General features: G+C 38.0%; 65 protein-coding genes (1 of these 65 running past the window's edge). 50 read left to right on the top strand and 15 right to left on the bottom strand.

Translation table 11 applies throughout. The features are described 5' to 3' along the window. A protein-coding gene (locus tag CP367_RS05465; protein WP_089145809.1) for an FAD:protein FMN transferase crosses the window boundary here: on the top strand, positions 1-385 show its final stretch. Its footprint begins 545 nt before the window's first position; 385 of the gene's 930 nt are visible here — the last part of the coding sequence; its start codon lies off the left edge, out of view; it ends in the stop codon at positions 383-385. 139 nt (positions 386-524) lie between these two features. On the opposite strand, the gene CP367_RS10950 is transcribed toward CP367_RS05465, so the two are convergent. After that, positions 525-587 (bottom strand): putative holin-like toxin, encoded by a 63-nt coding sequence (locus CP367_RS10950; RefSeq protein ID WP_229036319.1) that lies wholly within the window; start codon positions 585-587, stop codon positions 525-527. A 213-nt stretch (positions 588-800) separates the two neighbouring features. After that, on the bottom strand, positions 801-1,337 hold the full coding sequence (locus tag CP367_RS05455) for a CvpA family protein (protein ID WP_005720964.1): 537 nt from the start codon (positions 1,335-1,337) through the stop codon (positions 801-803). Between the two features lie 161 nt (positions 1,338-1,498). On the opposite strand from CP367_RS05455, the gene rsmG reads away from it, so the two are divergent. The 35 genes from rsmG to CP367_RS05275 all read left to right on the top strand — a co-directional run bounded on the left by rsmG (position 1,499) and on the right by CP367_RS05275 (position 34,168). Next, on the top strand, positions 1,499-2,221 hold the full coding sequence (rsmG, locus tag CP367_RS05450; RefSeq protein ID WP_013086963.1) for a 16S rRNA (guanine(527)-N(7))-methyltransferase RsmG: 723 nt from the start codon (positions 1,499-1,501) through the stop codon (positions 2,219-2,221). Between the two features lie 17 nt (positions 2,222-2,238). Next, on the top strand, positions 2,239-3,075 hold the full coding sequence (gene noc / locus CP367_RS05445) for a nucleoid occlusion protein (protein ID WP_065990753.1): 837 nt from the start codon (positions 2,239-2,241) through the stop codon (positions 3,073-3,075). An 18-nt stretch (positions 3,076-3,093) separates the two neighbouring features. Then, complete coding sequence (locus CP367_RS05440) at positions 3,094-3,873, top strand: ParA family protein (RefSeq protein ID WP_005721788.1); 780 nt, start codon at positions 3,094-3,096, stop codon at positions 3,871-3,873. After that, entirely contained in the window at positions 3,851-4,738 is an 888-nt protein-coding gene (locus CP367_RS05435) for a ParB/RepB/Spo0J family partition protein (protein ID WP_089145811.1), read from the top strand. The genes CP367_RS05440 and CP367_RS05435 overlap by 23 nt, the downstream gene beginning before the upstream one ends. Next, entirely contained in the window at positions 4,731-4,994 is a 264-nt protein-coding gene (locus CP367_RS05430; protein WP_005723772.1) for a DUF951 domain-containing protein, read from the top strand. Before CP367_RS05435 ends, CP367_RS05430 begins: the two co-directional genes overlap by 8 nt. Positions 4,995-5,047: 53 nt before the next feature. After that, positions 5,048-6,148, top strand: a complete 1,101-nt coding sequence (gene ychF, locus CP367_RS05425) for a redox-regulated ATPase YchF (protein ID WP_005720971.1) — start codon at positions 5,048-5,050, stop codon at positions 6,146-6,148. Between the two features lie 8 nt (positions 6,149-6,156). Next, on the top strand, positions 6,157-6,942 hold the full coding sequence (locus CP367_RS05420) for a DUF1129 family protein (RefSeq protein WP_089145812.1): 786 nt from the start codon (positions 6,157-6,159) through the stop codon (positions 6,940-6,942). Between the two features lie 147 nt (positions 6,943-7,089). After that, a complete protein-coding gene (locus CP367_RS05415; RefSeq protein WP_089145813.1) occupies positions 7,090-8,814 on the top strand; it encodes an ABC transporter ATP-binding protein in 1,725 nt (574 codons plus the stop codon). A gap of 21 nt (positions 8,815-8,835) precedes the next feature. Next, positions 8,836-10,689, top strand: coding sequence for an ABC transporter ATP-binding protein (locus CP367_RS05410; RefSeq protein ID WP_061205199.1), 1,854 nt, complete (start codon positions 8,836-8,838; stop codon positions 10,687-10,689). A 251-nt stretch (positions 10,690-10,940) separates the two neighbouring features. After that, positions 10,941-11,627 carry a response regulator transcription factor gene (locus CP367_RS05405; RefSeq protein ID WP_089145814.1) on the top strand — a complete coding sequence of 229 codons (687 nt, stop codon included), beginning with the start codon at positions 10,941-10,943 and terminating at the stop codon, positions 11,625-11,627. A 1-nt stretch (position 11,628) separates the two neighbouring features. Further along, positions 11,629-12,783, top strand: coding sequence for a cell wall metabolism sensor histidine kinase WalK (locus CP367_RS05400; protein WP_005723778.1), 1,155 nt, complete (start codon positions 11,629-11,631; stop codon positions 12,781-12,783). Positions 12,784-12,835: 52 nt separating this feature from the next. Further along, positions 12,836-14,407: a UDP-N-acetylmuramoyl-L-alanyl-D-glutamate--2,6-diaminopimelate ligase gene (locus CP367_RS05395; protein WP_005720979.1), complete on the top strand. Its 1,572-nt coding sequence runs from the start codon at positions 12,836-12,838 to the stop codon at positions 14,405-14,407. Positions 14,408-14,416: 9 nt separating this feature from the next. After that, the gene (locus CP367_RS05390; protein ID WP_005721782.1) at positions 14,417-15,166 is read left to right on the top strand and encodes an aspartate/glutamate racemase family protein; all 750 of its coding nucleotides are present in this window, start codon (positions 14,417-14,419) and stop codon (positions 15,164-15,166) included. A gap of 141 nt (positions 15,167-15,307) precedes the next feature. Next, positions 15,308-15,631: a bacteriocin immunity protein gene (locus tag CP367_RS05385; RefSeq protein WP_013086951.1), complete on the top strand. Its 324-nt coding sequence runs from the start codon at positions 15,308-15,310 to the stop codon at positions 15,629-15,631. 148 nt (positions 15,632-15,779) lie between these two features. Continuing rightward, complete coding sequence (locus CP367_RS05380; protein WP_005726533.1) at positions 15,780-16,004, top strand: hypothetical protein; 225 nt, start codon at positions 15,780-15,782, stop codon at positions 16,002-16,004. A gap of 281 nt (positions 16,005-16,285) precedes the next feature. Beyond that, positions 16,286-16,471 carry a hypothetical protein gene (locus CP367_RS05370; RefSeq protein ID WP_005720986.1) on the top strand — a complete coding sequence of 62 codons (186 nt, stop codon included), beginning with the start codon at positions 16,286-16,288 and terminating at the stop codon, positions 16,469-16,471. A 207-nt stretch (positions 16,472-16,678) separates the two neighbouring features. Next, positions 16,679-18,082, top strand: a complete 1,404-nt coding sequence (locus CP367_RS05365) for an FAD-binding oxidoreductase (protein ID WP_013086950.1) — start codon at positions 16,679-16,681, stop codon at positions 18,080-18,082. Positions 18,083-18,228: 146 nt separating this feature from the next. After that, positions 18,229-20,535: a glycoside hydrolase family 31 protein gene (locus CP367_RS05360; protein ID WP_089145815.1), complete on the top strand. Its 2,307-nt coding sequence runs from the start codon at positions 18,229-18,231 to the stop codon at positions 20,533-20,535. Between the two features lie 164 nt (positions 20,536-20,699). Next, a complete protein-coding gene (locus tag CP367_RS05355; protein WP_013086948.1) occupies positions 20,700-20,885 on the top strand; it encodes a hypothetical protein in 186 nt (61 codons plus the stop codon). 227 nt (positions 20,886-21,112) lie between these two features. Next, positions 21,113-21,670, top strand: a complete 558-nt coding sequence (locus CP367_RS05350; protein ID WP_061205101.1) for a hypothetical protein — start codon at positions 21,113-21,115, stop codon at positions 21,668-21,670. A gap of 15 nt (positions 21,671-21,685) precedes the next feature. Then, a complete protein-coding gene (locus tag CP367_RS05345; RefSeq protein ID WP_065990707.1) occupies positions 21,686-21,895 on the top strand; it encodes a helix-turn-helix transcriptional regulator in 210 nt (69 codons plus the stop codon). A 132-nt stretch (positions 21,896-22,027) separates the two neighbouring features. After that, entirely contained in the window at positions 22,028-22,222 is a 195-nt protein-coding gene (locus CP367_RS05340) for a hypothetical protein (protein WP_089145816.1), read from the top strand. Between the two features lie 33 nt (positions 22,223-22,255). Beyond that, positions 22,256-22,678 carry a hypothetical protein gene (locus CP367_RS05335; protein WP_089145817.1) on the top strand — a complete coding sequence of 141 codons (423 nt, stop codon included), beginning with the start codon at positions 22,256-22,258 and terminating at the stop codon, positions 22,676-22,678. 18 nt (positions 22,679-22,696) lie between these two features. Beyond that, positions 22,697-22,858 (top strand): hypothetical protein, encoded by a 162-nt coding sequence (locus CP367_RS05330; RefSeq protein ID WP_233186490.1) that lies wholly within the window; start codon positions 22,697-22,699, stop codon positions 22,856-22,858. Positions 22,859-22,942: 84 nt separating this feature from the next. Then, positions 22,943-23,170 carry a hypothetical protein gene (locus CP367_RS05325; RefSeq protein WP_233186491.1) on the top strand — a complete coding sequence of 76 codons (228 nt, stop codon included), beginning with the start codon at positions 22,943-22,945 and terminating at the stop codon, positions 23,168-23,170. A gap of 39 nt (positions 23,171-23,209) precedes the next feature. Beyond that, positions 23,210-24,106 carry an ABC transporter ATP-binding protein gene (locus CP367_RS05320; protein WP_089145819.1) on the top strand — a complete coding sequence of 299 codons (897 nt, stop codon included), beginning with the start codon at positions 23,210-23,212 and terminating at the stop codon, positions 24,104-24,106. Next, positions 24,099-25,313 carry an ABC transporter permease gene (locus CP367_RS05315; RefSeq protein ID WP_180707089.1) on the top strand — a complete coding sequence of 405 codons (1,215 nt, stop codon included), beginning with the start codon at positions 24,099-24,101 and terminating at the stop codon, positions 25,311-25,313. Before CP367_RS05320 ends, CP367_RS05315 begins: the two co-directional genes overlap by 8 nt. 306 nt (positions 25,314-25,619) lie before the next feature. Further along, the gene (locus CP367_RS05310; protein ID WP_005721017.1) at positions 25,620-26,375 is read left to right on the top strand and encodes a DeoR/GlpR family DNA-binding transcription regulator; all 756 of its coding nucleotides are present in this window, start codon (positions 25,620-25,622) and stop codon (positions 26,373-26,375) included. Position 26,376: 1 nt separating this feature from the next. Beyond that, positions 26,377-27,291 (top strand): 1-phosphofructokinase, encoded by a 915-nt coding sequence (gene pfkB / locus CP367_RS05305; protein WP_005721020.1) that lies wholly within the window; start codon positions 26,377-26,379, stop codon positions 27,289-27,291. A 20-nt stretch (positions 27,292-27,311) separates the two neighbouring features. Then, entirely contained in the window at positions 27,312-29,309 is a 1,998-nt protein-coding gene (locus tag CP367_RS05300; RefSeq protein WP_089145821.1) for a fructose-specific PTS transporter subunit EIIC, read from the top strand. Positions 29,310-29,502: 193 nt separating this feature from the next. Next, positions 29,503-29,781, top strand: coding sequence for a helix-turn-helix transcriptional regulator (locus tag CP367_RS05295; protein WP_041811225.1), 279 nt, complete (start codon positions 29,503-29,505; stop codon positions 29,779-29,781). 253 nt (positions 29,782-30,034) lie between these two features. Continuing rightward, positions 30,035-30,928: a metal ABC transporter solute-binding protein, Zn/Mn family gene (locus tag CP367_RS05290; protein WP_089145822.1), complete on the top strand. Its 894-nt coding sequence runs from the start codon at positions 30,035-30,037 to the stop codon at positions 30,926-30,928. Positions 30,929-30,955: 27 nt separating this feature from the next. Continuing rightward, entirely contained in the window at positions 30,956-31,603 is a 648-nt protein-coding gene (locus CP367_RS05285) for a metal ABC transporter ATP-binding protein (protein WP_089145823.1), read from the top strand. Continuing rightward, complete coding sequence (locus CP367_RS05280) at positions 31,603-32,397, top strand: metal ABC transporter permease (protein ID WP_005721027.1); 795 nt, start codon at positions 31,603-31,605, stop codon at positions 32,395-32,397. The genes CP367_RS05285 and CP367_RS05280 overlap by 1 nt, the downstream gene beginning before the upstream one ends. Positions 32,398-32,653: 256 nt before the next feature. Continuing rightward, a complete protein-coding gene (locus tag CP367_RS05275) occupies positions 32,654-34,168 on the top strand; it encodes an L-lactate permease (protein WP_089145824.1) in 1,515 nt (504 codons plus the stop codon). Between the two features lie 85 nt (positions 34,169-34,253). Here CP367_RS05275 and CP367_RS05270 read toward each other — a convergent pair whose 3' ends face one another. The 6 genes from CP367_RS05270 to pepF form a co-directional block, all read right to left on the bottom strand. Beyond that, positions 34,254-34,730 (bottom strand): S-ribosylhomocysteine lyase, encoded by a 477-nt coding sequence (locus CP367_RS05270; RefSeq protein ID WP_089145316.1) that lies wholly within the window; start codon positions 34,728-34,730, stop codon positions 34,254-34,256. A 57-nt stretch (positions 34,731-34,787) separates the two neighbouring features. Then, positions 34,788-35,906, bottom strand: a complete 1,119-nt coding sequence (locus CP367_RS05265; RefSeq protein ID WP_089145825.1) for a 5-methyltetrahydropteroyltriglutamate--homocysteine S-methyltransferase — start codon at positions 35,904-35,906, stop codon at positions 34,788-34,790. Positions 35,907-36,486: 580 nt separating this feature from the next. Continuing rightward, positions 36,487-36,894: a type II toxin-antitoxin system death-on-curing family toxin gene (locus CP367_RS05260; RefSeq protein WP_089143643.1), complete on the bottom strand. Its 408-nt coding sequence runs from the start codon at positions 36,892-36,894 to the stop codon at positions 36,487-36,489. A gap of 3 nt (positions 36,895-36,897) precedes the next feature. Next, on the bottom strand, positions 36,898-37,113 hold the full coding sequence (locus tag CP367_RS05255; protein WP_005723825.1) for an AbrB/MazE/SpoVT family DNA-binding domain-containing protein: 216 nt from the start codon (positions 37,111-37,113) through the stop codon (positions 36,898-36,900). Positions 37,114-37,260: 147 nt separating this feature from the next. Continuing rightward, positions 37,261-37,455, bottom strand: a complete 195-nt coding sequence (locus CP367_RS05250; RefSeq protein WP_089145826.1) for a hypothetical protein — start codon at positions 37,453-37,455, stop codon at positions 37,261-37,263. A 58-nt stretch (positions 37,456-37,513) separates the two neighbouring features. Beyond that, complete coding sequence (pepF, locus tag CP367_RS05245; RefSeq protein WP_089145827.1) at positions 37,514-39,310, bottom strand: oligoendopeptidase F; 1,797 nt, start codon at positions 39,308-39,310, stop codon at positions 37,514-37,516. Positions 39,311-39,476: 166 nt separating this feature from the next. Here pepF and CP367_RS05240 point away from each other — a divergent pair, with 166 nt between their 5' ends. Both CP367_RS05240 and CP367_RS05235 read left to right on the top strand, forming a co-directional pair. Further along, positions 39,477-40,715, top strand: a complete 1,239-nt coding sequence (locus CP367_RS05240) for an LCP family protein (protein WP_089145828.1) — start codon at positions 39,477-39,479, stop codon at positions 40,713-40,715. A 64-nt stretch (positions 40,716-40,779) separates the two neighbouring features. Further along, positions 40,780-41,469 (top strand): DUF554 domain-containing protein, encoded by a 690-nt coding sequence (locus tag CP367_RS05235; protein WP_089145829.1) that lies wholly within the window; start codon positions 40,780-40,782, stop codon positions 41,467-41,469. Here CP367_RS05235 and CP367_RS05230 read toward each other — a convergent pair. Continuing rightward, positions 41,466-42,008 carry a PBECR4 domain-containing protein gene (locus CP367_RS05230; RefSeq protein ID WP_013086911.1) on the bottom strand — a complete coding sequence of 181 codons (543 nt, stop codon included), beginning with the start codon at positions 42,006-42,008 and terminating at the stop codon, positions 41,466-41,468. The two genes, CP367_RS05235 and CP367_RS05230, sit on opposite strands and share 4 nt — an antisense overlap. Before the next feature lie 314 nt (positions 42,009-42,322). Then, on the bottom strand, positions 42,323-42,874 hold the full coding sequence (locus CP367_RS05225) for a GNAT family N-acetyltransferase (protein WP_005722451.1): 552 nt from the start codon (positions 42,872-42,874) through the stop codon (positions 42,323-42,325). Positions 42,875-43,018: 144 nt separating this feature from the next. Here CP367_RS05225 and CP367_RS05220 point away from each other — a divergent pair, with 144 nt between their 5' ends. Genes CP367_RS05220 through CP367_RS05205 form a run of 4 tightly spaced genes read left to right on the top strand, consistent with a single transcriptional unit; the run spans position 43,019 to position 46,224 of the window. Further along, positions 43,019-43,399: a hypothetical protein gene (locus CP367_RS05220; protein ID WP_005725472.1), complete on the top strand. Its 381-nt coding sequence runs from the start codon at positions 43,019-43,021 to the stop codon at positions 43,397-43,399. Positions 43,400-43,413: 14 nt separating this feature from the next. Beyond that, positions 43,414-44,955, top strand: a complete 1,542-nt coding sequence (locus CP367_RS05215) for an ABC-F family ATP-binding cassette domain-containing protein (protein WP_068813677.1) — start codon at positions 43,414-43,416, stop codon at positions 44,953-44,955. A 10-nt stretch (positions 44,956-44,965) separates the two neighbouring features. Further along, complete coding sequence (locus CP367_RS05210; RefSeq protein ID WP_089145830.1) at positions 44,966-45,736, top strand: threonine/serine exporter family protein; 771 nt, start codon at positions 44,966-44,968, stop codon at positions 45,734-45,736. 2 nt (positions 45,737-45,738) lie between these two features. Beyond that, on the top strand, positions 45,739-46,224 hold the full coding sequence (locus CP367_RS05205) for a threonine/serine exporter family protein (RefSeq protein ID WP_089145831.1): 486 nt from the start codon (positions 45,739-45,741) through the stop codon (positions 46,222-46,224). Positions 46,225-46,419: 195 nt separating this feature from the next. Here CP367_RS05205 and CP367_RS05200 read toward each other — a convergent pair whose 3' ends face one another. Further along, a complete protein-coding gene (locus tag CP367_RS05200; protein WP_089145832.1) occupies positions 46,420-47,133 on the bottom strand; it encodes a C39 family peptidase in 714 nt (237 codons plus the stop codon). A 116-nt stretch (positions 47,134-47,249) separates the two neighbouring features. Here CP367_RS05200 and CP367_RS05195 point away from each other — a divergent pair, with 116 nt between their 5' ends. Continuing rightward, positions 47,250-47,780 (top strand): hypothetical protein, encoded by a 531-nt coding sequence (locus tag CP367_RS05195; RefSeq protein ID WP_035443227.1) that lies wholly within the window; start codon positions 47,250-47,252, stop codon positions 47,778-47,780. A gap of 39 nt (positions 47,781-47,819) precedes the next feature. On the opposite strand, the gene CP367_RS05190 is transcribed toward CP367_RS05195, so the two are convergent. Further along, a complete protein-coding gene (locus tag CP367_RS05190; RefSeq protein ID WP_089145833.1) occupies positions 47,820-48,755 on the bottom strand; it encodes a ribonucleotide-diphosphate reductase subunit beta in 936 nt (311 codons plus the stop codon). Between the two features lie 2 nt (positions 48,756-48,757). Continuing rightward, positions 48,758-49,204, bottom strand: coding sequence for a class Ib ribonucleoside-diphosphate reductase assembly flavoprotein NrdI (gene nrdI / locus CP367_RS05185; protein WP_023488188.1), 447 nt, complete (start codon positions 49,202-49,204; stop codon positions 48,758-48,760). A gap of 292 nt (positions 49,205-49,496) precedes the next feature. On the opposite strand from nrdI, the gene CP367_RS05180 reads away from it, so the two are divergent. Further along, positions 49,497-50,648: an RNA-guided endonuclease TnpB family protein gene (locus CP367_RS05180; RefSeq protein ID WP_020993065.1), complete on the top strand. Its 1,152-nt coding sequence runs from the start codon at positions 49,497-49,499 to the stop codon at positions 50,646-50,648. A 187-nt stretch (positions 50,649-50,835) separates the two neighbouring features. Further along, positions 50,836-51,459, top strand: coding sequence for an LVIS_2131 family protein (locus CP367_RS05175; protein WP_005722447.1), 624 nt, complete (start codon positions 50,836-50,838; stop codon positions 51,457-51,459). 54 nt (positions 51,460-51,513) lie between these two features. Here the strand turns inward: CP367_RS05175 and CP367_RS05170 are convergent, their stop codons facing one another. Then, positions 51,514-53,022, bottom strand: coding sequence for an O-antigen ligase family protein (locus CP367_RS05170; RefSeq protein WP_089145834.1), 1,509 nt, complete (start codon positions 53,020-53,022; stop codon positions 51,514-51,516). Positions 53,023-53,107: 85 nt separating this feature from the next. After that, a complete protein-coding gene (locus CP367_RS05165) occupies positions 53,108-53,410 on the bottom strand; it encodes a DUF2187 domain-containing protein (RefSeq protein WP_013086899.1) in 303 nt (100 codons plus the stop codon). Between the two features lie 95 nt (positions 53,411-53,505). Here CP367_RS05165 and CP367_RS05160 point away from each other — a divergent pair, with 95 nt between their 5' ends. From CP367_RS05160 to CP367_RS05140, 5 genes are all read left to right on the top strand, one after another. Continuing rightward, a complete protein-coding gene (locus tag CP367_RS05160; RefSeq protein ID WP_061205120.1) occupies positions 53,506-54,048 on the top strand; it encodes a guanylate kinase in 543 nt (180 codons plus the stop codon). 172 nt (positions 54,049-54,220) lie between these two features. Further along, complete coding sequence (locus CP367_RS05155; RefSeq protein ID WP_089145835.1) at positions 54,221-54,772, top strand: C40 family peptidase; 552 nt, start codon at positions 54,221-54,223, stop codon at positions 54,770-54,772. Between the two features lie 268 nt (positions 54,773-55,040). After that, positions 55,041-55,784, top strand: coding sequence for a C40 family peptidase (locus tag CP367_RS05150; RefSeq protein WP_005726403.1), 744 nt, complete (start codon positions 55,041-55,043; stop codon positions 55,782-55,784). A 169-nt stretch (positions 55,785-55,953) separates the two neighbouring features. Beyond that, positions 55,954-56,847 carry a C40 family peptidase gene (locus CP367_RS05145; protein WP_089145836.1) on the top strand — a complete coding sequence of 298 codons (894 nt, stop codon included), beginning with the start codon at positions 55,954-55,956 and terminating at the stop codon, positions 56,845-56,847. A gap of 621 nt (positions 56,848-57,468) precedes the next feature. Then, a partial coding sequence (locus CP367_RS05140; protein ID WP_143438896.1) for a helix-turn-helix domain-containing protein occupies positions 57,469-57,671 on the top strand: 203 nt, incomplete at its 3' end.

Below are 57,671 nucleotides of genomic sequence, written 5' to 3'. Positions count from 1 at the left end.
CTTGTTAGTTGGTGATTCGCCTAAAAGAATTAGTGGCCAGTGGTCAATTGGTGTGCAAGATCCTAAACAGCCGCGAGGCGACAATATTACGTCAGTTATGGTGCCTGAATGCTCAGCCGTTACTAGTGGGACATATGAGCGATACTTAGTAGTTAACGGTAAAAAGTATCACCATTTGATTGATCCTAGAACCGGGTATCCTGTAAATACTGATTTAGCTGGTGTGACTACTTTTACCAAAACATCGGTTGAAGCAGAAATTGAATGTAAGCGATTATTCTTTGCTGGCAAGCCACTAAAGGGTTGGCATGATAACCCTGATCGAATTGGTGCAATCTTTGTTTATAATGATGAACATATTGAATATGATAATTTCGATGATTAGTGAAATATGCTATAATAACTAAAGAAAAAGGAGTCCTAGGGACTCCAAGCAGCCCGCTTTAAGAGCGGCGGCTTCAAATGTTAAATTTTACGTTAAACGCTACTCAATAACTGGCCAAAGTATGTTTGAGCAGCGTTTTTTATTTTTTGTGGTGGTCAATATATGTCAGCAAAGCCAACAAAAATGTACCGAACAAAAGCATCAAGGAGATACTCTCGTAAACCGACATGGCTGGAACCCTTTCATCAATGTAGCCCATAGGCCTCACCTCCGGGGAAAAACAGCCGCCGTTCATAAAACTTCCTGCGCTAATAAGTATATCGAATGTTTGTTCATAAATGTAGTATTAACTTAGTTAAAACATATCAAGAAAGATCTGCTCGGTATGATACAAGCAGATCTTTTTTGATATATTTTATCCCACAGTTTTGCCAATATTAAAGATATTATTGAAGACACCGTTTGAAAGTCCCGGTGTGTTGTAAATGATAAACCTCAAAAAGCTAGAATCAATTGTTTGCTGCATAAACCATGGATTTTGTAGTGCATTGAACATGGACAAAACTACATAAACAACAAAATAACTAGCAATTAGGGAGGCTAGAGCACCCAAGACATTGTCGAGAATACTGCCTAAGTTAGTCGCATGTGGATTTTTGTTAGGAATCCAGCTTTTGACAATCTTCATGATCATTTTGCCCACGAAGAAAACAATAAAGAAAGCGACAAAGCGTGCAATCATTAATTCCACGTTGTTAGTGGAGTTAGTCTTAATCATTTCTCCAGTGTATTGTGTGTATAGCCAATTACCGAATGGATTTTGCATGAAAATGGCAACCATAAAGACAATGGCGGAACAGATTAAACCGATGATATAGCGTGTAAAGCCTGTTTTATAGCCTAAATATGTTTTATATGCTAAGTAAGCTAAAACAATTAAAGTAACAATCATATTTTTAACTCCTTTGCGCCTTATTATACCCTATTTTGCGGGCGGCAAAACTTTGACGATTGAGTAAAAATACTTCATAATTGATAAGATGAAATATCTTTACTAATCAATGCATTTTGCGTTAAATTTAGAGGTGTGAAACACGGTTTCACGGGTGAAAAATGAATCCTGAAAAATTTATTTTAGAACTATCAAAACACAATTTTAAATTAACTGACCAACAAATTGAACAATTTAAAATATATTTTAATTATTTGATCGAAGTTAATGAGAATGTCAATTTGACACGAATTACCGAAGAAGATGAGGTTTACCTTAAGCACTTTTATGACAGTATTACGCCGCTGTTTACTTTTGGCGATGTTTTTAAAGATGGTGCTACTCTTTGTGATGTTGGTGCTGGTGCTGGTTTTCCATCAATTCCGCTCAAGATTTTGCAGCCAGAATTGAAGATTACTATTGTTGATTCTTTGGCAAAACGATTGACTTTTTTAAAGAACTTAATTACTAAGTTAGACTTGAAAGACGTCGAATTAGTTCATGGCCGCGCTGAAGACGTTGGTCAAAATAAGCTTTATCGAGAAAAGTTCGATCTCGTTACTGCTCGTGCGGTTGCGCGGATGAGTGTTTTGAGTGAATATTGCTTGCCTTTGGTGAAAAAAGATGGTTACTTTATTGCCCTCAAGGGACCAAAAGCCGAAGATGAATTGGATGATGGTCAAAAAGCTCTTGAATTGCTGGGCGGTAAGCTGATTAAGGAAGAAGAATTGACTCTACCTGAGAGCGAAGAAGAACGAACTCTAATCTTAGTTCAAAAAGTCAAAGCAACACCTAAAAAGTATCCACGTCAAGCAGGCACCCCGCGGCGCAAACCGATTCATTAAACAGAAAGGGGTATATTATGTCATTATTTTCTTTTATGCATCATGATGATGAAATTCCTAAGAATAAACAGGTTCAAGATCTTGAATTGAGCAAGATTGTTCCTAACCGCTATCAACCACGGCGTGAATTTTCTGATGATTCAATTAAAGAATTAGCTGAAACACTTGATAAGGATGGCTTGCTCCAACCTATCGTAGTTCGTGAAGGTGGCGATGACGAGCAATATGAGATTATTGCAGGTGAAAGGCGTTATCGTGCAGCTAAAAGCTTGAGCTGGCAGACTATTCCTGCGATCGTCAAGAATATGAGTGATGATCAAGCTGCTTCATTAGCTTTGATTGAGAACTTACAGCGTGAAGACTTAAATCCAATTGATGAGGCAAAAGCTTATACTAATTTAATGGAATTGAATGATTTGACTCAAACTGCTTTGGCTAAAAATATGGGTAAGTCTCAATCTTATGTGGCTAACAAATTGCGCTTATTGAAGCTGGATGATAATGTGCAGCAAGCTTTGATTGCTGGCAAAATTACCGCTCGTCATGGTCGTGCAATGATCGGCTTAAGTAATGCAGATCAAGATCGCGTTTTGACAGAAATTGAAGCAAAAGGCTTAAACGTTAAACAAACTGAAGAGATTGTGCAAGATGTGGATGCTTACTTTAACCCTAAGCCTAAGGCTAAAAAAGAAGCTAAGCGGGTCGTTAGCCGAGTTCCTAAAGACTTAAAGGTACAAATTAACACCATTAAGAAGGCGGTTAAGTTAGCCGAAGACTCAGGAATTAAAGTCAAAGTAACAGAAAATAAAGATCCGGATGATTATAAGATCACAATTGAATTGAAAAGGAAGTAATAGGGAAGGATGAACAATATGGTAAATGTAATTTCGGTTGCAAACCAAAAAGGTGGCGTAGGTAAAACCACTACGACCATCAATTTAGCAGCCTCAATTGCCGACCGTGGTTATCGCGTTTTAATTGTGGATATTGATCCACAAGGTAACGCTACCTCTGGTTTAGGAATTGAAAAATCAGAGATTGACCAGGACATTTACAATGTTTTGATTGACGAAATTCCTATTCAAGATACTATTCACCATACTTCAACGCCAAAGCTAGATATGGTTCCAGCCACAATCAACTTGTCCGGTGCTGAAACGGAATTAATTTCAATGATGGCTCGGGAGACACGCTTAAAGTCAGCTTTAGATGCAATTAGCGATCAATATGATTTTGTCTTTATTGACTGTCCGCCATCATTAGGGCAACTTTCAATTAATGCTTTTACTGCATCTGATTCAATTTTGATTCCAGTTCAGAGTGAATATTATGCTATGGAAGGACTTAGCCAACTTTTGAACACAATTCGTTTAGTCCAAAAGCATTTTAATAAAGATCTTGGCGTAGAAGGCGTTTTGTTAACAATGCTTGATGCCAGAACTAACTTGGGTGCTGAAGTGGTTAAAGAAGTGCAGTCCTACTTTAGCAAGAAAGTTTATAAGACCATCATTCCTCGAATTACTAAATTAGCTGAGGCCCCAAGTTATGGTCAGCCAATTACAGAATATGCACCAAAATCTCGTGGTGCCAAGGTATATGATGATTTAGCAAAAGAGGTGTTAAAAGCTCATGACAAGAGACTCAAGAAGTAAAGAGCCAAGAAAAAAGGGCGGCCTAGGTCGTGGTCTTGAAGCCTTATTTGAGGATGAGCCTCAAGTTCAAGAGGCAGAAGAAGTCCAAGAACTCGATTTGGGCGATATTCGGCCGAATCCTTATCAGCCTAGAAAAAGATTTGATGATAAGAGCTTAAAAGAACTGTCGGATTCTATTAAGGAAAATGGTGTTTTCCAGCCAATTATCGTGCGCGAATCAGTTAATGGATATGAGATCATTGCTGGTGAGCGTCGTTTCCGTGCTTCTAAATTGGCTAAGAAGAAGACTATTCCAGCAATTATTCGCAAGTTTAGCGAAAGCCAAATGATGGAAGTGGCAGTTCTAGAAAACTTGCAGCGTGAAGATTTAACTCCACTTGAAGAGGCGCAAGCTTATGAAATGCTGCAGAAGAATCTTGGCTTAACGCAAGAAGAAGTTTCGAAGCGGATGGGCAAGTCGCGACCATATATTGCTAATTATTTGCGTTTGCTCACTTTACCTAGCAAGACTAAGCGTTTACTCCAACATGGTGAACTGTCGATGGGACAAGCTAGAACGCTTTTAAGTTTGAAAGATAAGGAAAAGATTGATGCGCTGGCTAAGCGAGTAGTCAAGGAAGGGATGCCGGTGCGTAAGGTTGAAGCGGTAGTCAGTGAATTGAACGCTAAAAAACCTCGCAGCAAAAAGACCGTCAAGAAATCGGCCTTTATCCGGGCTAGCGAAAGCCAATTGGCTAATAAGTTTGGCTCTAGCGTCAATATTTCAGAAACACAAAAAGGAAAAGGACATTTGTCAATTGATTTTGCTTCAACTGATGAATTGAACCGCATTCTTGATTTGTTAGGTGTTGATTTAGATGGCTAAAGAAATTGTTTATAATTTGGCTGATACAGTTCAAATGAAAAAGCCTCATGCTTGTCAGACTAATGATTGGGAAATCCTGCGCATGGGTGCTGATATCAAATTAAAATGTATGGGTTGTGGGCACATAGTCATGATGCCGCGCAGCGAGTTTAACCGGAAGCTAAAAAAGCTATTAACTAAGGCGAATGATCCGGTTAATGCAAAAAAAGAGCAATATGTGCCAAAAGATCGTATCGCTCGGCCAAATTTTGGATAAAATAGACAAGTAAGTAAAAATAAAAAATTGATTTTAGAAAAAGAGGACAACAAATGTCATTAACTGCTGGTATTGTTGGTTTACCAAACGTTGGTAAGTCAACTTTGTTTAATGCGATTACTAAGGCTGGTGCCGAAATGGCTAACTATCCATTTGCCACCATTGAACCAAATGTCGGAATGGTTGAAGTTCCTGACAAGCGTTTGGCAAGAATTCAAGAATTGATTCCTGCTAAGAAGATTGTGCACACAACTTTTGAATTTACCGATATTGCTGGATTGGTTAAGGGTGCTTCAAAAGGTGAAGGTCTTGGTAACAAGTTCCTTGAAAACATCCGTCAAACTGATGCCATCGTTCACGTTGTTCGTGCCTTTGATGATGACAATATTACCTCAGTTACTGGTAAGGTTGATCCAGAAGAAGATATTAATACTATTAACTTGGAACTTGCTATTGCGGACCTCGATGCTGTTAACCGCAGAATCAATAAGGTAAAGAAGGTTGCTCAACAAGGCGATAAGGAAGCCAAGGCTGAAATGGCTGTTTTGAATAAATTGCAGCCAGTACTTGAAGAAGGTAATGCTGCCCGTTCAATTGACTTTAATGAAGATGAACAAAAGATTGTTAAGGGCTTGTTCTTGTTAACTTCCAAGCCAGTTATCTACGTTGCTAACATTGCTGAAGACTCAATGGCTGATCCAGAAAGCGACAAGTATTACCAAATTGTTAAGAAGCATGCCGAAAGCGAAGGTGCAGAATGCTTAGGTATTTCTGCTGCAACTGAAGAAGAAATCGCTGGTATGGCTGATGATGAAAAGAAAGAATTCCTTGAGATGGAAGGCGTAGAAGAATCAGGTTTGGATCGGTTGATTCGTGCTGCATATCATATTTTAGGCCTTAGAACTTTCTTTACCGCTGGTGGTCCTGAAACCCGTGCCTGGACTTTCCACAAGGGGATGAAAGCTCCACAAGTTGCTGGTGTTATTCACTCAGACTTTGAGCGTGGTTTTATTCGGGCTGAAGTTGTTTCATTTGATGATTTAGACAAGCTTGAAACTATGCAAAAGGTTAAAGAAGCTGGTAAGCTGCGTCTTGAAGGCAAGGACTACGAGGTTCAAGACGGCGATATTATTGAATTTAGATTTAATGTCTAGGAGTAAGAATGGCTGAAGAGACAAAGAAAGAACAAGATCAAACCAAAATTAACACTGAAAAACAAGCTAAATTAAAGAAGCAAACCGAGCTTGACACTCAAGATGAAAAAATTAAGCAGGAAGATCCAAAAACTTTGCGTGAAAAATTGAGTAATAAGAATAGGGATTATGTTTTCCGCTTGGAAAAAGAATTACAAAAACAAGGCTCAATGTCACGCGCTGATGCGGTTGCAATGACTAATGGCTTGCTCAGTGAAATCATTATTGCCCAACGTCATGGACAACCAGCCAATGGGCTTTACCTGGCTTCACCAGCAATTAAGGCTGAACAAATGCTTCATCCTAAGAAAAAGCCAGTGGCTACACCAACTTGGCAATTGATGGTTGATGGTAGTTTGCTTTATTCAGCACTGTTTTTTGCCATCTTTGGGGTAATGGCTTCATTTGAAAGTGGCAAACAAGCTTACAACGCACAGTGGGGCGTGTTAACTTTAGCAAGTATTGGTATTTTAATGGGTATAGTAATGGTCAAGTACAATGACTTACTGGTACCACAGGCAGGAAAACGACCTTCATGGGTTAAACTGATTCTAGGTGGAGTAGTTGTTGTGGTAATTATGCTTGTTGTATTGACCGTTTTGGCAACTCCATTATTACGTCCTATTAACCCTGTTTTGCCAGGACCAATTGATGTGGCTATTGCGGTAGTTGCTTATGGTGTACGTTATTTATTCAGAAAGCACTACAATATTATTGGTTCCGCATTTGCACCAAGGCCACAACAACATAAATAATTTACCTGTTTTGCAAGCATGTTAATTGAATTTCCGTAAAAATAAGCACATACTTAAACTTAATATAGATAAAAAAGATAAATGGAGATGATCCATTTATCTTTTTATTTGCGAGATTAAAAGAAATGAATAGAAGGGTGGGTCTCTATGATCAAAACATTGAGCAAATCAATTAGGCAATATAAAAAATTGTCTTTGCTCTCACCAATGTTTGTTATTGGTGAAGTTATCATTGAAATGCTGATCCCATATTTGGTCGGTATTTTGATCGACAACGGAATTATGAAGGGGGATATGTCCTACATTAGCAAAATGGGAATACTGCTCTTAGTATTAACCATTATTTCACTAGCTTTGGGTGCAGGTGCTAGTTATGTTTCAGCGCATGCTGCCGCTGGCTTTGCAGCCAACTTGCGCCAAGATATGTTCTACCATATGCAGGACTATTCTTTTGAAAATATTGATCACTTTTCAAGTGCCAGTTTAGTTACACGTTTGACTACTGACGTTAACAACGTGCAAATGGCATATCAAATGATCATCAGAATTGCTGTTAGAGCACCAATGATGTTCATCGTTTCAATTATTATGTCAATTATTATTAGTCCGCGTTTATCATTAATCTTTGCAGTTTTAGGACCGGTTTTTGCAATTGCTTTGGGCTTGATTATTAAAACAGCTTATCCATACTTCCCTAAGATTTTTAGAGGGTATGACCGAATGAACCAAGTTGTGCGTGAAAATGTACGTGGTATTCGTGAAGTTAAGACTTACGTCCAAGAACAACCGCAGATTAAAGAATTCAAGAAGTCATCAGGTTTTATTTACAAGTTATTTGCGACTGCACAAAAGATTATGTCTTTGAACGCATTAGTAGTTGCAGCTGTTTTGAATATTTCAACGCTGTCAATCTGCTGGTTCGGTGCAAAAGAAGTGGTTGGCGGTAGTTTACAAACTGGTCAATTAATTTCAATGTTTACTTATTCAAACTCAGTTTTGTTTAGTTTAAACATTTTAGCCATGATTACTACGCAATTGGTTATTTCAGGCGCCAGTGGTCGTCGTATTGCTTCAGTGATTACGGAAGAACCAACAATTGAAGATCCTAAGAAGCCATTGAAACGTTTGACCAATGGTGAAATTATCTTTGATCACGTTAGTTTTAAGTACGAACCTGCGGACAAGGCTGATGCTTTAAAAGATATCAATTTGCACATTAGGCCAGGTGAAACAATCGGGATTATTGGTGAAACAGGTTCATCGAAGTCAACCTTGGTTTCAATGATTCCGCGTCTCTATGATGTTACTTCTGGTGCCGTTCGGGTTGCAGGACACAACGTTAAGTCATATGACTTGAAGACCTTGCGTGATAACGTTGCGATGGTTTTACAAAAGAATGTGCTGTTCACAGGAACGATTAAGGATAACCTCAAGTGGGGTAACGAAAATGCAACCGATGAACAAGTTGTTGCCGCTGCTAAAATCGCCCATGCTGATGGTTTTATTCGTGAAATGCCAGATGGTTATGACACAATGGTGGAACAAGGCGGTAACAACGTTTCTGGTGGGCAAAAGCAAAGAATTACTATTGCCAGAGCCTTGCTTAAGAATCCGAAGATCTTGATCTTAGATGACTCCACCTCAGCTGTTGATACCAGTACTGAACGACAAATTAGAACGTCTTTGGCTAAAGATATGCCAGAAACTACTAAAATCATTATTTCACAAAGAATTGTTTCAATTAAGGATGCTGATCGGATTATCGTCATGGATCATGGTCAAATTCAAGCTATTGGAACCCACGATGAATTGATGAAGACTAACGAACTTTATAGTTCAATCGCTAAATTCCAGGAAGAACAAGGAAAGTAGGTGAGCAATTTGGATCAAGCAATGGAAAAAAGTAAAAATCAAACAAAGGGTAGCAGAACCAAAATATTATTGCGCCTATTGAAACTGGTTAATAGTACGAGTCCATGGATGCTCATCGTTTCCATGATCACTATTGTACTAGCAGCTGCCAGCAACGTTATTGGCTCGTTATTCATTGAACGTTTGATCAATAATTATATTGTGCCTTTAACTAAAGAAAAAGTTCCTAACTATGGCCCTCTAGCTACTGCAATTGCGGTAATGTTTGGGATCTATGCTATTGGCTTTTTATCCAACTACCTCTTTAACATGTTAATGGGTGTTTTGGCACAAAAGGTCCAATACCGTGTTCGTAACGAAATGTTTACCCACATGGAAAGCTTGCCAATTTCATACTTTGACCAAAATGAATTTGGCGATATCATGTCGCGTTATACTAACGATATTGATACCTTGATGCAGATGATTTCACAGTCAATTCCACAGTTTACTAACTCAGCTTTGAGTTTGTTATTCGTGGTTGTCGCTATGTTCTCACTTAGTTGGCAATTGACGGTCTTCTCCTTCATTATCTTTGCTTTATCATTTGGAATTGTGCGCTACTTAACGGTTAGATCAAGTCACTTCTTCCAAGTCCAACAAAAGAAGCTGGGCCAAATCAATGGTTATAATGAAGAAATGCTTAATGGTTTGAAGGTCATCAAGGTCTTCAGCCATGAGCCACAATCTAAGGAAGGCTTTGACAAATATAATGATGAGTTGCGTCAAGCCTCAGGTAAGGCTAACACTTACGCTACAATTTTATTCCCAATTATGGGTAACATGGGTAACTTGCTTTACGTTTTGATCGCCTTTGTTGGTGGTGCTGCTGCAATTAATAGTTGGGCTCCGCTTTCACTTGGTGCCATTGGTTCATTCTTACAGTTATCTAAGCAATTCAGTATGCCAATTGCCCAAATTTCGCAACAATTAAACTCTATTGTAATGGCTTTAGCTGGTGCAGAAAGAATTTTCAACTTGGAAGATCAAAAGTCAGAAGCTGACCAAGGTACAGTTACTCTTTCTAAGAAAAACGATGAAGTCGGCAGTAAGTGGTACTGGAATGTACCACAAAAAGATGGCTCAACCAAGAAGGTTCAAGTACGTGGTCATATTATTTTTGATCATGTTAACTTTAGCTACGTACCAGATCATCAGATCTTGCATGACATTTCCATTAATGCCAAACCGGGAATGAAGGTAGCTTTAGTTGGTGAAACCGGTGCAGGTAAGACAACCATCTCTAACATGCTTAACCGTTTCTACGATATTGATTCAGGAACGATTACTTATGACGGTATTCCAATTAAAAACATTAAAAAAGATGATTTGAGAAAATCACTTTCAATTGTTTTACAGGAAACCCATCTCTTTACTGGCACAATTATGGACAATATCCGCTTTGGTAATCCAGATGCCAGTGATGACGATGTTTATCAAGCAGCCAAGTTATCACACGCAGATGAATTTATCCATGACCTTGATCACGGTTATGAAACTGTGATTGATGGTGATGGCGGCGACCTTTCACAAGGGCAAATACAGCTGTTGTCAATTGCGCGGGCAATGATTGCTGATGAGCCAGTAATGATTCTTGATGAAGCTACCTCAAGTATTGATACTCGAACTGAAAAAATGGTTCAAGCCGGGATGGACAACTTGCTTACTGGTAGAACTAGTTTTGTTATTGCTCACCGTCTGTCAACGATTGTTAACTCAGATTTAATCTTGGTACTTGATCATGGTCATATTATTGAACATGGTAACCATGATGAATTAATCAAGCAAAAGGGTTACTACTATGAACTCTACACTGGCAAGAAGGAAATTCAATAAGCGTTAAACAAGGCAGCTGCTATTTATCGTCTGCGTTTATGTCGAAACTAAATTGCATGATGATAAGGTAAAGTAAATAGAATGAATACACGTTTTTCATGATGGTGAAACGTGTATTTTTTTAGCTTTTGTTTAAAAAGGATAATGAAAGCAGTATATTTTTCTAAAATGTGTAAAATATTCTATATGATATCTGCTAAACTGTAGATAGAAAAACAGAGAATAATAAACAAGAAGGGGGAACATTCCTCGTGAAAATTTTAGTTGTTGATGATGACAAAGAAATCGTAGAACTATTAAGCATCTATCTTAAAAATGAAGGCTATGAACCTGTCGCAGCTTACAGCGGCAAGGAAGCAATTACTAAATTGACCACTACGCCAGATATCGTTTTGATGATTTTGGATGTGATGATGCCAAATATGTCAGGAATCGATGTAATTAAGGAAGTTAGAAAAGACTCCGATATTCCAATTATTATTGTTTCTGCTAAAACCGGTGATATGGACAAGATTCAAGGATTAATCACTGGTGCCGATGACTATGTTTCTAAGCCATTCAATCCACTTGAAGTAATGGCTCGTGTACGTTCACTTTTGAGAAGAAGTCAAAAGCAAGTTAAGAATGAAAAACCAGATATTTTGGAAGTAGGACCATTGGTAATTAACCGTGATTCACATGAAGTTAAGACTATTGATGGTAAGACTATCCAATTAACTGCCTTAGAATTCGGCATCTTATACTTACTTGCTAGTCACTCTAACCGTGTTTTTTCAGCTGATGAAATCTTTGAACGTGTTTGGCAACAAGAATCAATTGTTTCAGCTAAAACTGTCATGGTACACGTGTCACACCTTCGTGATAAAATTCAAAAAGCCACTGATGGTGAGGATGTCATCCAAACTGTTTGGGGCGTAGGTTACAAGGTCGAGGCATAAGATGAAAAAAGAACGCGTCAAGCTAACTGGCGCCGAAAAGAGCGAATTGTTTGCAGAAGGGGTCGTAACGGTCGTCCTTCTGCTTTTATTAAATTTATCAATTATCATTCTGATTCACTTAGCTATTTTGCAGGATGAAAGCCTGGTCAACGGAATCTACTTTCTAAAAAAGACGATCACTTTTGCAGGTGGCTATCATCTCTGGTCCTGGCAAAACGTATTCATCGTCTTAATGGGAGTGGGCGACTTGGTTGTTTTGTACTGGCGCTTGATTCGACGCTATCACCAAATGCAGCTACGTCACATTATTTTGGAACTTCACTATATTGCTAATGGTCATTTTGATCATCGGATTAATTTTCGGGTACGACCAGAATTGCAACGAGTAGTGGATTCGATTAATTCGTTGGTTGATAGTACTGTAAATTCGATTAATGAAGAACGGGCAATTGAGCAATCTAAGGATGAATTGATCACTAATGTTTCGCACGATATCAGAACGCCGCTAACATCAATTATTGGTTATCTTGGTTTGTTAAAAGCAGGAGTGACTTCGCCAGAAGATCAGAAAAAGTATGTCAATATTGCCTATACTAAGGCAGAACAAATGAAAGCACTGGCTAACGATCTGTTTGAATATACTACTTTAAAGTCGACCAATACTAAGTTAAATCTGAATGATTTGCATATTTATTCAATGTTGGAGCAGGTAGCGGCCGGCTTTGAATTAGAAGCAGAAAAAAATGGCATTGAAATAGAGATTGAAGCGCGGCCAAAGAATCTAACGATTAAGGCTGATGCGGAAAAGCTGGTCCGCGTTTACAATAATTTGATTTCTAATGCTTTCAAGTATGGTACAGGGGCAACTAAAATTAAATTGGTAGCCAATTTGGTCAACAAACGTGAAGTAGAGTTGCGCGTTGAAAATAATGGGGCACCAATTCCGAAGAAATCATTAAATAAAATCTTTGAGCGTTTTTACCGGGTAGAAACTTCGCGAAATACCAAAACTGGCGGAACTGGTCTGGGATTATCTATCACCAAAGGTGTGGTTGATTTACACCATGGTACAATTCGCTGTGAATCAAACGAAAAGTGGACTAGTTTTATTATTCGTTTGCCACTTGATCCGAAGAAAGCGTCACCAACACACTAGCTGTGTTATAATTTTGACTGAAATGTTTTAAATACAACGAGGAGAAAAGCTAATGAGTATTTCCTTAAATACCTGTATATTAATCTTAAAAGAGCATCACTTGCTCAAGTCAAGCGCAGTGCAAGATACAGTAGCTACTAAAATGGACTATGTGTCTTATGACTCACGCGATATTCAAACTAATACATTGTTCTTCTGCAAGGGAGCAGGCTTTAGACCAACTTATTTGTCAATGGCTAAAGACAATGGGGCCATTTGTTATGTAGCTGAACAACCATATCCAGAAGGAAAAGGAATGCACGCTTTAATTGTGCGCGATGTTTCTAAGGCAATGGCTCTTTTGTCAGCTGCTTTCTTCCGTTTTCCACAAGATGACTTGTTTGTTGTAGCTTTCACTGGTACAAAGGGAAAGACTACATCAGCATACTTTTTGAAAGGGATGCTTGATCAAGCAAATGGTGGTAAGACAGCTCTGATTTCTTCAGTTAATGATGTGGTCGGTCCTAAGCCTGAAGATAGCTTTAAGTCAAGCTTGACCACACCAGAGAGTTTGGACTTATTCCGAGACATGAGAACGGCTGTTGATAATGGCATGACTCACTTGGTAATGGAAGTTTCTAGTCAAGCATATAAGAAAAATCGTGTCTTCGGTTTAACTTATGATTTAGGCTTTTTCCTGAATATTAGTCCAGACCATATTGGTCCTAACGAACACCCTAATTTTGCAGATTATTTGCACTGCAAATTACAATTGCTTGTTAACTCACGTAAATGTATTATCAACGCTGAAACTGCACACTTTGATGAAGTCTACGCTGCCGCAACAACTACTACCAACCCCGATAGTATTTATTTGTTTGCCCGCGATAATTTTGAAAATCCAGACTTGAAGCAGCCAATTGATTTCAGATTCTCTTCTGAACAATTAGATATGAAAGAAACTCGGTTCAATTTAGTTTGTGCTAGTGATAAGGCACGTAAATTGCCAATTAATGGTGATTATACTTTAAAGATGCTGGGTGATTTCAACGAGTCAAATGGTACTGCCGCAATTATTGGAGCAGGCTTGGCTGGACTTAACCATGATCAATGTGCGAAGGGTATTCGCGATGTTACTATTCCAGGCCGGATGCAAACCGAGAGAACAAAGAAGCACGGCATGGTTGTAGTTGACTACGCTCATAATAAGGCCTCAATGATGGCTTTAATGAGATTTATGCGTAACGAATTCAACGATCCTAAAATTATTGTTGTTGTTGGAGCTCCTGGTGATAAAGGCGTGTCACGTCGTCCCGGTTTTAGTGAAAGTTTGACTGCATACGCAGATAAAGCATTTTTAACTACAGACGATCCCGGCTTTGAAGATCCAAAGAGTATTGCCGAAGAAATTGATTCAGGAATAGATCACTCTAAGTGCGACGTTACTATTGAGTTAGATCGTAAGAAGGCCATTCATGATGCGATTGCCATGGCTACGCCAGATGATGTTGTGCTAATCTGTGGTAAGGGGGCTGACGCTTTCCAAAAGATTCGCGGAGTAAATACCCCATATCCATCTGATATTGTGGTTGCACAGCAGGTAATTAATGAGTTGGAAGGTCAAGAAGAACACTTTAGAAAGTAAGTGAAAATAGTGAAACACTTCTTTAGTATTATTGGCGGCATGGGAACTATTGCCACAGAAAGCTACGTTCGTTTAATTAATCACCGTGTAAAAATAGCTAAGGACCAAGATTATTTAAATTATATTTTGGTTAATGATGCACAAATTCCTGATAGAACGGCTTATATTAAAGATCATACTAAACCAAACTTTTTCTATGATTTACGTGACGATGTGCTGGGCCAAGCCAAATTGGGACCAGACTTCTATGTGATGCCATGCAATACCGCTCACTATTTTTATGATGATTTGGCTGCATTGACTGATATTCCATTTTTACATATGATGAGAATAGCAGTGCATCAATTTATTGAAAAATACCCACAAGAAAAGAAAATTGGCTTGATTGCGACTGAAGGGTCAATCTATGATCATTTGTATGTGGATGAAATTCATGCGGTTCACCGTGAGGCAGAATTAGGTGGTCCGGAAATTCAACCGATGGTTAATAAGCTCATTTATTCCGATATTAAAGAAAAGGGAATGGTTGATGGTAAATTGTACCACCAGATCTTGCAAAAAATGCATGATGATTATGGCTGCAACGTAATCTTGCTGGGATGTACAGAATTGTCGTTAGCTCAGGAAAAGGCACCAGATCATCCTTACAATGTGATTGACCCACAATCAATTATTGCGGATGTATCGATTGAATTAGCTTTGAAGATTCGTAATGGTATGGATTCTAAAAAAGCATGTGCTAAGTATATGTATAAGTAACTCTGCAATGAGGTAAAAAGCTCTGCTACTTGCAGAGTTTTTTATTAAAATAAATGAATCGATGAAGAACATGAAAGATTCTAAAATGGTTGTAGGGATGCATCCTGATATTAATGAAAAAGTCGAAAAAGAGGGATAAAAATGTATCAAGAAAATAAAGATGATTTAAAACAATGGCTATTAAGTAATATTACTGACCTACTAGTAAATGAAGATACTAAGCCAGAAGAAAGAAAAATCCTACTTGATGCAAAGCATGAGTTAGAAAATGGTGAATCAGCTAATTATGTCTGCAACTTAATTCGAGTTGGTCTTGATCCATTAAGCTGGCAGGGTAAATTGTCACATGATGTGATGAAGTTTCATTATGCAATTACTAGTGATGCTCGTCCCGTATCAGCTAAAGCAGGTGCATGTGGTGGTGCTGCCTTAGGAATGGCTTTTTCAGGTCTTATGGGCAAATAATTATTGATTCAAAAGGGAGATTAAGCGCCATATTTTGCTTAATCTCCCTTATTTTTTACCAAATAAGTCTAAAAAACGACCGAATCTGTCACTTTTGTTTATTGACCTTCAATTTGTGGCACAATATTTTTATGAAAGAGAAAACTTGATGAACAATAAAAACTCTAAACCTAAATTTTCAGGTTTAAATATGCTAATTTCAATTTTAATTGGCTGGGCGATTTTTTTCTTTGGGGCCTGGGCCTGTATGAAATTTAGCTCGGAATTTTTTGCTATGCCTCGCTTTATTGCAGTGATTATAGTTTCTATAGCTGGGGCGGTAGTGATCGGACCAGCTATCTATGGCTTTTTATACTTGGGGAGAAAAAAGTAAATACTAAAAGATGTTGACAAATTGACTAATAAATATTAGTGTATTAGTTAAGTAGTACAGAAAGGACGTGTAAACATGCTGGTAATGAAAATAATTTTTAACGTGCTAATCGCATATTTGGTAATTTGCACAGTAATTTCAATCATTAGAACTGTAGGTGCCAAACGCGAAGAGTGGCATGTTTACAACGGCCAGGGCATGAGCTTCAATCAAGCTTTCGTCAGATACTTCATTGAAGATGCGACTCTGGGTCAAGTGACGATATAGCGGGGGATAGATCAATGCTTTACTTAGTATATATTTTAATCGGTATGTTAATTGTCTTGGGTGTTAATTTGTTAATCACTGCATTTTGGGCTTTACATGATATGTATGTGAAAAAAGAAAATGCAGATTTACCTACTTTTAAAAAGTATTTTGTGAAAAACAATAATATTCCAACTAAGATGTCGGATTTATTTAACTAGAAACTGTCGTAAGGCAGTTTTTTTATTTTCATATTTTGTGTAATAGTTATTTAAATGAAACTCGATACTATCGCATTTTAAAGTGAGGTAGTATGGAAATTTGCTTTTTTAGATAAAAAAATCTTCAGTTCTTGTTTTTGACACCGCTTACAAAAGCGGATACATTAGTTAATATAGGATGTTTCAATTTGGAAAGAAGTGTCAAAGATGGACTTTAAAAAATTAACTGCAACAGATATAGATAATTTGAGTAAATTTATCTCAGATCCAGAGCGATTCATTACTAAGCCAACTGTTCATTGGGATCATGACCAATTTAAGACGGTTAGAGCAATGCCTGACTTGGTAATTCAACCTGAAACTAATGAAGAAGTCGAAAACGTTGTTAAATATGCAAGTGATCATCATATTCCTATCGTTCCGCGTGGTAATTCGACTGGTCTAATGGGTGGCAATTTAACCGTTGAAGGTGGCATTTCACTGGATATGGTGAAAATGAATAAGGTTTTGGAATACGAGCCAGAAAGTCTAACGATGACTGTGCAAGCAGGTATTCGGTTGAAAGATATTGAAGAATATTTAGCCAATAAACCATTTACTTATATGCCAGCTCCAGCAATGCATTGGGCTACAATTGGTGGTAATGTGGATACTAACGCCGGTGGGTTGAAAGCAATTAAATATGGCGTTACTCGAGAACATATCCGCGAATTGAAGGTTGTTTTAACCGATGGTAAGCTCTATAAATTTGGCGCTAAGGCAGTTAAGTCCTCATCAGGTTATTCGTTAAAAGACCTGATCATTGGCTCAGAAGGGACTTTAGGTGTAGTAACTGAAGTTACCATGCGTTTATATCCACGTCCTAAACAATCGATCAATGCAATTATTCCGTTTCCTACTTTGGATGATGCGATTAAATCAGTGCCAGCAATTTTAGCTTCAGGTGTAGTGCCAACTACTGTTGAATTCATGGGTAGAAAGGTCATTAGTCTCTGGGAAAAGTATTACGATGAAAAATTCCCGATTGCAAATGGCGATGGCTTCATTATTCTAGGGCTTGATTCTTTAACTAAAGAGGAATTGGATGCGGAATTAAAGCTTGCCCTTGCAGCAACGAAGAAGTTTAAAGCAGCTGATGCGGTAATTTTAGATGCTAATTCAGAGGAAGCAAAGAAGATTTGGACTTGTCGGGAAGCATTGCTTTTGGCTATTCAAAAGTCTACGCCAAAGATGGATGAAGTTGATATTTGTGTGCCAATTAATCATATTCCTGATGTTTTGCATAGAGTTGATGAATTGGAACAAGAGGTTGGTATGCGAATTCCTAACTTTGGTCATGCCGGCGATGGTAATTTACATATTTATCTTTGCTCAGATGCAATGAGTGACGAAGAGTTTGAGCAAAAGAGTCATTATGTGATTACCGAACTTTATAAGACAGCTAAAGCTTTGGATGGAAATATGTCTGGCGAGCATGGTATTGGTTATGCCCGCAAAGATTGGTTTGAGGATTTCTATGGTCATGATTACACTGAACTTTTGAGAAAGATCAAGCATGTTTTTGATCCAAATTATGTTTTGAATCCAGATAAGATTTTTCCAATGGAATAAATTAAATAAAACTGCCGTAAGGCAGTTTTTTTGTATTTAAATACAAAAATTTTTGAAGGTGTTTTTTCTGGTATGACCCAATTGATTAGCTTATTGTGCTAAAATTGAAAGCGAATACATAACTTTTGATTTTTTAGAGGTAAATTATGATTAATCAACTTACTGATTTTACTAAAGATGGACAAAAAATTACCTTAAACTATGAGAATGGACCAATGATTTTGACCGTGTTAACACCGGAAATTATGCGATTCTTTCAAGATCGAGGTAATGCTAGCAATTCTTATGCTATCGAAGGCGATAAAGAAATTAAAACTGATTTTACAGTTAAAAATAAAGGCGATCATATTGAAATAGCTACGGCTAAGTTGATAGTAAAAGCTTATGATGATGAAAAAATTGACGTCTTTGATGAACAAGGCAATCCATTGGTCGTAGATTATCGGGGGAAAAGAACCCCAATTGACCGACAGATGGATGAGGAACATTTGAAGCTGGCTGAATCTGAAGGCCATGATGTGGATAAATTACTGGGAAAGCATGACGCCGATTATTATGAAGTGGTCAAGTCACTAGCAGATGACGAAGAATTTTATGGCTTGGGTGATAAAACCGGCTATTTGAATAAACGCCACTATGCTTATGATAATTGGAATACTGACAATCCTGATCCGCAGGTCGAAAGCTTCACCCGTTTGTATAAGTCGATTCCAATTTTACTAGGATTAAAAAATGGTCATCCTTACGGTATCTTTTTTGACAATACTTACCGTAATCATATTGACTTAGGTAAGGAAAGCAACAATTATTATTACTATTCAGCTGATAATGGTAATTTAGATTATTATGTTATTGGTGGGGCCTCACTCAAGGCGGTTGTCACGAATTATACCTACTTAACAGGCCGTGTACCAATGCCACAGAAGTGGACTCTGGGCTATCAGCAATCGCGCTGGGGCTATAGTGTTAGCCAAAAGCAGGTAGAAAAAATTGCGGAAAATCTGCGTAAATATGATTTGCCTTGTGATGTCTTGCATCTTGATATTGATTACATGAAGGGCTATCGTGTCTTTACTTGGCGCAAGGATACTTATGAAGCTCCAGAAGAGTTTATTAAAAAAATGCGTAAATTGGGCTTCAGGATTATTACTATTATTGATCCGGGCGTAAAAAAAGATGATGCTGATTATAAAATTTATCAAGAAGGTATTGAAAAGGGCTATTTCGTTAAGGCAGCAGATGGTACTGTTTATGTAAATGAAGTTTGGCCGGGGGATGCGGTATTTCCAGATTTCGGTCGCCAGAAAGTTCGCCAATGGTGGGCTAAAAATTGCAAATACTTAGTTGACTTGGGCGTTAGTGGCATTTGGGATGATATGAATGAACCTGCTTCATTTAGAGGTGAAATTCCAGGCGATGTTGTTTTCCATAATGAAGAAGAAGCTTCAACGCATAACAAGATGCACAATGTTTATGGTCACAACATGGCTAAGGCAACTTATGAGGGTTTGAAAAAGTATTCAGGTAAGCGGCCATTTGTAATCACGCGTGCAGCATATGCCGGAACTCAAAAGTTTTCCACAGTCTGGACGGGTGATAACCAAAGTTTGTGGCCACATGTGCAAATGATGATTCCGCAATTATGTAATTTGGGTCTGAGTGGCTTCAGCTTTGCTGGTACTGACATTGGCGGCTTTGGAGCTGATACAACGCCAGAATTATTAACACGTTGGATTGAGGGAGCATTGTTTAGTCCGCTTTATAGAAACCATGCGGCACTTGGTACGCGCTCACAAGAACCATGGGTCTTTGGTGAATCAACTTTATCGATATACCGTAAGTATTTGAAGTTACGCTACCGCTTTATTCCTTATTTATATGATGAATTCTACCGTGAAACTCAGACTGGGCTACCAGTTATGCGGCCGTTGGTCTTAAATTATGAAAATGATCCACATGTGTATAACTTAAACGATGAGTATATGGTAGGCGAGGACATTTTGACAGCTCCAGTTGTCCAGCAAGGTCAAACTAAGCGTGCGGTGTACTTACCTAAAGGTGAATGGATTGACTTCTGGAACGGTGTAGAGTATTCAGGTGGGAATACAATTTTAGTTGATGCTCCAATTGATAAATTACCGCTATTTATTAAAAAAGATACGATTCTACCGTGGGGTAAGGAAGTCGACCATATTTCTGATGAACCGGATAAAGATATGACATTCAGAGTATTTGGTAATGGCGGCAAGTATAGACACTATCAGGATAACGGCGTTGACTTTGAGTATCAAAAAGGCGAGTATAACTTGTACGATATTGAAGTTGATCATGATCAAGTGACGGTCAAATTAGCGCATCATGGCTATGCACATGAATATCAACGAATTATAGTTGAATTAGCTGATCGTAAAGTAGTATTTAACTACTGCGAAGGCGAATATACAGAAGCATAATTTAAATAACAGGAATAACCCCAAATAACAGGGTTATTCCTGTTATTTTTGTTTTTTATTGTATTATTCTAAAAATATTTTTGTTGGATAAAACGTTGATTTATCAAGCTTTATGAAGGATGGCTTACGTGAAGAGAGAAATAAGTGATTGAGAGGTAATAACGATGATGACTGAATTAACTACTGAAACTGAATTAAGATTTAACGTAAAGACTATTTCAACTGAAAACATGATTAACATGCTTGAAGAAGACGGTTGGAAGCAAGAATCAATGCATTTTGCAGAAAACAAGATCTCAGCTAACGCAATGGCATCAATGCTTGAAGATTTAGGTTGGAAAGAAAACTAAGAGTCAAAATAACAAAAAAATCTAACTACGATGCAGTAGTAAGTCACATCGCATTATCAATCAACTAAGAGAGCTAGCATGGAAAATATTCCATGCTAGTTTTTTTATTGTGGAAATTATATATCTGCTTTTATTGCAAAAAAATATTTAATTATTGTATTGCAATTACAAATTATCGTAATACAATAATTAATGAAAAGAGTATTAAACGAAAGAGAGGGAGAAAAATGAAAAAGTTTGTTTTAAATTTGCTTACGGTAATAACGTGGATTTATCAAGTGCTTTGTGTATTTAGCATTGTTACGTTTGTTTTAGCAGGTGGCTTCACAATTTTTGTATTATCACAGCCCGGAGCTGGTGCAGAAATAAGTAAAGGCATGAGTGATGAACTCGGTGTCCAGTTCAGTAGTACATGGATATGGCTAATGCTAGGGATGTTTTGCCTTTTCATTGTTGCCATGGTCGCTCAGTTTCTCATTTGTGGTTACGCACGATTGATTATTAAGAACATTAAACAAGAGATTTATTTTGCAGTAAAAAATTTACAACTGCTGAAAAAACTATTGATTTCAGTATCTGTTTACACAGTCGCAACGATAATTTTCTATATTGGGATTTACAGTAACTACGCAACTTTAACTAAGATTGCTAAAACTTCATCCGTTGACATGATTTATCCAACCAGTATTACTAATAGCTTGTTCTTCCTAGCAATTTTGTACGTAGTTTACCTAGTCTTCAAATATGGGATGAAGGTTCAAGAAGACGCAGATTCAATTATTTAATAGGAAGTGATATAGGTGATTGAAGTGACACTAGATTTTATGCTTTTGAAGCGAAAGATGTCTTCAAAGGAGTTGGCAGAGAAGGTTGGCATCACGCCGGCTAACCTGTCAATCCTAAAGACAGGAAAGGCGCATGGCGTTCGCTTCGACACGTTGAGCAAGATCTGTGAAGTCTTGGATTGTCAACCAGGGGATTTATTAGCTTATAAAAAAGATGAAGAATAAAATGCAAAATCAGTCCGAAAAATGACAGAATTGGACGGTTTTACCTTTTACATGAATGATAGGGATATGATTAATTTAAAAGGATAAAAGATTATTTCCTGGGAGATAATCGCTGAATTAGAGGAAAGAAAAATGCTGTACTTAATTTATATTGTGTTCGGCTTACTGATTGTTTTAGCCGTTAATTATGCCGTTACAGCATTCTTAGCTGTTCATGATTTGCTTAAAAATAGAGAAAAAGATCAATTAAGTTTTGGGGATGCATTCAAGAAATACTTCGCCAAGAACAACAACATTCCGACTAAGTTTTCGGATTTGTTTAATTAAAAATGAAAGACAAATTTCCTTGAGGTAACAAGAATGAATAACGAAAAATTTGCTCGTGAAAACAAGAGAATTATTAAGGGCATGGGAATTGGAGCAATTGCGGGTCCGCTGGTTTTCTTAGGGATAATGTATGTTAAAAATCATGGTCCACTTCAGGCTTGGCAGATTATTGCATCTATTGCAATTGGATTCGCTTTTGGCTTGATAATTGGCGGCATTATTTCTGCTAACTTGGCCGTTAGCAAGACAGTAGATTCAAAGATTCCATGGCAGAAGAAAGTGTTGAAACTTGCTCCTCAAGTTATTGGTACAGGAGTAGTGGTTGCTGCAGCTAGTGTAGTGATTACTTTAGTAACCAATTGGGGGTCAGTTGATATTGTAAAAACAATTTTTTCAACCGATACTTTATGGCAGTTCTTTGACGGTGTACTTCTAGGTCTAATAACCATTAGATAAAAAGTTGAGGGATAGATCATGTTAGAAAAAGCTAAAAAACAATTCACTGGTGCTGTGATTTTCTCTGTTATTGCACTAATTGTCGCAATTTTTAGTATTAAATGGTACAACTTGAAAATTATGTATCGTTATTGTTATCTTGTTGATCTGGTTAGGCTATACAAGTATCGGATATTTTAAGCTTAAAGCAGAAAATGATAGCGACAATTATTAGTATATGTACCACATAATTCCCATAGCAGAAGTTAAAAAGGAATGAATGCCATGAAAAATACAGTTATTTCTATAATTATGATAATTGTTATAGTAATTACACTATGTTGGTTAGTTACTATTCCCCAGGTAATGCGGAACAAAACATCAGATGGTTATCAACTAAGATTTATTAGGAAATCTACTAAGGTATATCCTCATTTTTGGCAAGCATATTGGCGGCAAGCACTGCTGAATATTTTGGATGTGCTTGCATTCTTTGGCGATAATTATTCTTAGATATTCAATCAATAACATATAAAAGTTGAGGAAAAGCTCATGTTAAAAATAGAACACCTAAATAAAAGCTTCGGGTCAACACAGGTTTTGTTTGATGTTAGCTTCAATGTGTCAGATAGACGTATTCTCGGACTGGTTGGTAAAAATGGGTCGGGTAAGTCGACGATCTTTCATAGTATTTTGAAATTCGTTGATTATGACGGTCAGATTAGTATTGATGGACATTCTTTCAACGCTAAAGATTATGACAATATTGGCTATCTGCCTGAAGAGCGAAGTTTGATGCCTAAATTAACTATTGAAGATCAGGTAGTGTTTTTAGCTAGCCTTAAAGGGATGCCGGCTAAAAAGGTAAAAGAAGAATTGCCTGATTGGTTATCACGCTTAGCTGTTAAAGGGATCCCAATGGATAAGATTAAGTCTTTGTCTAAAGGTAACCAACAAAAAGTACAGATGATTGCGACTTTAATTCATCAACCTAAATTGATTATTTTAGATGAACCATTCAGTGGACTAGATCCTGTTAATGTCGATCTACTGAAGCAGCTGATTTTGGAAGAAAAAAGAAAAGGCGCTACAATCATTTTTTCTGATCATGATATGCGTAACGTGGAAGAATTGTGCGATGACGTCGTAATGATCAATGATGGGCATATCGTCTTGAATGGCCCAGTAAATGAAATTAAGAACAGCTTTGGTTTAACTCGAATTTTTGTCAGGACAGACAAAAGTGCTGCTGAATTATCAGCCTTGCCAGGTGTAAAAGATGTAATTTTGCAAAACAATGGAATGAAGCTGCTTATTCTTGCAGACGAAAAATATGGTAAGGATATTTTTAACCAACTTTCGGCCGGTCAATATATCCAGACTTTTGACCAGGAACCTCCAACTTTAGACGAAATTTTCAAGATGAAAGCAGGTGCTCGTCATGAATAAGATCTGGCTTGTCGCTAAAGAAACCTACCGTAGAGAAGTGAAAACTTGGTCATATTTGTTGATGATTTTAGCACCGTTTCTGCTCGTCTTCTTTTCATTTGTTATCGGAATGGTATCAGCTGGCGGTAGTGATGACAACTATGTCGGGGTAGTTACTTCTAATTCTGCCTTAAAGCAAGCAATTAAAAAGTCAGAAGACTTTGACAACTATAGCACTGAAGCTAAGGCTAAAAAGGCGTATAAAGATGAAGATATCGATGGCTATGTTTTAATTGAACAAAAGAATAATCAATTAGCTGCAACTTACTATAGTGATGAAAAAATGGACAGTGATCTAAAATCAGAGCTGCTAACGAGCCTAAACACCGCCCAGCAACAATTGAATTTAAGTAAGGCCAAGCTAACGACAAAACAGACTCAGTCTTTAGCTACGCGGGCGCAATTTAAGCAACAAGTTAAGCATGTTGAGAAGAAGAGCTTTGACAATGATCCTGTTAAGCAAATTTCCTTCTGGGTTTTGCTGATTATCTTGTACATGCTTGTGATCACTTATACGCAAGTAACAGCACAAGATATCGCTACGGAGAAGGGTACCAAGATAATGGAAGTAATCTTTTCGAGTATGCCAGGTGGCGATTATTTCACTGGGAAGATTTTAGGTATTTTTGGTGAAATTATTACCCAAGTGTTAATTTATGTTGTTGGTTTTGTGGCAGTTTATTGCGCGGCCCCATACATCGATGGCTTTAGCGATTTATTTGGACAGTATAAGCCGATGATTGATCAAGCAATTGGCAATCTGGCTTCTTGGGGATTGGTGTTTACGATAATCGGCTTGGTATTGTTTATTATCTTTGCAGCTTTCTGTGGCGCTTTGGTTGCTAAAAGCGAGAATGCCAACAAAGCGGTGGGACCACTATCTACATTGATGTTGATCGGGTTCTTGTTCACAGTCAATATGCAATCAGGTGGGGATACGATTTTTACTAAAGTATTATCGTACATCCCGTTTCTATCATCATTTGTAATGCCAGCTAGAGTAATTATGGGTAACGCAACTAATTTAGAGGCAGCTATCTCTGCTTTAATTGCTTTAGCCGCTACAGTAGCGTCATTTATCTGGATTAGAAAAATCTATCCAAACTTGATTTTGCAAACAGATGATGTCGGCCCATGGCAAAACTTTAAGCGTAGCTTGAAAGGCTAGACAAAATATATTTAATAGTAAAACGCGCTGAATCAATAATGATTCGGCGTGTTTTGTTTTAGCAAGGTTAATAGATCTTTGGTTCTCTTTCTTAGTCATCTTTACGGATTCTTAGTCAAATAGGGTAAAACGACTAAGAATAATTCCAAATGACGAAGAAAAGATGTCGTTTCAATCAAAAAACGGCATCTTTTTTGCATATAAATGAATTTTATTGAACGATAATAAATAAAAATGACATTTTTTGAATAAAAATGATTGATTTTGGAGGAGAAAGCGAATACAATATTTATCGAGGTGAGAATGATGCTGACTCAGGAGCGCCAAAGCTTAATCGAAGACTATGTTAATCAACACGAGTTATGTCGCGTAAGTGAATTATGTGACTTAACCGCAACATCTGAATCAACTATCCGTCGAGATCTAATTCAGATGGAAAAAAATGGGATCCTTAAGCGTGTTCATGGCGGTGCCCAATCAGTTAAACATTTTTCTCGTGATGTATCACAAAACGTTCGCTTCAGTTTGAATCATGACGCAAAAATCACTATTGCTAGATATGCCGTGCAGAATTTTGTTCGTCCAGGTGACAATGTCTTCATTGATGCAGGAACAACAACTTATGAGATGGTACCATTTTTAGCAGAGGTTGCTAACGTCAAGATTATTACTAATGGTGTAGAGACTGCTTTATGCAGTTTAAATCACGGAATTAACACAATTCTAATTGGCGGTGAAGTTAAGGACGATACGCATGCTGTTATAGGTCAGACCGCCTTAAGTCAGATTAAGGCAATGAATTTTTCAGCTAGCTTCGTTGGTGCTAATGGAATTGAAAAAAATGGCAATCTAACTACACCTGATCCAGAGGAAGCTGCGGTTAAGGCAGCCGAAATCAAACAGGCAAGACACGCTTATGTATTAACCGATAATAGTAAAATCGGTGAGCGTAACTTTGCTGTGTTTGCCAATACAAGTGACGTGATTGTGGTAACTGATCAACTAAAACCAGGTCAAAAACGGTCATTACCAGTCGGTATTGAATTAGAGGAGGCAAAATAGGATGATTTATACAGTAACTGTTAATCCAGCGCTTGACTATGTTCTTCAATTAGAAAAAGTTAACCGCGGAGAAGTTAACAGAACTAACAATGATTCATTTTTAGCAGGGGGTAAGGGAATTAACGTTTCTCAAATCCTTAACCAATTAAATGTTGATAATACGGCATGGGGCTTCGTAGGTGGCTTCACTGGTAAGGAATTGGTTCGTCAATTGAATCAAAAGAGAATTGAAAGTGACTTCGTTACTATTTCAGATAACACTCGTGTGAATGTTAAGATCCACGCTGAAAAGGAAACTGAAATTAACGCGGCTGGTCCTAACATTACCGACCAAGAAATCACTGCTTTTAAGGATCGTTTAAACGATTTAAAGAAGGGCGACATTGTAGTAATGAGCGGTTCTCTTACTCCAAGCCTTCCAACTGATTTCTATCAATCATTGCTTCCTACTATTAAAGAAGCAGGTGCAGAATTTGTTGTTGATACTACTGGACAAGCTTTACTTGATACTTTGGCATATAAGCCACTAGTAATTAAGCCTAACCACCATGAATTAGCAGACTTGTTTGGCGTAACTTTTGATTCAAGTGATGTGATGCTTGAATACGCACAAAAGCTTTTAGATAAGGGTGCTCAAAATGTGATGGTTTCTATGGCTGGTGAAGGTGGTTTCCTTCTTACCAAGGATCATGTTTACCATGCTAAGGGTGCTGTTGGTACTGCTGTTAACTCAGTTGGTGCAGGTGATTCAATGATTGCCGGCTTCGTTGGTACCTACTACAAGACCCAAGATCCTAAGGAAGGCTTCAGAATTGGAATGGCTTGTGGTGCCGCTACCGCCTTTACTAAGGATATTGCAGTTAAGAGCCAAATTGATGCTGTTCTTCCACAAATCAAAGTTGAGCAAATTTCTTAATAAAAAACGAGGGGAAAAATATGAGAATCAAGGATATTTTAAGCCCTGACTCCATGATTATGGAGCTTAAGGCTAAGAACAAAGAAGATGCCATTAAAGAAATGGCTGACCTTGAAGTAGCAACTGATATCGTTAACGACGAAGATGCTTTTATTAAGTCAATCTGGGCACGTGAAAACGAATCAACTACTGGTATTGGTGGCGGAATTGCGATGCCTCACGCACGTAACAAATCTATTAACAAGGCACGCGTATTATTCGCCAAGAGTAAGGAAGGAATTGACTATAATTCACTTGATGGCCAACCAGTTCACTTATTCTTCATGATTACTGCACCAGATGGTGCTGACAATACTCACCTTCAAGCATTAGCAAAACTTTCAGGTTTGTTAATTGATCCTGATTTAGTTGAAGCTTTGAAGAATACTAAGACTCCTAAAGAAGTTATCGATCTTTTTGAAAAGGCTGAAGCTAAAAAAGACGAAGAAGACAAGAAGGCAGCTGAAGCTAAGAAGGCTAAGGAAGCTGCTAAGGCTCAAGGTACAAGTGATGACGACAACAAGCCATTGATTGTTGGTGTTACTGCATGTATTAACGGTATTGCCCACACTTACATGGCTCAAGAAGCCTTGATTAAGGAAGGTAAGAAGCGCGGCATCGAAGTTAGAATTGAAACTAACGGTTCAGAAGGGGTTAAGGATAAGTTGACTCCTGATGAAATCAAGCGTGCTAAAGGTGTTATTATCGCTTCTGATAAGAAAGTTGATATGCCACGTTTTGACGGCAAGCACTTAGTTAACCGTCCTGTTGTTGATGGAATTAACAAGCCAGGCGAATTGATTGATGACATTATGGGTGGTAAGGCTGATGTTTACCGTGCAAGTGCTCAAGACAAGTCAACTGAATCTTCATCAACTGAGAAGCCAGGTTTGTGGGCAGGTATCTACAAGAACTTGATGAATGGTATTAGTCACATGCTTCCATTCGTTATTGGTGGTGGTATCTTAATGGCCATCTCATTCATCGTAGAAAACTACATGGGTGGCGCTAAGACTCCTGCTTTCATCTTTTTAAACAATGCTGGTAACTTGGCATTTGCCTTCATGGTTCCAGTTTTGGCAGCCTATATCGCTGAATCAATCGGTGATTTGCCAGCCTTAATGCCAGGTTTTGTTGGTGGTTACATGGCCTCTATTGTTAACGGTCAATTCCAAGTTAACGTTCAAGCTCACGCAACTTCACCAGCCGGCTTCTTAGGCGGTATTGCTGCTGGTTTTATTGCTGGTTACTTGATGGTTGGTTTGAAGAAAGTATTTGCTAAATTACCTCGTTCTGTTGAAGGTATGAAGCCAATGCTGTTCTATCCAATTTTAGGATTGCTCTTTATTGCAGCAATTATGTTCTACATCATTAACCCAATCTTTAGTGGCATTAACTTTGCTATTACTCATTTCTTGAACGGAATGGGTACTGGTAACTTGGTACTTTTGACCACTATCCTTGCCGGAATGATGTCAATCGATATGGGTGGTCCTTTCAACAAGGCTGCTTATGTCTTCGCTTCAGGTGCATTTGCTAACGACCCTCACTCAGCTACTGCTGCTATCTTGATGGCTGCTGTAATGGTGGGTGGTATGGTTCCACCATTTGCTACTGCAATTGGTACTACATTCTTCAAGAACAAGTACACTGTAGAAGAACGTCGTGCCGGTGTTTCTAACTGGGTATTAGGCTTCTCATTCATTACTGAAGGTGCTATTCCATTTGCTGCTGCTGACCCAGGTCGTGTAATTCCATCATGTATCATTGGTTCAGCTGTTGGTGGTGCTTTAGTTGGTTTATGGCACGTTGGTGTCCCAGCTCCTCACGGTGGTCTTTGGGTATCACCACTTGCTGGTAACATCGGTGGTCCAAGCCACATCTTATTCTACTTCTTAGCAACGATTATTGGTTCAATTGTTGCTGGTTTGATCATGAGTTTCTGGAAGAAGAACGTTAAGGACGCCCCTAACGAATAAAAAGAGTAAAATAATTTCAGTTATTGATCAAAAATTAACACAATACGTAAAAAAACGTATTATAATATAAATATCTTGATGATCTCTACTTAAATCAAGATACTCTGTTATGTTTTGCGCTACCTTCGGGTAGCGTTTTTTTGTGCCAAAATATACGCTATAATAAATTAAAAAGGATGAATGGGTGAAGAGAGTGGACGAGCAAATTATTCGGATTACTAGGGCGTTGAATCATCCGATTAGAATTCAAATTCTTTATTATCTAAATGATCACCAAAAAAGCAGCGTTAATAACTTAGTTAAGCAATTCGACGTGAGCCAGCCGGCTATTTCACGTCATTTAAGGATTCTAGAAGAAGCAAAGCTAGTTAAGAGTGAACGAGTTAAGCAAGAGCGTTATTACAGCTTAGAAGACACGCACGTGATTAAGATTTTGGATGTTTTGCGGCAGCACGTGAAGGAAGAATTTTAGTCGGGTTTGACAATTATATAAAAATATGTTTATATAATAATGTAATTTTAGAACAAAGCATTGAATAAAATTCAGCAAAATTTTATTGACTTAAATTAGCGGTAGCATCAGGCTTGTGCAGCTCTGGTGCTATTTGTGTACTCTGAAAACAGTTGACATAAGCTCAAAACTAGCTTATTCTAACTTTTAATTAGAGAATTTTTGCTGAGTTTTCTAATTAAATGCTTTTTTATTTTGCACAAGGAGGATTTTTATGCAAAATTTCAAATCTAAAATTACCAAGTTGTTTTCTATTTTAGGATTAGTTAGTGTACTGGCTTTAGTTGTTTCGGCATGCTCAAATAAGAAGTCAGCTAGCGATTCAGATAAGATTAACATAGTAACGACCACAAATGTTTATTCCGATATCGCTAAGAATATTGTAGGTAAATACGGTAGCGCTAAGGCGATTATTAATAATAGCAGCACCGATCCCCATGACTTTGAACCAACTACTGCCGATGCCAAGGAGTTGACTAAGGCTAATATTATTGTGGCTAACGGCTTAGGCTACGATTCTTGGATGAATAAGTTAGCTAGTTCAGTCAATAAAAAGCCGGTCTTAGTTGGTGAAGACTTGATGGGCTTGAAGAGGGGAGATAATCCTCATATTTGGTACAATTTAAGTATGCCAACTAAATATGTTGATTATATAGTTAAACGCTTGTCTAAGCTCGACAAGAAGCATGCAGCTTACTTTAAGGCTAATGGTGAAAAGTACCTAGCTAAAGTTGCGCAAATTAAGCAACTTGTAAAGACTGACAAGAAAAATAGTAAGCCGGTCTTTGTTAGTGAGCCAGTCTTTGATTATGCTTTGAAAGAAGCAGGCTACAAGATTGGTGACAAGGACTTTGAAGAAGCCATCGAAAATGGTACTGACCCAAGTCCAAAGATGATCAACAAGATGAATGATGAAATTAGAGCAAAGAAGATCGCTTTCTTTGTTAATAATACGCAAGCAAGCAGCTCAACTGTGAAGTCATTTGTAAAATTGGCTAAGGAAAATAATATTCCAGTGTTGAATGTACGCGAAACAATTCCTAACCATACTACTTACTTAGCTTGGATGAAGGAAAACTACCAAAATTTGGCTAAGATAGAAAAATAAATTTTAGTCAAGCAGGGGGTGTGATGAGTGATTTTAGAAGTAAATAATCTCTCGATGAAATTTGATACCAAGACTGTTTTTCAAGATTTAAATTTTGAACTTGAAGCTGGGTCGATGACGGCACTACTTGGACCAAATGGAACGGGGAAGACTACTTTAATTAAGATTTTGATGGGGATGCTAAAGCCGACTGGGGGCAACTTTAAGTTTGATAAGAATGTCAGACTAGGTTATGTGCCTCAATTTCGCAATATCGATGCGGAATATCCTTTATCAATTCGCGCCTTTATTGGCTTGAACGCTCCTTTATTTAAAACTAAAAAGGTGAGAGAGCAGATCGACCATCAATTGGCAGAAACACATTTGAGTCAAATTCAAAATACCCGCATGGGTGAAGCCTCCGGTGGACAAAAACAACGGGCATACCTGGCTCAGGCTCTACTTGATCATCCCAATATGATCATCTTAGATGAAGCAACAGCTAGCCTAGATCCGGCTGCTAAGGAAGAATTGATGGGATTAATCAAGCACCTGAATCGTGAACACAAAATTACCGTTTTGTTTGTCACTCATGATATTCCTTTAGCTAAAAAGTATATGACTGATTATCTATATTTAAATAAGGGAACGATCAGGCAAGGAAAGATGGATAAATTTAAGGAGGATTTCGAATAATGTTTCAATACGAATTTATGCGTTATGCCTTCTTAGCTAGTACATTCATTGCGATTACCTGTGGCGTGGTCGGTGTATATGTAGTAGCACGGAGTTATGCTTTTTTAGCTCACACACTGTCAGAAATCGGCTTTGCTGGAGCAGCTTTTGCCGTCTTTATCGGCATTGCACCGTTATGGGGGATGCTACTATTTACCTTGCTCGGTTCAATTGGAGTAGGAGAATTGTCCTTGCACAGCGATCAAAAAGAATCGTCAGTTAGTGCGATCTCAGCTCTGTTTATTGGGCTAGGTGTGCTGTTCTTAGCCATTTCTGGATCAAATAGCCGTTACGCTACTAATATTCTGTTTGGTAGTATCATCGGTGTTGATAAACAAGGCGTGATTCAGCTAGTGGTTTTGTCAATTCTAGTTTTACTATTAATTATTTTGGTAGCTCGAAGCTTGAATTTTGACTCATTTGACCATATCGGTGCCGTTGCACATGGTGTACATACTGGCTGGGTTGGTATTGCTTTCTTGGTAGCCTTGGCTATGTCAGTTGCTATCGGTGCCCAGATTGTTGGTTCATTGCTAGTCTTCATTCTATTGACATTGCCATCTTCAACGGCGCGCTATATTGGTAAAACAATACCAGCAATGATCAGTTGGTCCGTGTTTTTCGCTTTAGTTGGCGTGTGGGCTGGACTGTATCTCGGCTTTATCACCAACTGGCCGGTAACTTTCTTTATTGCAACGATCGAAGTGGTAATTTACTTAATCGCTTATGGTATTCACGTAATTAAACATCGCTAAAAAAACAGAAGTCAGGCTGAATTCGGTCTGGCTATTTTTTTACGCAAAAAAAGAACTACTCTATTCCACGGAGTAGTTCAAACATGATGTGAGAAATTTTACTTTCCATTAATTGTTATATAGTTTGTTGGTTAAACTTGCAAGTGAAATTTGTGAAAATTGTAATTTTAACTAAAATTTTGTGTCTTATTTTAACTTTTTACCCAAATCATGATTAAATAATATAGTACAACACTTTTGATGATGGAGGATTTTGATGTGGATTAGATTTGCGATCGCATTGTTGCCGATCGTTTGGTTGATTATTTCGCTGGGAGTTATGCGAATGCCAGCTGCACGCGCTTGTGTCATTGGCTTAATTTTGACGATGGTGTTAGCAGTCTTTAGTTTTAAATTACCGGTGCTAGATACGGCAAGTGGGGCGCTAGAAGGCATTATCATGGGCATTTGGCCGATTATGTTTGTTATTGTCATGGCTTTGTTTGCATATAACGTTACTACAGAATCTGGCGGTATGGAAACTATTCAAAATATGCTGGCGACGATTTCAACCGATAAGCGGATTATTGTTTTGATTATTGCTTGGGGATTTGGTGGCTTTTTAGAATCAATCGCTGGCTTTGGAACCGCGGTAGCAATTGCGGCAGGAATATTGATTGCCTTTGGCTTGGATCCGATTCGCGCATCAGTCATTAGTTTGATTGCTAATACAACTGCGACGGCTTTTGGTGCAATTGGATTACCAGTTTTAACTTTAGCTGAAGTGACGGGTCTACATCAAGAAAAACTATCCTTCATCGTGACATTGCAATTATCTATTTTGGTAATACTGGTACCATTTATTTTAGTTATCTTGACTGAAGGCAGCATTAAGGCAATTAAAGGTGTAGGCTTTATTACATTGATGTCAGGACTGGGAATGGCTATTCCCCAGGTAATAGCTGCAAAATTTGTAGGGGCAGAATTGCCTGCAATTGTTGGCTCATTGTGTTCAATTGCGATTACAGTCTTATTAACTAGATGGCATGATGATGAAGAAGAGCCAGATGTTTTACGCCCACATGCTAAGGAAATGCTCAAGGCGTGTACACCATTTATTTTGGTCTTTATCTTTGTGATCTTTGCTTCTTCATTAGTTCCAGCTGTCAATGATGTACTTAATAAAGTAACCACTAATCTTGTTGTTTATACAGGAAAGAACCCAAATACATTGTCAATTAGTTGGTTATCTTCTCCTGGAACATTAATTTTTGTAGCTACATTAATTGGTGGGGCGATTCAGGGCATCAGTTTGAAGAAAATGATACAGATTTTGGGGCAATCAATTAAGAGCGTGTGGAAAACGACGATTACGGTTTGTGCGATTGTGGGCTTAGCTAAAGTAATGGTTTATGCTGGTATGACGAATGCATTAGCAGTGGCCTTGGTTGGCCTTTTAGGACCAGTTTATCCATTGTTTGCGCCGTTAATTGGTGCACTAGGAACATTTTTAACAGGATCTGCTACATCAGCTAATGTTTTATTTGGTAATTTGCAGTATACTGCAGCAACGGACTTAGGCGTAAGTAAATACTGGGTTGTAGCCTCGAACATGACAGGGGCCACGGCAGGGATGCTTTCACCGCAGAATATTGCAGTAGCGACCGGCTCAATTAATCGTGAGGGAGACGAAGGCGAGATCCTAAAAGAAACGGTCAAGTGGGGCGGTTTGTATTTGGTAGTCTGCTGTGTCTTCTTGTATATAGTTGGCTTAGTTGCCGGGATGATATAAGTGAAAAAATAAGAGCTAGTAGTTCACTAAAATGAATTGCTAGCTTTTTTAATTATTTACTATTTTTCAGTTAAACCTTTAAATTTTATTCAACCACATGTCTTTCAAATGGGTCATCAGAAATGCCTTCAGCCAAAATATCTCTTGACCATTGCTTAGCTGAGAATAGTGAGTGGTCGCGATAATTACCACAAGATTCAATTGTCGTTCCTGGTACGTCTTCCCATTTAATGTTGTCACGGATTTCTTCTAATGACTCCTTAAGTGCCTTGGCAACTTCAGTAGTTGATGGGGTGCCCCAAACTAGAAGGTGGAAGCCAGTCCGACAGCCAAATGGTGAACAATCAATGTAGCCGTCGATGCGGTCGCGTAAAAGACCGGCTAAAAGGTGTTCAATTGTGTGCAAGCCGCCAGTAGGAATGGCATTCTTATTAGGTTGAACCAAACGCAAATCGAAGTTGCTGATCTTGTCGCCTTTTTGGCCTTCTTCAACGGTGATTAACCGAACGTAAGGTGCTTTAACTTTAGTATGATCTAATTCAAAACTTTCAACTTTTCCCATGAATTTTTCTCCTTTGTTTAAATCTGTTTATCTTGATTTTAACTAGTTAGGTGCCATTTAGCCCCAAACTTGCTTGGCGGTGTCGACAACTAACTTAATCTTTTTCCATTGGTCATCTTCGGTCAACGTGTTGCCTTCTTCAGTTGAGGCAAAGCCACACTGTGTGCTTAAAGCGAGATTATTTAGTGGGTGGAATTCATCTGCTTCTTTAATTCTAGCGATTAATTTTTGTGGATCTTCTAATTCCGCTTTCTTACTGGTTACTAAACCCAAGACCACAAGTTTGTCGTTAGGAATTTGCGTAATTGGATCAAAATTGCCGGATCTTTCATTGTCAAATTCAAGATAAAAGGCGTCAACATTTTCCTTAGCAAAAACATAGTCCGCTACTGGACCATAACCTCCTTGGGCTGCCCAAGTTGAGTGATAGTTACCGCGACAAATATGAGTTGATATTCGCAAATCTGTTGGCAAATCTTTGATTGCATCATTGTTAAGCTTCAAGTATTTTCTTTTAAGGTCGTCTAATGAAAAGTCATCTTGTAAATGACTTTTCCAATAGCGCTTATCTACAATCATACCCCAAGTACAGTCATCGAGTTTAATGTCGCGACATCCTGCATCGTATAAGGCTAAAATTAAGTCTCGGTATGCTTTAGAAATATCGGTGAGTAAATCTTCTTCTGAACTATAAATCTTTTTAAGCGCGGCAATATTTTCTTCTCCACGAACAAGTTCTGCGTAAAATTGTGCGGGAGCTGGAATACTTTGCCGTGGAATTACGTTAGCGCCAGTTTCATCGACAACTTTTTTCAGGTATTCAAATGATGAAAGATCTGGATGTTTACCAGTAAATTTAATTTTTCCCTCAACTTGGGCAGAGTCGTTACGAGTTTCTTCATCGTGGAAGAAATAGCCGTGGGCCTGCTTAGTGTGTTTAATACCCCCAAAGCCCCAGAAGGTATCAAGATGCCAATAACTTCTTCTGAATTCACCATCAGTTACGATTTTAAGGCCATGATCAATCTCTTTTTGAACTAATTCTCTGATCTCTGTATTTTCAACATGAGTTAATTCTTCTTGCTTAATTTTTCCTTCTTCAAATTCTGCGCGAGCCTTTTTTAATTCTGCGGGTCTTAAAAAGCTACCAACGATATCGTAATGTAATTCTGTCATAATTTTTCTCCTTAGTTTTGCTTCAATGTTTTATTTAACGATGAAAAGTCCGATGATGATCAAGATCAACCAGACAATAGTGCACATTCGGTTGAATGCCTTTTTACTGATGATGATTCGTGAACTTGTAGTTTTGATAGGTTTATCCATTGTCTGGCTCCTTTCTGAAAAATTAAATAAGCAAAATAAAAAGCGCCCTTAGCATAGAACTTCTATGCTAGGGACGCCTAAGCGTGTTACCACCCAAATTCAAGCTAGCTTCACAGCTAACTCCTTACTAAGTACTCCCAGGATTGGGAAGACTCGGACGGGGTAACGATCGTCACTCGTAAATTGCTTACTTAATAGCTTGCTCTTTAAAATAGCTCCAAGACCATATTCGTTACTCTCAACCACATCGGCTTGTACCAACTCCGACTCTCTGCAGAAGTCTTAAGTAATTACTCATCTCTTCTAAGCTTTTATTAATTTAATTGTCATTATAATACGACGATGAAAAGAAGAAGTCAAGGAAATTTTTGAAAAATCGGTATCATTAACAAATAATCGGTATCAAATCTCACGAAATGATACCGATTTTTTAATTTTCATGAATTACTTGGTTAATCCATTGGTAAATTTCTTGGTAATTTAGTTCATTGTCATCTATTTGGGCAATTTTTAAGATTTGATTTGCTAGATCTTGCCAATCACAGGTTAATTCATAAGAGTTTCGTCTTAAAAATAGTAAGAATGCAATTGCTGTAGTTCGTTTATTTGCATCTTCAAAAACATGCTTTTTAACTAATTTAATTAATAAAATCCCAGCTTTTTCAGCAAAAGACGGATATAATTCTTGTCCAAAACTAGTTTGCTTAGGTTGAGCAATTAAAAAATGAAGGGCTTCTGCATCCCTAACGTGAGGTTTTTGTCCCGTTGCACCTTCTCTTTGAATAACCCTTGCATTGATTACTAAAATATCCTTTTCTGTTAGATAATTGATCTTCATTGACTACTTATCCTTTAAGTACTCTAACATATCCCAGTAATCAGAGATTAAGCCATCTATTTCTTTTAAATTTTCAGAATTAGGACGGTCTGATTTTTTGATTTTTACTTCAACAATATCGCCTACTTTGAGATTTTGCTCTTTTACTTCCTTAGCTGGGATATTGATAGCTAAGGAAGAACCATTTTTAACGACCTTTTTATATAAAGTTTCAGCCATATTTTCCACCTTTTCTCGCACTATAATACTTATATACGTATTATACATATTGAGCGATAAATATGCCAAGCAATAAATCAAGATCATCAACAAAAAATCGATATCAAATCTCACGAAATGATATCGATTATTTTTATATGAGCGCGATTATTGATGATTTTCGTCAAAATCTTTTTGAGCCTGATAATTCTGTTCAAAGATTTCATAGCGCTTTTGTTCTTCGGTTAACTTTTGCTTTGCATACTGGGTAAGACTTGTTATATCTTGGTCGGCCTCATAAGTAATGTATTGAGCTTTATCGTCTTTTTCAATGATCAAGAATGGCATTTGAATGGTAAGCAAAGCGGACTAATACATCGTCAATGTATTTTTGTGAGTAATGAAGCATATTTATTTCTTCTTACTTCTCAATCAAATTCTCAAATTCATTCAACCGCTTTTCAAAAGTCTTGAATGCATCCTCCAAGTAGTCTGGCTTGGTCATGTCTACGCCAGCACGCTTCATGATCTCAGTTGGGTAATCACTTGAACCAGCTTTAAGGAAGCCAAGGTAGGCATCCCTCTCAGCAGGCGTTCCATGAACCACCTTGTTTGCTAATGCCGTTGCAGCCGCAAAGCCAGTCGCATATTGGTACACATAGAAATTGTAGTAGAAGTGTGGAATTCGTGACCATTCAAGGGCAATATCGCCGCCTGGTTCAACGCTGTCTCCATAGTAATGCTGATTAATTTGACCATAAACATCGTCTAAAGTGTCAGCAGTCAGTGGTTCTCCCTTAGCATCAGCTTCGTGCAAGAATTGTTCAAACACGGCAAATTGAGTTTGACGGAATAAAGTGCCTTTAAATGAATCAAGGTAGTAATTTAAGATAAAGGCCCGCGTCTTAGGATCGGTAATGTGGTCTAAGAAATATTCGGTCAAAATATTTTCATTAGTAGTTGAAGCAATTTCAGCCACAAAGATTGGATAGTCGCCGTAAACGTAAGGTTGAGTATTGCGAGTGTACCAGGAGTGAACGGAGTGACCAGTTTCGTGGACTAAAGTATAAAGTGAATCGATGTTATCTTCCCAGTTGAGCAGTTCATATGGGTCAGTATCATAAGCACCACCAGAATAAGCCCCAGTTACCTTGCCTTTTGATTCAACCGGATCGATTACGCGGTTATTGAAGATGTAGTCAACATGCTTTAAGTAGTCTTCGCCCAATGGCTTCAATGCTTTTTTAGCAACTTCCTTCGCTTCTTCAAAGTCATAAGAAAGAGAAGGCTTCCCAGTTAGCGGCACATACATGTCCCACATTTGTAGGTCTTTTAGGCCCAAGATCTTCTTACGCAAAGCAACATAACGGTGAAGCAGATCAAGGTGAGAATCAACTTCTTTAATTAAAGTATCGTAAACTGCTTCCGGTACGCCATTTGCAGCTAAGGCAGCTTGGCGAGCAGAGTTATATTTGTGTGCTTTAGCGTTATAGTTGTGCTTTTTCACAACGCCGGACAAGGTTGAAGCTAGCGAATTTTGAAATTGACCGTATGTGGCATAGAGCGTATCAAAGGCACCTTTTCTGACGTCACGGTTTTGTGATTGAATTAATAATGAGTACAAACCGTCGGACAATTGTTCCATATTGCCATCATCATCTTGGACGTAGCCGTATTCCATGTCGGAATTGGTCAAAACGTTAAAAGTATTTTCGGAAACGCCCAAAGCATCCCCAGCGTCAGCGATTAATTTTTCTTGTTCAGCTGGCAGGGTGTGAGGGCGCTTATTAGTAATCATTTCCAAGTAGTGAGCGTAATTCTTTAATCTTGGTTCAGCTTGCTTAAATTCAGCTAGCTTGTCACTAGGGATGCTCAAGATTTCTGGGTTAATAAAACTAGTAGCGGCTTCAAATTGGTTAGCTAAGCTTTGCACTCGGCTGACGTAGCCTAGATAATGTGAATTAGCCGTATCAACATCACTGGACATGGTGGCATAAACATAAATATTTTCCACCTCGCGCTTAACGGCCAAAATCTTGGTTAAACCTTCGTACAAATCCTTGCCAGATTTTGCTAATGTGCCTTTTAATTCACCGAGTTGATCGACTTTTTCTTGGGCAGCTGCATAGGCCTGTTCCCATTCTTCATCATTTTTAAAAATTCGGGTCAAATCCCACTTAAGTTCTTCTGGGACTTCATTTCTGTTTGGTATCGCCATAATTTTCCTCCATAATTATTTCAATTTGTATACATCTTAGCTTGTTATGCTATTTTTCGCAAAAAATAAGTTATTATTAATTATCGGTATTTTTATTTTATCTAGAGACGAAAAGTGATACAAATAAACTAACTTCTATTAATTTCGAAGGGAAAAGATCAAAAGAATGGACCAAAATCCAAAACGAAGAGAAGATTATCGTGCTCGTCGTTCATCGCTTAATCTTCACCGTAATCGTGCATTTGCGGCAGATGCGTCAGCGTTAATACCAGGGAATTTCTTGGCTCGACTAGTTGGAGTGGTAGCCTTGTTGGCTGTTTGCTTCGGCGTAGCCTGGACAGCGCATATGTATTTTACTGTTCACAGCGTGATTGATGGCAAAAACGGCGGCAATACTGCTACTTCAGCTAAAATTGCTAATCGACAGCCAATTTCAATTTTAGTATTGGGAGTTGACCAAGGAATTGAAGGCCGGCATGATCGGGGAAATTCGGATACCATGATTTTAGCAACGGCTAATCCGCAAAAGAATTCGGCAACGATGACCTCAATTCCACGTGACACTTTAGCAGATATTAAGGGCGATCCAGGCGACAAATACTTTATGTTCCGGGTGAACTCTGCTTATGAAATTGGCGGACACGAAGCAAGTATGAAGACTGTGTCATCAATGTTAAATGTGCCAATTGATTATTATCTAGAAGTTAATATGAAGGCGCTAAAAAGCCTGGTTAACGCAGTTGGTGGTGTCGATGTCCAAGTTCCATTTGACTTCTCGTATGACTGGTGTGATTTCCACAAGGGTAAACAGCACTTGAATGGTCGGCATGCCGTAGCTTATGTGCGGATGAGAAAAGAAGACCCACGTGGTGACTATGGTCGTCAGATGCGCCAGCGTCAAGTAATTGAGGCAATTGCCCACAAGGCCATGTCAGTTAATACGCTCAGCAATTACCGCAAGCTAGTTGATGTCTTTAATAAGTATGTGAAAACTAATTTGACCTTCAACGATATGTTAAGCTTGGCGTTGAATTATCGTGGCTGTATGAAAAATATGAAGAGTAGCTATATTCAAGGTCATGATGCCTGGATTGATGGAGCCTCAATTCAAGTTGCTTCAACTAAGGAATTGCAAAAGACTTCTGATAGAATTCGCAAGAATTTGAATTTATCGACCCAAACGCTTAATAACGAGGAAACACGGCAGAATGAGTTGAATGATCAGAACAATCACATTAAGTGGGATGATCCGCAGGCTTTTACAAACTATCAGATTTATGATCAAAATCAGGATAAGCCAGCCAGCGGTTCTAATTCTGGTTATGGTGAAGGAACAGGGACAGGCAGCTCGTCTAGTTCAAGTTCATCATCCAGTTCAAGTAGCGGTTGGCATTTTCACTGGTAAATGAAAGAGTATCCGACAAGGATACTTTTTTTCTGCGGTAAAATAATCTTAAGAGGTGAGAAGGATGATTGGAACAATTGTAAATACGTTAGCCTTATTAGTAGGAACTAGTATTGGCTGTTTTTTGAAAAAAGGAATCAACAAACGATTTGAAGATGTGCTCTTTATTGCGATGGGGTTGGCAGCCTTAGGTATTGGCTGGGAGAATGTTACTAATAATATGCCCAAGAGTCATTATTCGGTTTTATTTATTGTCAGCTTAGCCCTTGGTGGTTTATGCGGCACGGCTTGGGATATTTCTGGTCATTTTGATCGCTTAGTAGAAAAAACAGGTAAATCAAACTTAGGTAAAGGTCTGGCCACCGAAATTTTGCTTTGTTGTATTGGAGCACTATCAATTGTGGGGCCAGTAATTGCGGCAGTTAAAGGCGACTATACGATGCTGTTTACTAATGCTACGTTGGATTTTGTGACCTCGATGGTTTTTGGCGCTAGTTTCGGTTGGGGGATGCTCGTTGTTGCTCCAGTGCTATTTTGCTGGCAGGGTAGTATTTACCTGGTAGCTAAATTTTTGTCGGCTAGCTTTTTTACGGGACCATTGGTAACTGAGATTTCCATTGTTGGTGGCTTTTTAATTGCCTGCTCTGGCTTAGCTTTATTGAAGATTCGTGATGTTAAAACGCTAAATTTTTTACCATCATTGTTAGTTCCAATTATCTTTTTCATTATTAAAGATCTGACTGGTTGGTTTTAGTTGAGAATAGTAATTTTACCAGTTTTTAGATCTCGAGATTCTATTTTTATTATTTTTTCTCCATTTGGAAAAGGATGAATAAATTTTAGATTTAATAAAGAGATAGGTATCATGTAGTTTTGATTATTTAATAGTGCAAGAGCTAGTATGCTTTTGTTGGTACGTATAGAGTGATCAAATTTTAAATATGTAAAATTACTGCGTCCTGTTAATCTTAAATGTGGTCCAAGCATTTCTTGAAATTGATTCATAATTTGTAATTTTTGAAAGGTAGACCCATCTTTTTTTATAAGTATTTTTTGATCTAATGCATCATTAAAAAATTTTCTTGGACCGTCGATATACGCTACTCCACACAAATGCATAAAATTATCTCTTCTAGCAGTAAGTTCGATTTTTTTATTCTTAGTAGTGTAGATAATGGTTTTGTTTACAAAGTGTTTGCTGTAAAAGTCAGCATTATCATAAATAATCGACATATAACGACGTAATTGTCCGATTTCTTTTAAATTTGCGTTTTTAAATAAGTTGCGATTCATCTCTTTTTTCTCCAATAAAAAAGAGTTCACAAACTCGTGAACTCTTAAGTCGGTTTAATTTTGGTGTCTGCCACCAGCTAAGCCCTTATGTCTTAGATATATAATATCAGGTTTATTTTGGTCCCTGCGACCCGTCAGGCCCTTATGTCCTGCATTAGAATCAGATTGACCATGAGCCGACCACTCATTGATGCTAAGCATCGTATAACATAATTATATTTGAGTTTGTTTTGGTAGTAAAGTATTAAGATTCCAAACACTTGTTTTATTAGTTTACCTAATATTTAACGCAATGACAAGCGAACAAAGTAGTTTTAACGTCGAATTAATCTAAAAATTTGGCCGTCATAGCCATTAATTAATTTTGGCTCAATCCCCATTAATTTAAAACCGCAACGCTTTGCGACATTGCTGCTCTTGTCATTGCCAACGGCAACGAGCAGATCAATGTATTGCAAGTTCAATTCACTAAAGGCATATTGGCATAACGCCGTTACACTCTTAGTAACAATGCCGCGGCCTTGATACTTGCTAGCAAGCCAATAGCCAATCTCGGCTTTTTTATTTGGCACTAGCTTATGCAAGTCGATCATGCCGCTAGGTTCGCCATTGACTAAAATAGTGAGCACAAGCATCGTCTGCTGGGACATTTTGGTTTGAATTTGCTTAATAAATTTTGCTTCATCGTTAGCTGAGTGCATTTGATCAGCCCAGGCTAGCCATTGACCTAATTGCTTTCGATCGCGGACAACAGCTTGATAAAGTGCCTCAGCTTGCGTAATTTGAGGCAAAACTAGTTCAATCTTTAAGTCCTGTTGTTGAAAACGAAGTGGGAAAAAATAGTATTTTTGCTTTTCTTGGCTCATTTTTCTTCTTTCTTCGTGCAATTTCATTTTTGCTAAGTATACTTAACTTATGTAAAAAATAATGAAAACGTCGTATCTTGCAAACTTTAACAATTTTTGCTAAGTTCGTAAAGTTACTAGGTCTCAATTAGGAAGGAAAAGATTATGCAAAAGAAAGAAAAAGAATCAATATTTCCAGTTATTTACGGCATAATTTCAGCTCTAATTTCTTTTATTGCCGTATTTTTTATTTGCTTGCACAGCTTTAGAATGAATTTGCAGCTAGCAATTATTCTAGCTGGTGTTTTTGCCATCTTTTTCTTCGGCTTGTCTTATTTCAGAGGACATGCTTCAGTCGAAATTAAGCGCATTGTTTATAAATATAAGCTGACCGACCAAGAATTGGCTAAAATCACCGGTATGAAGGCCAGTGATTTTCCAATTTATCACGACCATTTGCAATTAATTTTGCCTAAACGCTATTGGCCTCGTGTGCTTGATGCGCTACAAAATTATGAAAAAGAACACGAATCAGCTGAACAATAATTAAGGGATGAAAAATGAGTTTATTAACTGTTAAAGATTTAAGCCAGAGTTTTATTGATAAAACTTTATATGAAGATGCCAACTTTGTGCTTAACAAAGAAGACCATATGGGGGTTACTGGTCAAAATGGAGTTGGTAAATCAACGTTAATCAAGATTTTAACGGGTGAAATTTTGCCCGATGATGGTCAAGTAACTTGGCAAAATAAAATTGATGTTGGTTATTTGGACCAGTATGCTAAATTGGCACCTGGTGTGACTATCCGTGGCTTTTTGCGGACGGCTTTTGATCAATTATTTCAAAAAGAAAAAGAGTTGAATGATCTGTATGCCAAATATGCCGAAAACGGGGACGAAGCCCTGTTAGAAAAAGCCGGCAAGGTACAGACTTATTTAGAAGAAAATAATTTTTATGACATTGATACTGAGATTGAACAGGTTGCGTCAGGGTTGGGCTTAGCCGATCTGGGCTATGACCATGATGTTTCAAAGTTATCTGGTGGTCAGCGCTCAAAAATTATTTTAGCTAAATTACTTTTGCAAAGTCCAGATGTCTTGGTACTAGATGAACCGACTAACTATCTGGATGTCTCTCACATTGATTGGTTAGTTGATTATTTGAATAATTTTGATGGTGCGTTTATCGTGGTCAGCCATGACTATGACTTTTTAGGCCGAATCACTAACTGCATTATCGATATCGATTTTGGCACAATTACCCGTTATACAGGAACGTTGAAGCAAGCCTTGCGGCAAAAAGCAGCCAACCGTGAGACCTACTTGAAGGCTTATGCTAACCAGCAACGCAAGATTGCTAAGACTGAGGCCTATATTCGCAAGAACAAGGCGGGTACACGTGCTAAGAGTGCTAAGTCACGGGAAAAGCAGCTGGCGCGGATGGATGTTTTGACACCGCCAAAAAACAACCGCAAGGCACGCTTTGAGTTTCCATATGTTGCGACTGCTTCTAATTTGTTGCTACAGACGCAAGATTTGGTCATCGGTTACGACCATGCTTTGGTCAAGTCAGCCTTCAATTTCTCTGTTGGTGGGGATGAAAAAGTGGCGATTACTGGTTTTAACGGAATTGGTAAGACTACCTTGCTTAAGACATTGTTAGGGCAATTAAAGCCAATTTATGGTTCATATGAGTTATCTGTTACTGCAAAGTTGGCTTACTTCAAGCAAGATCTAACCTGGCCTAATAGCAACATGACTCCACTCCAATATTTACAAGAAGAATTTGAACGCAAAAAGCCAAAGGAATTGCGACAAGCGCTGGCACGCATGGGCTTAACTGCACAACAAGCAATGAGTCCGCTAAAGGAACTTTCTGGTGGGGAACAGGAAAAAGTAAAATTAGCTAAGATGCAGTTTGAACCAGCTAATTTGCTTTTCCTTGATGAACCTACTAATCACTTGGATAACGATACCAAGGATGCTTTGAGAAAAGCGATTGTTAACTTCCCAGGCGGAGTCATTATTGTTAGTCACGAACGTGACTTTTTCCGCGGTGATTGGGTCGACAAGACCATCGATATTGAAACTATGAACTGAGGCTAAAACTATGTCTGAGAAGCGGGATGTCCAATTTTATCAAGAAGTAATGGATATTTGTTTAACTGCGGGCCGACTAATGATCGAAGGCGGGAGCGAAATGTATCGGGTAGAAGATACAATGCTCAGAATTGCTCGCAATGCCGGAATTGATGATCCGCGTGTCTTTGCGACGCCAACCTGTGTTTTCATGAGCTTAGATGGTGGCAAGCTGAGTCAGATGAAACAAATTCGTGATCGCAACATCAATTTGGAATTAGTAGACCGGGTTAATGACTTGTCGCGCCAATTTGCAGTTGAAAAAATCACTCTTTCTGAATTAAAAGAAAAGATTGCTTTAGTATCACAAGCACCTACTTTCCCAATGTGGCTCCAGGTATTGGGAGCTGCTGTATTGTCTGCTACCTTGATGGTTTTGTTTATGGATAATTACGACTGGGTTGATTTCCCAGGTGCTGCCTTAGTAGGGGCTGTTGGTTTTTGGTCGTATTATGAGTTTAAAAAATATACTAAGATTCGTTTTTTATCAGAGCTAATTGCAGCAATGGTCATGGGGATCTTGGCAGTATTACTCAATCATTTTAATCCACAAATGATTACTGATAATATTTTGATCGGCGCTCTGATGACTTTAGTCCCAGGCTTGGCAATTACTAATGCTTTGCGAGATTTATTCATGGGAGATTTATTATCAGGGATTATGCGAATGTGCGAGGCTGTGTTAACCGCTTTAGCTTTAGGCAGTGGAGTTGCACTTGTACTTAAATTCATAGGAGTATAAAAATGCCACTTTGGTTAGAAATTATTATTAATGTCATTTTTTCTTATGTAGCTTCGGTGGGTTTTGCATTAACTATTAATATACCTCATCGCGATCTTCACCTGTCAGGAGTCAGTGGCACAGTGGGCTGGATGGTATATTGGACTTGCTTTAATTTGGGATTTGGGCGAATGATTTCAAATTTAATTGGCGCCTTTTTGATAGGTATTTTGGGCTTGTGTTTTGCACGCATTAAAAAAAGTCCAGTGACGGTCTTTAATATTCCTGCCTTAGTACCGTTAGTCCCGGGCGTGCCTGCTTATCAAGCAGTACGTGCTTTAGTTGTAGGGGATTATAGTCAAGGAGAGAATTTGCTTCTACGAGTAGCAATTGTTACTGGTGCTATTGCTTTAGGTTTCATGTTATCGACTATGTGTACTGAAGTTTTTTATAAATTTAAATATCGTCATTTTAAAAGTGCTAGACTGTACATCAAACATAAAAAATAGTACAATTACTGACTGACGAGTCGATTAATGAACGCGAGATGCGTATATTTATGAGATAGAGGACATCCGCCTTAAGTGGCAAGCACGGGAAGTGCTGATGTTGGACGCACTGATGTGAACAGTTTAAACGTCCACATATGCTTTGAGCATGTGTCTTGAGTTAAAAGGACAAGCCTTCGTGGCTTGCCTTTTTTGTTATTTGATGTAAAGTGCCTGTCGTCCTTGCTGGTCATAACTCAATTCTAAGTTATGCCAATTAACCGGTTGGTTTTTAATACCGTAAGGATTATTAACATAGACGAGCTTCTTTTGCTTGTTGTATCCCGTGATCACGCAGGCATGTGATGACGGTGTAACGTTGACTTTACCAGTATTGGTTTCCCATGTTTGCATATTGTTAACATGATTAAAAGTGGTTGTGGTAATGATCAGCACGGGATGCCCATCGGAGATTAACTTGAGAATCGCTAAAAAATTGCTGCCAGAGGCATCTTCTATGTGGCTGGTATATTTACGTGCAGCATCAAATAAAGGCCCGTGATAAACGCACCAGCCAGCATTAGCGACAGACATATGGCCGACAAAGCCTTGATTGGGGTTGCCGCGATATTTACCGTTGTCGGTGAAAGAATCAACATGAGCAATATTATCGGCGAGATCATATTTGTTAACCTTAATGTCATAGTAATTCAGTAACATTGATAGGCTAGTAACCTCGCAGCCGTTGGGTAGATCGGGCAGTTGATTTTCTAGCGGGACATTGAGCCGCTGTTCTTCCTTCATTGTCATCCAATTAATTTCATTATAGATTTTATTTTTGTTAAAAAGGTAAATCAATCCTATAATGAGAATTAACGTAATGGGAATGAGTAAAAATAAATACTTAAGATCAAATTTTTGCTTTTTCATAGTGTCATTTTAACAAATAAAAAGCTAAAAATACTGAATTGAATCCTTAAAAAGGATGACAAAAAATTTTTTTGTAGTATTTTGTAATTATAACCAATGAAAAAGGAAAGTTTATTTTGGAAATTAATTTAAAAGATCTCAACGAAAAAATTGAAAATCAAGATTATATTCAAGATCTTGAAACAGTTAAATATGCCGACATTAGCAAGTCGAAGAGCAAAATCAAGCCGTATGCTGAAAAGATGGTCAAGGAAGTTATCGCTGCTTTTAAGCATAATTCATTGATCCAAACGCAACTAGCAGTGACGGGTCAGCGGCCGGCTACTTTTGCCTTGGAGACAAATATTATCAATTTGCCTTATAGCAATTACAAACGAGTTGCTAACTTCTTTGAAGAGGGTAAGGAATATCCTTTAAATGTTTACTTTGAAACGCGCTCTGAATACGTTAATGTTTCAGGCTTTAGAATTGATCAATTAGCCAGTGAAGCAGAGATCGAACAAGATCCAGCGAAGATTGTTGATCAACTGGTGGAGGCAATTATTGAAAAGCTAACCACAATACGTGAATATAAGAAGCCTGAAAAAAAGGAAGCAGAAAAGAAGACCGCTACTAAAAAGACAACGAAGAAAACTGCTAAGAAGTAAGAAAAGACGCAATCGAATTTTCGATTGCGTCTTTTGTAATTATTTAATTTCTTTAAACTTAGTCAGCGAGTGATCGTTAGTGTAGAAGAAGAAGTCTTCAAGCACTGCACTCTTGATGACCCCTTTTTCAATAATAGGGTTGATTGAATCAGAAGTGTCAGGATACTTGGCTGAAAAACCTAGGTTGAGGTAGGCCTTGTTGACACTGTAGTAAAGATAGTGCGTAACATCATCGATCCAGTCAGTGCCCTTGTACATTAACTCAATGTGCTTCTTCTCATTATCAATTAGCATATCGTACAAGTTATCGATCCATTCTTTTAGCTCTGCTTGCTCAGTTTTACCTAATTTTTGGTAGCCTAAGCGGAACTTGTAACCAGGATAAATTCCACCAAATGAAGTGCCACGTAAAGCTAACTTAACAATTTCAGCTGTTCGTACCATTTTGCCTTGTCCGAATAAATAAAGCGGAGCGTAGAAGGCAGAATGATAGAGAGCTGTCTCTAGGATAACGTTAGCTGTCTTCTTTTGTAGTGCATCCCCGCCTTGGTAGATTTTATTCAAAATCCGAATCTTCTTTTGCAGGTAAGGATTGTCATCAGCCCAGTTAATAACGTCTTTTGCTATATTTGAGTCCGTCAACTCGTTGATAACGTAGCTGTAGCCTTTATTGGCAATAGATTCCAAATATTGCAAGGCATTCAGCACAGCTGCTTCCTCTGGTGTGATGGCATCTACCTTAATTTGCTCTAGCCCATTTTTCATTTGGAGTCCAGATGAAAAAGATAGTGCTCCGAATGCGTGAAGCAAGGCATCTTGCACCGGCTTGTCTAATTGTAAAAATTCTTTTTTATCTTCTCTAACTGGAACATTACGGGGTTCCCAGATAATATCATTCAGGCGGGACCAAGCAGATTTGTCAACCCGGTCCTCCATGTCATTCCAGTTAATTGCTTTGTAATATTTTTCAGTCATATTTAATCTCTAAAATCACTCAAAAAGCTGATATTCCCACGTAATTCCTTAGGCTTTTGGACTTGCTTAGTACTCTCACCAGCAGAAAGATCGTGTACGATTTTTCGTACATTTTTGACATCTTGGTTAGTACCACTAAATTCCAAAAGATACAAAATAGGCACTTTCAATGTTGCCGCGATCTTTTTGGCAGTTTGAGCAAAGAGGTCGTTAAAGTTTCGGTTGCCACAACCGATAATCCCTATAATATTTTTTTTGTTATCTTTATACGTTAAAAAATCAACGACTGAATCCATCATGAAGTCCTGATATGAGGGTACGATTAAGATATAAGATTTTCCCATATCATACTTAGGGTTGGCATCGTCGATTTGATGGGCCGAAAGTTGAGTTTTCTTAATAAAACGTTCCGTTTGCCCAGTAATTGAATAAAAAGCTATTGCTACCATAATGTTCCCTAATAAATCTAATGTACTAGTAAGATCTTCTCACTATTTAACTAAGTATTCAATTATTATCCTATTCAAATTTTACTTTTTTTACCATATAATTGAAAAAAAGGAGGATTAAATGGTTAGCTGAAATATAGAATTTAATGGCAATATAGAAAAAGATACAGGTAATTTGTTCAGAAAGGCAAAACATAGAAGCAAATTAACTGCTGCTAAAAATTTAATATTTTGTTCGCTTGTTTTTGTTACATCCTTTGCTAAACTTATGTTTGCATTGGAGGTGAAACAAATGATCAAAACTCAGGTAGTCGAATTAAGGCCAAATAAGATAATGCAAAGAGAACTTGAACGTCTTTGTAACTATCGCAGATACTGCTGGAATCTAGCTTTAGCAACCTGGCAAGACATGTATGAAGCTCGGACTTTAGACAAGGATAATAATCCTAGTCCTAATGAGCATCGAGTGCGGGATGAATTAGTCAATAACAAGGCTGATTGGCAATTTGCTTTGTCTGCTCGCTGTCTGCAATTAGCAGTCAAGGATCTGGCTAATGCTTGGAAGAACTTCTTTGACAAGACCCAGCCTGATTGGGGCAAGCCGCATTTCAAATCTAAGAAAGCTCCACGTCAAGGCTTTAAAACTGATCGCGCCAAGATAATTAATGGCAAGCTTAGATTAGATAAGCCTAGAGGGATTAAATCTTGGTTTGATATTCCAGCATACGAGGCATTAAAGATGGAAGAGGTTAAAATTGCCAGCATCTTTAGAGAAAGAGGACATTATTACGCTGCCCTTTCCTATGAAGAAGAGGCTGGACTAAAGGCTAAAACTGGCAAAAAGACCGCCATCGATGTCAACGTTGGGCATTTCAACTACACTGAAGGCAAGATTAATGTTTTGCCAGCAAAACTACAGAAACTGTACAAGCGAATCAAGCATTATCAAAGAGTATTGTCTAAAAAGAGAAGAGTTAACGGTAAATCGGCAAGCCAAAGCAATAATTACCTGCAAGTGAGAACCAAGCTTCAGCGTGATTATCGCAAAGCAGCCAATATTCAGAATGATCTTTTGCAAAAATTTACCACTGAGCTTGTAAACAATTATGACCAAATCGTCATTGAAGACTTGAATGTCAAACAAATGATGATGACCCATGTAGCTTCCAAAGGCATGCAAAGGTCACTATTTGGCAAGTTTAGACAAGTCTTGACTTACAAGTGCGAATGGTATGGCAAAGAATTAATTCTAGCTGATAAAACATATCCATCAACACAAAGATGTGCCAATTGTGGCTATGTCAAAACTGGTGCAGACAAAATTACTCTGCAGGGCAATAAAAAACATGGCACCAAGCATAATGAATACATTTGTTATGAATGTGGCTATAGCAATGATCGTGATGACAATGCAGTATTAAATTTACTAGCGTTAACAAAATAAAAACAATGGGCTGGCTAAGCCCTTAAGCTGCAAGAGTTAGTCAATGCGATTACTCCCCAGATGGAATATCGGAATACTGATGAAGACAGCAGTAAATAAGACAAAGAAAGGAAAATATATTTCTTTCTGACATGTAGAAATATGAAAACTTCTGCATGTTTCTATGTTTTATATAGCAGGACGACATATGTTCAGCTGGAATATCATTGGGATCTTAATTTGGGTTGCCATCATTCTTTATTTAGTTTTTATCGTCCAGAACATCCGTCAAAGACGGATTAAGATGATTATCAAACAGCATAAACGCTTTAGTTGGCCGAATATGGCTCTTAATATTGTGGAGATTGTAGTACTTTTATTAGCTGCAGGTTGGATGTTTAATCAGACTTTTATGGACAATCCAGACCTGGAAGATGCAAACCGCATTACTTCAAGCGTGAAGTATGAGCCACTGATAATGCGTACAGGTGCGGGAAATTCAAGCTATGTAACAATTAATTCTGCTAAGAAGAGATATGGCTCACAAACTTATACTTTTTATCGCGATGGCAGCAAGGTCACGATTGGTAGTGACTATGCCTCGATTGCTTATGGTAACACTGCGCTTGATGTGAATGCCGAGAAGATTCCTTATGTAAAAAAGGAATTGGCTAAAATGGATAAAAAGTATCAACGGGCTTACGTGGCAATTTATACGGCTAAGTACAAGCGGAATTGGCAAAATGGAATCGGGATGCATGCAGGTCATTTAGCAACTCGGTACTACTTAATTCGGGTGCCAGATTCAAGCTTTATTAAGCAAGAAAAATAATGTTTAAAAACTAAGAAAAAGTTAGGCAAGCAACTACCTAACTTTTTTTTATGTTTAATTTTCTTTTCTGGTTACGCTAGCTAACAAGCTGCCTTCAACGAAAGCCAGGATGAAGCTAGCTGTTAAGAAGTCCATTACGTTACCTGACGAGAATGCTGCGAAAATCATAAAGGCGATTGAAAGCAACATTGAGCTGATCAAATAAGTCCGCTTTTCTTTGTTCATTAGCCACTTAATTAAAGCGTAGAGCAGGATAATGACATAAGGCCCAATGAACAACAGCATGCCGATCCAACCAAGTGAATAAATTTGACTAGTGAAATCACGTTCAAGGTTGAAAATGTTGGTTTCTCGTGTGTAAGAAATGCCCAGGAACTTGTCGAGCCGATTGTTGTTAGTCTTCACAACCTGATCAAGCATCGCTTTTTCTACATGTCGATTTTGCATTCTAGCGGTGCCTGGCTCGTTCATGATTTTGAGCCAAAATTCAGGATCGTATTTATAAGGGTAGCTTTTAAAAACAAACTTTTTATTTAAGGCGTAATCTTGATAATGATTGCCGATGAAATTCGTTAAAAATTCCTTGCGCTGTTTACCTTGAGGATATTTTTTTAAGCCAGCATTTAATTCTCGCTTGGCCTGTGTCAAAGAATTATCGGATTGCTGAGCCAAATATTTTTCATAATTATAGCGCTGGATTGCTGGACCAAAGGGGATGATGGCAAAGGTGCCAGCTTCGATTAAAAGCGCCACGATAATGGCTTTGCCGTTTTTGTTAACATCCTTAACAATAAATAAGTGGAAAACATACAGCAAAATACTGATAATCACGCCACCGATTAAACCGATGAGGGCCACTTTGGTTCCTAACTCGATCATCGCTAAAGCTTGAACTACGTTCAAAATGACGATTTTCCAGTTAAAACGACTGAACATGAAGTAAAGCATCAGAGGCACCAGCATAAAGAGTACGGCTGATACCATGTTGGCAAAATTGAAGAAGCCTTTGGAGGCCATATGGGAGTAACCGATATTGGGGTTAACAAACCATTCAAAAATATTAGCGCTAATCGGGCCTGTCTCGTAGCTTCTAAGCGAAATGACAAAAAGATTGGTAATGACAATTGTAAATGAAAAAAGTCCGCTGATGCCTTCGATAACGTGTCTGAATTGCTCCTGACTGAAATTCAATTCTTTTGTAAAAAAGATCACCATCAGAGGTAAAAGCATTCTAATGAGATAAAAAATTTCGCTTACGGTTGAATAATTGTAGTCATTAGGATTAATGCTGTTAAAGTTTTTGACGTGGATTAAGTGAATAATCGAATACAAAATTAGTAGGGCTAAATATAGAATTAACCACTTGTCTTGCCCTAATTTTTGCCAATTTTGCTTTTGACTGAAAAACATACAGAAAATCACAAAAACAGCTAAAATTCGGATAATCGTAGGTAGAGTAAATGGTAAAACTTCCGCTAATTTGCCGTTGTAGAACCAATAAAGGTCTAAAAAGGGCTGGATTAAAATAAACCAAAATAAAACAGTTCGCGTTTTTTCTTTCATAAAATATTTCCTCTCGTATCGATGTCCTAATTTTAGGCAAAAAAATAGCTCGCGTAAACATTGCGCGGGCTATTTTTGTCAAATTTTACTTCTTGTCTGCTTCTTTTTTATCGTCGTTCTTCTTGGCAATTTTTTCAATCTTAACTTCATTAGTTGAAGCAGTCTTACTGTTCTTGGCAGCGCGAGCAGTCTTTAAATGCTTGAAGTTAACTACGATCTTATTGTTCAAGTCGCTGATAGCAGTGGCGTCAACGGGATCGTATGAAGTAATTGCAAGCAATGCGGAATTTTCGTAGATCTTTTCAACTTTGCCTTGGAATGGCTTCTTAAGTTCTTCTTCTGATTTGGCACCAACGATTGCACCAACTTTTACATCTGCTTTTTTCATCTATAATTCTCCCTTCCGAGAAAAAGTTTTAGTCTTTTATAACACAAGAATGCTATTATAAAAAAGCAACATTTTCAAGTGGGGAGAATCAGGTTTTGAAAAAAATAATTCTTATTGCAGGACCTAGTGGTGCTGGCAAGACGACTGTTTCAGAATATTTAACTGAAAAATATGGTATTCCACGCGTATTAACGCATACCACGCGGCCGATGCGATCAGGCGAAAAACAAGATGTGTCATATCATTTTGAAACAGACGAAACTTTTGCACAGCTGCACTTTTTTGAACATATTAAGTATGGATCTTATCAGTATGGCTCAAGTCGTGAAGCATTGAATTTAGCTTGGAAAAAAAGCGACTTAGTTTCTCTAATTGTCGATATCAAAGGCGTTTATACCTATATTCAGCAATTGGGTGACAAAGTCTATTTCCTTTATATAACAACATCTACCAAAAAAGAGCTAGAAGAGCGTTTGCTCAAGCGCGGTGATGATCCAAGTAAGATTAAAGAAAGACTTAGTGGTAGTGAATTAAATGCATTGCCAGCTGATCTGAAAAATTACGCTCATATATTAATTAATGACAATTTAACAAAGACCAAAAGTGCTCTCGATGCACTGATAGCAAAGCTTCGCTAGCTTTTTGGGTCTTCTCTTTTTTACATAAAATGTGTTTTTTAACAAGGTTTCTTAACGCGATGGTAGCTCTTTTGAAACATTCGTGTAACATTCAATCGGTATTATATAAAACGTCAATTGATTTAAGAAATCAAAAAAACAATTTAGTAATTTTTAGAGGAGACAATTAATTTTGAATTTTAGACGTACTTTAGTAAAATACACCGCAGCTTTATCAGTATTCTTTGCCGGTATTTCAATGATCAATGTTCCATCAACTGTTCACGCTGATGACGTTGAAAACACTACTGTAACTACTAACAACTCAATTTCAGATCTTGAAACTACTAAACCTGACTCAAGTTCAGTTAAGCAAGAATCAGCTGCTACTAAGGAGCGTAATGCGGTTGTTAAGCTTGTTAAGAAGCAAATCGGCAAGCCTTACATCTGGGGTGCTGCAGGTCCTAGCGGTTTTGACTGCTCAGGTTTAACTAGCTACGTTTACAAGAATGCTATTAACAAGACTTTGCCAAGAACTACTTACGGTCAAATTACTCTTGGTAAGACCATTTCAGTTTCAACTAAGAAGCTTAAAAAGGGTGACTTATTATTCTGGGGTAACTACCATGTAGGTATCTACGTAGGTAACGGCAAGTTTGTTCACGCTCCAGCTCCTGGTCAAAATGTTAAGCAACAAACCTTAGCTTCATTTTACCCATCATCAGCTAAGCGTGTAATCGACTAATTGCGTTAGTCTTCCTAAAAATAAAATATCTAATTAAGATAGTTAGGGAAATCTCCCTAGCTATTTTTCTTTTTGACGGAAACGTAATATTTATTAAATCAGTATTACTTTTGTAACACTACTGTAACATTAGGACATTATTATAGATTTTGTTAAATACGTTAAAGAAATTTAAAGATTTTTCGATGAATTAATATTTTCGTTACCAGCTTAAGTAATAAATTCTAAGAATGCTTATATATATAGTGAAAACATATAGGAGAATTTGATGAATATTAAGAGCAATTTCGTAAAAGTTACCGCAGCTGCTGCATTAACTCTGACCGGTGTAGCTGCAGTAAATGTCATCAAGCCAGATTCAACTAATGCTACTGTTCAAGCTGCTACTACCAAAGTAAAGATTAACTACATTGCAGGTTATGGAATTAACATCTGGGACAACTACAATGGCGGTCACTTTACTGGTCAACGTGCTCAACATGGTACTACTTGGAATGTTTTTGACACCAAGACTGATAAGAAGGGCCGTACATGGTACCAAATTGGTGATAACCAATGGATTTTAGCTCAATATACTGTTGATGCTAGTTCAGATAAGGCTCAAGCAGTTAAGAAAGCTAAAAAGGCTAAGAAGTCAGTTCAAGCAACTGGTGATGCTTCAGCAGTTATTACTTTGGCTTCAGCACAATTAGGCAAGTCCTATGTTTGGGGTGGTACAGGAACTAACGGTTTTGACTGTTCAGGTTTAGTACAATATGTTTACTCTAACGCTGCTGGCGTGAAGTTGGGTAGAACTACTTATGATCAAGTTAAGCAAGGATCAACCGTTTCTATGGATAATCTTCAACCGGGTGATTTGCTTTTCTGGGGTAGTGCAAGTGCTCCATATCACGTAGGTATCTATGTTGGTAACAACCAATACATCCACGCTGCTACACCAGGTCAAGGCGTAATCAAGCAAACTTTGAGTTCATACTTCTACCCAAGTGTTGCTAAGCGTGTTTTAAATTAAGATAGTAAGTAATGAAGACGGATTCCAGTGATCCGTCTTTTTTGTAATATTGTAATGTTCCAATTTGCTTCTTGAGGTAGGACATGCAATAATGAAGGCGTTACATAGTAAGAGTGGGTAATTTTAGGTGAAAAGTTTTCACCTGTTTCGCTACCAAGGGGATTCAATTATGAAACGTAATTTTTTTAAAGTGGGAGCGGCTGCAGCCCTGACCGTTACGGGTGTTTCCGCAATCACGTCAATGAAAACGGTTCGTGCAGCTAATTTTACGGCGATTAAGCAAGTTAAGATTAGCTATTTACCAGGTAAGAGCCTGAATATTTGGACCAACTATGAGAATGGTCAATTCATGGGTTACCGTGCTAAAGACGGCACGGTCTGGAATGTAGCTAAAACTGCACTCGATAAGAAGGGCAACTTGTGGTACAAGGTTGGAACGCGTGAATGGATTGAAGCGCGTTATACCGTAGATGTTACTGCTGGAGAAAAAGCAGAAGTATCGCAAGCACCAACTATTAAGAAAACGGAAGCTAAGCAGACAAAGACTACTGTTAATAAGAAGACAGCGGCAGTAGCTACTAAAACGGCTACTCAGAAGAAGGCTGAAAAGATAGCTAAGGTGAAGAAGGCTAAGCAAATTGTTAATACGGCAATCAAGAAGACCAGCCAAAATACTAACCAAACTTCTTCAACGCAAGCTACTAGTAAGGCCGCTTCAATCGTTGCTTTAGCTAAGCAACAAGTAGGCAAGAATTACGTTTGGGGTGCAGAAGGTCCGGATTCATTTGACTGTTCTGGCTTAGTACAATATGTTTACCAAAAAGCTGCTGGTGTTAACTTGCCAAGAACAACTTATGATCAAGTTAAGGTTGGTCAAACTGTTTCATTGAACAACTTGCAGCCAGGTGACTTAGTCTTCTGGGGTTCAACGACAGCTCCATACCACGTTGCAATTTATGTAGGAAACAATCAATATGTAAACGCAGCAACACCGGAGCAAGGTACTATTTTGCAAACGGTATCGAGTTACTTTACACCATCGATTGCTAAGAGAGTGTTATAGAAAAGTAATTTGGAATAATCTTAGGCAGGCGATTAATGCGCTTGCTTTTTTGTATTGATAAAAGTTTTCTCTAGACTGAAAAAATCTGCTTTTTTGTCATAATTTTCTCTGTACTGAAAGTTTTTAGATTTTTTGCCATAGTTTTCAGTGTGGAGAAAATTATGGCAAAAATTAAAGAAGGGATTAAAATGACACCCATCAAGACCGTTTAAGCAGAGCCATGTCCAGAAATTCAACGCAGTATACTCACCTTTGCAGCGAGTATATTAAGCAAGCGGTAAATGCGTTCTTAGGACAAATGATGTCAGTTGAATAGATTTGACATCATGACCTAATATTTTCTGACATTATTGATTTTCTAACTGAATAGCTTAATAAGTAGCGGTATAATTAAAGCCGATATTAATTAGAAGGGATGGATTGAATGGCGAAGAGACACCAATATCTTTGGTGTTTGGTTGAATTGCCTAACGGTAAATGTGAATGGTACTGCATTTCTAAGGTATTGCGCAAGGCCTTACTTTGGGAGTTTCAACAAGTTTAAAAAATATATGTGTAATTGTGTTTCTTAAGTGTTATAAAGTGTGCTATAATCTCGCTACAAGGTGGTGAGATTTTTTTATGTCTAGAATTATGTATTTAAAAGAAGCTGCTGCCTATCTTGGCAAAGCGCCGTTCACTCTTCAAAGCTGGGATCGAGCTGGGAAATTAAAAGCTCATCGAACAGCTAACAACAGACGATTTTACTATCAATCAGAGCTTGATCAGTATTTAGGCCTTGATCATAACGAGCCCATTGATAAGCGCAAAATTGTGGCTTACGC

The sequence above is a fragment of the Lactobacillus sp. UMNPBX16 genome (genome assembly GCF_002553775.1).
Taxonomy (GTDB): domain Bacteria; phylum Bacillota; class Bacilli; order Lactobacillales; family Lactobacillaceae; genus Lactobacillus; species Lactobacillus crispatus.
This window is presented reverse-complemented; position numbering and strand designations above follow the sequence as displayed.

What these genes read in the sequence shown, in the direction of transcription:
- CP367_RS05455 (WP_005720964.1), bottom strand. Translation starts at nt 1,337, where the DNA reads ATGATTGTTACTTTAATTGTTTTAGCTTACTTAGCATATAAAACATAT.
- rsmG (WP_013086963.1), top strand. Translation starts at nt 1,499, where the DNA reads ATGAATCCTGAAAAATTTATTTTAGAACTATCAAAACACAATTTTAAA.
- noc (WP_065990753.1), top strand. Translation starts at nt 2,239, where the DNA reads ATGTCATTATTTTCTTTTATGCATCATGATGATGAAATTCCTAAGAAT.
- CP367_RS05440 (WP_005721788.1), top strand. Translation starts at nt 3,094, where the DNA reads ATGGTAAATGTAATTTCGGTTGCAAACCAAAAAGGTGGCGTAGGTAAA.
- CP367_RS05435 (WP_089145811.1), top strand. Translation starts at nt 3,851, where the DNA reads ATGACAAGAGACTCAAGAAGTAAAGAGCCAAGAAAAAAGGGCGGCCTA.
- CP367_RS05430 (WP_005723772.1), top strand. Translation starts at nt 4,731, where the DNA reads ATGGCTAAAGAAATTGTTTATAATTTGGCTGATACAGTTCAAATGAAA.
- ychF (WP_005720971.1), top strand. Translation starts at nt 5,048, where the DNA reads ATGTCATTAACTGCTGGTATTGTTGGTTTACCAAACGTTGGTAAGTCA.
- CP367_RS05420 (WP_089145812.1), top strand. Translation starts at nt 6,157, where the DNA reads ATGGCTGAAGAGACAAAGAAAGAACAAGATCAAACCAAAATTAACACT.
- CP367_RS05415 (WP_089145813.1), top strand. Translation starts at nt 7,090, where the DNA reads ATGATCAAAACATTGAGCAAATCAATTAGGCAATATAAAAAATTGTCT.
- CP367_RS05410 (WP_061205199.1), top strand. Translation starts at nt 8,836, where the DNA reads ATGGAAAAAAGTAAAAATCAAACAAAGGGTAGCAGAACCAAAATATTA.
- CP367_RS05400 (WP_005723778.1), top strand. Translation starts at nt 11,629, where the DNA reads ATGAAAAAAGAACGCGTCAAGCTAACTGGCGCCGAAAAGAGCGAATTG.
- CP367_RS05395 (WP_005720979.1), top strand. Translation starts at nt 12,836, where the DNA reads ATGAGTATTTCCTTAAATACCTGTATATTAATCTTAAAAGAGCATCAC.
- CP367_RS05385 (WP_013086951.1), top strand. Translation starts at nt 15,308, where the DNA reads ATGTATCAAGAAAATAAAGATGATTTAAAACAATGGCTATTAAGTAAT.
- CP367_RS05380 (WP_005726533.1), top strand. Translation starts at nt 15,780, where the DNA reads ATGAACAATAAAAACTCTAAACCTAAATTTTCAGGTTTAAATATGCTA.
- CP367_RS05370 (WP_005720986.1), top strand. Translation starts at nt 16,286, where the DNA reads ATGCTTTACTTAGTATATATTTTAATCGGTATGTTAATTGTCTTGGGT.
- CP367_RS05365 (WP_013086950.1), top strand. Translation starts at nt 16,679, where the DNA reads ATGGACTTTAAAAAATTAACTGCAACAGATATAGATAATTTGAGTAAA.
- CP367_RS05360 (WP_089145815.1), top strand. Translation starts at nt 18,229, where the DNA reads ATGATTAATCAACTTACTGATTTTACTAAAGATGGACAAAAAATTACC.
- CP367_RS05355 (WP_013086948.1), top strand. Translation starts at nt 20,700, where the DNA reads ATGATGACTGAATTAACTACTGAAACTGAATTAAGATTTAACGTAAAG.
- CP367_RS05350 (WP_061205101.1), top strand. Translation starts at nt 21,113, where the DNA reads ATGAAAAAGTTTGTTTTAAATTTGCTTACGGTAATAACGTGGATTTAT.
- CP367_RS05340 (WP_089145816.1), top strand. Translation starts at nt 22,028, where the DNA reads ATGCTGTACTTAATTTATATTGTGTTCGGCTTACTGATTGTTTTAGCC.
- CP367_RS05335 (WP_089145817.1), top strand. Translation starts at nt 22,256, where the DNA reads ATGAATAACGAAAAATTTGCTCGTGAAAACAAGAGAATTATTAAGGGC.
- CP367_RS05330 (WP_233186490.1), top strand. Translation starts at nt 22,697, where the DNA reads ATGTTAGAAAAAGCTAAAAAACAATTCACTGGTGCTGTGATTTTCTCT.
- CP367_RS05325 (WP_233186491.1), top strand. Translation starts at nt 22,943, where the DNA reads ATGAAAAATACAGTTATTTCTATAATTATGATAATTGTTATAGTAATT.
- CP367_RS05320 (WP_089145819.1), top strand. Translation starts at nt 23,210, where the DNA reads ATGTTAAAAATAGAACACCTAAATAAAAGCTTCGGGTCAACACAGGTT.
- CP367_RS05315 (WP_180707089.1), top strand. Translation starts at nt 24,099, where the DNA reads ATGAATAAGATCTGGCTTGTCGCTAAAGAAACCTACCGTAGAGAAGTG.
- CP367_RS05310 (WP_005721017.1), top strand. Translation starts at nt 25,620, where the DNA reads ATGCTGACTCAGGAGCGCCAAAGCTTAATCGAAGACTATGTTAATCAA.
- pfkB (WP_005721020.1), top strand. Translation starts at nt 26,377, where the DNA reads ATGATTTATACAGTAACTGTTAATCCAGCGCTTGACTATGTTCTTCAA.
- CP367_RS05300 (WP_089145821.1), top strand. Translation starts at nt 27,312, where the DNA reads ATGAGAATCAAGGATATTTTAAGCCCTGACTCCATGATTATGGAGCTT.
- CP367_RS05290 (WP_089145822.1), top strand. Translation starts at nt 30,035, where the DNA reads ATGCAAAATTTCAAATCTAAAATTACCAAGTTGTTTTCTATTTTAGGA.
- CP367_RS05280 (WP_005721027.1), top strand. Translation starts at nt 31,603, where the DNA reads ATGTTTCAATACGAATTTATGCGTTATGCCTTCTTAGCTAGTACATTC.
- CP367_RS05275 (WP_089145824.1), top strand. Translation starts at nt 32,654, where the DNA reads ATGTGGATTAGATTTGCGATCGCATTGTTGCCGATCGTTTGGTTGATT.
- CP367_RS05270 (WP_089145316.1), bottom strand. Translation starts at nt 34,730, where the DNA reads ATGGGAAAAGTTGAAAGTTTTGAATTAGATCATACTAAAGTTAAAGCA.
- CP367_RS05265 (WP_089145825.1), bottom strand. Translation starts at nt 35,906, where the DNA reads ATGACAGAATTACATTACGATATCGTTGGTAGCTTTTTAAGACCCGCA.
- CP367_RS05260 (WP_089143643.1), bottom strand. Translation starts at nt 36,894, where the DNA reads ATGAAGATCAATTATCTAACAGAAAAGGATATTTTAGTAATCAATGCA.
- CP367_RS05255 (WP_005723825.1), bottom strand. Translation starts at nt 37,113, where the DNA reads ATGGCTGAAACTTTATATAAAAAGGTCGTTAAAAATGGTTCTTCCTTA.
- pepF (WP_089145827.1), bottom strand. Translation starts at nt 39,310, where the DNA reads ATGGCGATACCAAACAGAAATGAAGTCCCAGAAGAACTTAAGTGGGAT.
- CP367_RS05240 (WP_089145828.1), top strand. Translation starts at nt 39,477, where the DNA reads ATGGACCAAAATCCAAAACGAAGAGAAGATTATCGTGCTCGTCGTTCA.
- CP367_RS05235 (WP_089145829.1), top strand. Translation starts at nt 40,780, where the DNA reads ATGATTGGAACAATTGTAAATACGTTAGCCTTATTAGTAGGAACTAGT.
- CP367_RS05230 (WP_013086911.1), bottom strand. Translation starts at nt 42,008, where the DNA reads ATGAATCGCAACTTATTTAAAAACGCAAATTTAAAAGAAATCGGACAA.
- CP367_RS05225 (WP_005722451.1), bottom strand. Translation starts at nt 42,874, where the DNA reads ATGAGCCAAGAAAAGCAAAAATACTATTTTTTCCCACTTCGTTTTCAA.
- CP367_RS05220 (WP_005725472.1), top strand. Translation starts at nt 43,019, where the DNA reads ATGCAAAAGAAAGAAAAAGAATCAATATTTCCAGTTATTTACGGCATA.
- CP367_RS05215 (WP_068813677.1), top strand. Translation starts at nt 43,414, where the DNA reads ATGAGTTTATTAACTGTTAAAGATTTAAGCCAGAGTTTTATTGATAAA.
- CP367_RS05210 (WP_089145830.1), top strand. Translation starts at nt 44,966, where the DNA reads ATGTCTGAGAAGCGGGATGTCCAATTTTATCAAGAAGTAATGGATATT.
- CP367_RS05205 (WP_089145831.1), top strand. Translation starts at nt 45,739, where the DNA reads ATGCCACTTTGGTTAGAAATTATTATTAATGTCATTTTTTCTTATGTA.
- CP367_RS05200 (WP_089145832.1), bottom strand. Translation starts at nt 47,133, where the DNA reads ATGAAAAAGCAAAAATTTGATCTTAAGTATTTATTTTTACTCATTCCC.
- CP367_RS05190 (WP_089145833.1), bottom strand. Translation starts at nt 48,755, where the DNA reads ATGACTGAAAAATATTACAAAGCAATTAACTGGAATGACATGGAGGAC.
- nrdI (WP_023488188.1), bottom strand. Translation starts at nt 49,204, where the DNA reads ATGGTAGCAATAGCTTTTTATTCAATTACTGGGCAAACGGAACGTTTT.
- CP367_RS05180 (WP_020993065.1), top strand. Translation starts at nt 49,497, where the DNA reads ATGATCAAAACTCAGGTAGTCGAATTAAGGCCAAATAAGATAATGCAA.
- CP367_RS05175 (WP_005722447.1), top strand. Translation starts at nt 50,836, where the DNA reads ATGTTCAGCTGGAATATCATTGGGATCTTAATTTGGGTTGCCATCATT.
- CP367_RS05170 (WP_089145834.1), bottom strand. Translation starts at nt 53,022, where the DNA reads ATGAAAGAAAAAACGCGAACTGTTTTATTTTGGTTTATTTTAATCCAG.
- CP367_RS05165 (WP_013086899.1), bottom strand. Translation starts at nt 53,410, where the DNA reads ATGAAAAAAGCAGATGTAAAAGTTGGTGCAATCGTTGGTGCCAAATCA.
- CP367_RS05150 (WP_005726403.1), top strand. Translation starts at nt 55,041, where the DNA reads ATGAATATTAAGAGCAATTTCGTAAAAGTTACCGCAGCTGCTGCATTA.
- CP367_RS05145 (WP_089145836.1), top strand. Translation starts at nt 55,954, where the DNA reads ATGAAACGTAATTTTTTTAAAGTGGGAGCGGCTGCAGCCCTGACCGTT.